50 protein-coding genes and 2 pseudogenes (1 of these 52 cut by a window edge) are annotated in these 57,671 nt (G+C 33.5%); 46 read left to right on the top strand and 6 right to left on the bottom strand.

Translation table 11 applies throughout. The features are described 5' to 3' along the window. The 18 genes and pseudogenes from infB to rny form a co-directional block, all read left to right on the top strand. A protein-coding gene (gene infB / locus HMPREF2864_RS02610) for a translation initiation factor IF-2 (RefSeq protein ID WP_002478274.1) crosses the window boundary here: on the top strand, positions 1-1,762 show its 3' portion. It extends 395 nt beyond the left edge of the window; only the last 1,762 of its 2,157 coding nucleotides appear in the window; the start codon falls outside the window, past its left edge; the stop codon is at positions 1,760-1,762. A gap of 211 nt (positions 1,763-1,973) precedes the next feature. Continuing rightward, entirely contained in the window at positions 1,974-2,321 is a 348-nt protein-coding gene (gene rbfA / locus HMPREF2864_RS02605) for a 30S ribosome-binding factor RbfA (protein ID WP_002459274.1), read from the top strand. A gap of 197 nt (positions 2,322-2,518) precedes the next feature. Further along, positions 2,519-3,436: a tRNA pseudouridine(55) synthase TruB gene (truB, locus tag HMPREF2864_RS02600; protein ID WP_002459273.1), complete on the top strand. Its 918-nt coding sequence runs from the start codon at positions 2,519-2,521 to the stop codon at positions 3,434-3,436. A 13-nt stretch (positions 3,437-3,449) separates the two neighbouring features. After that, complete coding sequence (gene ribF / locus HMPREF2864_RS02595) at positions 3,450-4,421, top strand: riboflavin biosynthesis protein RibF (RefSeq protein ID WP_002459272.1); 972 nt, start codon at positions 3,450-3,452, stop codon at positions 4,419-4,421. Between the two features lie 113 nt (positions 4,422-4,534). Beyond that, a complete protein-coding gene (gene rpsO, locus HMPREF2864_RS02590; RefSeq protein ID WP_002459271.1) occupies positions 4,535-4,804 on the top strand; it encodes a 30S ribosomal protein S15 in 270 nt (89 codons plus the stop codon). Positions 4,805-4,939: 135 nt separating this feature from the next. Further along, entirely contained in the window at positions 4,940-7,036 is a 2,097-nt protein-coding gene (pnp, locus tag HMPREF2864_RS02585) for a polyribonucleotide nucleotidyltransferase (protein ID WP_037544922.1), read from the top strand. A gap of 183 nt (positions 7,037-7,219) precedes the next feature. Beyond that, positions 7,220-8,893, top strand: a complete 1,674-nt coding sequence (gene rnjB / locus HMPREF2864_RS02580; RefSeq protein WP_002459269.1) for a ribonuclease J2 — start codon at positions 7,220-7,222, stop codon at positions 8,891-8,893. Between the two features lie 274 nt (positions 8,894-9,167). After that, a complete protein-coding gene (locus tag HMPREF2864_RS02575; protein ID WP_070544874.1) occupies positions 9,168-11,537 on the top strand; it encodes an FtsK/SpoIIIE family DNA translocase in 2,370 nt (789 codons plus the stop codon). Positions 11,538-11,540: 3 nt separating this feature from the next. After that, positions 11,541-12,275 (top strand): GntR family transcriptional regulator, encoded by a 735-nt coding sequence (locus HMPREF2864_RS02570; RefSeq protein WP_002459267.1) that lies wholly within the window; start codon positions 11,541-11,543, stop codon positions 12,273-12,275. A gap of 78 nt (positions 12,276-12,353) precedes the next feature. Then, positions 12,354-13,622 (top strand): EF-P 5-aminopentanol modification-associated protein YfmF, encoded by a 1,269-nt coding sequence (gene yfmF / locus HMPREF2864_RS02565; RefSeq protein ID WP_070544873.1) that lies wholly within the window; start codon positions 12,354-12,356, stop codon positions 13,620-13,622. Beyond that, the gene (gene yfmH, locus HMPREF2864_RS02560; RefSeq protein ID WP_062077575.1) at positions 13,615-14,907 is read left to right on the top strand and encodes an EF-P 5-aminopentanol modification-associated protein YfmH; all 1,293 of its coding nucleotides are present in this window, start codon (positions 13,615-13,617) and stop codon (positions 14,905-14,907) included. The genes yfmF and yfmH overlap by 8 nt, the downstream gene beginning before the upstream one ends. Then, positions 14,904-15,608 carry an elongation factor P 5-aminopentanone reductase gene (ymfI, locus tag HMPREF2864_RS02555; RefSeq protein WP_002459264.1) on the top strand — a complete coding sequence of 235 codons (705 nt, stop codon included), beginning with the start codon at positions 14,904-14,906 and terminating at the stop codon, positions 15,606-15,608. Before yfmH ends, ymfI begins: the two co-directional genes overlap by 4 nt. A 97-nt stretch (positions 15,609-15,705) precedes the next feature. Next, a complete protein-coding gene (locus HMPREF2864_RS02550) occupies positions 15,706-16,539 on the top strand; it encodes a YmfK family protein (RefSeq protein ID WP_002459263.1) in 834 nt (277 codons plus the stop codon). Positions 16,540-16,560: 21 nt separating this feature from the next. Continuing rightward, positions 16,561-16,953, top strand: a complete 393-nt coding sequence (locus HMPREF2864_RS02545) for a helix-turn-helix domain-containing protein (RefSeq protein WP_002459262.1) — start codon at positions 16,561-16,563, stop codon at positions 16,951-16,953. 21 nt (positions 16,954-16,974) lie between these two features. Beyond that, on the top strand, positions 16,975-17,550 hold the full coding sequence (gene pgsA, locus HMPREF2864_RS02540; RefSeq protein WP_002459261.1) for a CDP-diacylglycerol--glycerol-3-phosphate 3-phosphatidyltransferase: 576 nt from the start codon (positions 16,975-16,977) through the stop codon (positions 17,548-17,550). Positions 17,551-17,720: 170 nt separating this feature from the next. Then, positions 17,721-18,863: pseudogene (locus HMPREF2864_RS02535) on the top strand (CinA family nicotinamide mononucleotide deamidase-related protein). A 173-nt stretch (positions 18,864-19,036) separates the two neighbouring features. Continuing rightward, positions 19,037-20,082: pseudogene (gene recA / locus HMPREF2864_RS02530) on the top strand (recombinase RecA). Between the two features lie 268 nt (positions 20,083-20,350). After that, positions 20,351-21,910, top strand: a complete 1,560-nt coding sequence (gene rny, locus HMPREF2864_RS02525) for a ribonuclease Y (RefSeq protein ID WP_002478266.1) — start codon at positions 20,351-20,353, stop codon at positions 21,908-21,910. Positions 21,911-22,266: 356 nt separating this feature from the next. On the opposite strand, the gene HMPREF2864_RS02520 is transcribed toward rny, so the two are convergent. Further along, on the bottom strand, positions 22,267-22,485 hold the full coding sequence (locus HMPREF2864_RS02520) for a hypothetical protein (protein ID WP_002459257.1): 219 nt from the start codon (positions 22,483-22,485) through the stop codon (positions 22,267-22,269). A 155-nt stretch (positions 22,486-22,640) separates the two neighbouring features. Between HMPREF2864_RS02520 and HMPREF2864_RS02515 the strand changes: the two genes are divergently transcribed. The 17 genes from HMPREF2864_RS02515 to hfq all read left to right on the top strand — a co-directional run bounded on the left by HMPREF2864_RS02515 (position 22,641) and on the right by hfq (position 42,530). Then, positions 22,641-23,429 (top strand): TIGR00282 family metallophosphoesterase, encoded by a 789-nt coding sequence (locus tag HMPREF2864_RS02515; RefSeq protein ID WP_002459256.1) that lies wholly within the window; start codon positions 22,641-22,643, stop codon positions 23,427-23,429. Positions 23,430-23,562: 133 nt separating this feature from the next. Beyond that, a complete protein-coding gene (locus HMPREF2864_RS02510; protein WP_002459255.1) occupies positions 23,563-25,323 on the top strand; it encodes a 2-oxoacid:acceptor oxidoreductase subunit alpha in 1,761 nt (586 codons plus the stop codon). Continuing rightward, entirely contained in the window at positions 25,324-26,190 is an 867-nt protein-coding gene (locus HMPREF2864_RS02505) for a 2-oxoacid:ferredoxin oxidoreductase subunit beta (protein ID WP_002459254.1), read from the top strand. It begins immediately after the preceding gene. A gap of 547 nt (positions 26,191-26,737) precedes the next feature. Continuing rightward, positions 26,738-27,358, top strand: coding sequence for a poly-gamma-glutamate hydrolase family protein (locus tag HMPREF2864_RS02500; RefSeq protein WP_037542965.1), 621 nt, complete (start codon positions 26,738-26,740; stop codon positions 27,356-27,358). A 57-nt stretch (positions 27,359-27,415) separates the two neighbouring features. Then, positions 27,416-27,709, top strand: coding sequence for a thiamine-binding protein (locus HMPREF2864_RS02495; RefSeq protein ID WP_070544872.1), 294 nt, complete (start codon positions 27,416-27,418; stop codon positions 27,707-27,709). Between the two features lie 186 nt (positions 27,710-27,895). After that, positions 27,896-29,440 carry a tRNA (N6-isopentenyl adenosine(37)-C2)-methylthiotransferase MiaB gene (miaB, locus tag HMPREF2864_RS02490; RefSeq protein ID WP_002459250.1) on the top strand — a complete coding sequence of 515 codons (1,545 nt, stop codon included), beginning with the start codon at positions 27,896-27,898 and terminating at the stop codon, positions 29,438-29,440. Next, positions 29,441-29,809: a YlbF/YmcA family competence regulator gene (locus HMPREF2864_RS02485; RefSeq protein ID WP_002459249.1), complete on the top strand. Its 369-nt coding sequence runs from the start codon at positions 29,441-29,443 to the stop codon at positions 29,807-29,809. Between the two features lie 18 nt (positions 29,810-29,827). Beyond that, positions 29,828-30,316: an energy coupling factor transporter S component ThiW gene (thiW, locus tag HMPREF2864_RS02480; RefSeq protein WP_070544871.1), complete on the top strand. Its 489-nt coding sequence runs from the start codon at positions 29,828-29,830 to the stop codon at positions 30,314-30,316. A 187-nt stretch (positions 30,317-30,503) separates the two neighbouring features. After that, complete coding sequence (gene mutS / locus HMPREF2864_RS02475) at positions 30,504-33,113, top strand: DNA mismatch repair protein MutS (RefSeq protein WP_002459247.1); 2,610 nt, start codon at positions 30,504-30,506, stop codon at positions 33,111-33,113. Positions 33,114-33,129: 16 nt separating this feature from the next. Then, on the top strand, positions 33,130-35,043 hold the full coding sequence (gene mutL, locus HMPREF2864_RS02470; protein ID WP_037540362.1) for a DNA mismatch repair endonuclease MutL: 1,914 nt from the start codon (positions 33,130-33,132) through the stop codon (positions 35,041-35,043). Positions 35,044-35,057: 14 nt separating this feature from the next. Further along, complete coding sequence (locus tag HMPREF2864_RS02465) at positions 35,058-35,591, top strand: glycerol-3-phosphate responsive antiterminator (RefSeq protein ID WP_002459245.1); 534 nt, start codon at positions 35,058-35,060, stop codon at positions 35,589-35,591. A 329-nt stretch (positions 35,592-35,920) separates the two neighbouring features. Beyond that, positions 35,921-36,739 carry an MIP/aquaporin family protein gene (locus HMPREF2864_RS02460; protein WP_002459244.1) on the top strand — a complete coding sequence of 273 codons (819 nt, stop codon included), beginning with the start codon at positions 35,921-35,923 and terminating at the stop codon, positions 36,737-36,739. 92 nt (positions 36,740-36,831) lie between these two features. After that, a complete protein-coding gene (glpK, locus tag HMPREF2864_RS02455) occupies positions 36,832-38,331 on the top strand; it encodes a glycerol kinase GlpK (protein WP_002459243.1) in 1,500 nt (499 codons plus the stop codon). Between the two features lie 142 nt (positions 38,332-38,473). Further along, positions 38,474-40,147, top strand: coding sequence for a glycerol-3-phosphate dehydrogenase/oxidase (locus HMPREF2864_RS02450; RefSeq protein ID WP_070544870.1), 1,674 nt, complete (start codon positions 38,474-38,476; stop codon positions 40,145-40,147). Between the two features lie 251 nt (positions 40,148-40,398). Continuing rightward, positions 40,399-41,334: an alpha/beta fold hydrolase gene (locus HMPREF2864_RS02445; protein WP_002459240.1), complete on the top strand. Its 936-nt coding sequence runs from the start codon at positions 40,399-40,401 to the stop codon at positions 41,332-41,334. Positions 41,335-41,340: 6 nt separating this feature from the next. Next, positions 41,341-42,294: a tRNA (adenosine(37)-N6)-dimethylallyltransferase MiaA gene (miaA, locus tag HMPREF2864_RS02440; RefSeq protein ID WP_002459239.1), complete on the top strand. Its 954-nt coding sequence runs from the start codon at positions 41,341-41,343 to the stop codon at positions 42,292-42,294. Next, the gene (hfq, locus tag HMPREF2864_RS02435; protein ID WP_002459238.1) at positions 42,291-42,530 is read left to right on the top strand and encodes an RNA chaperone Hfq; all 240 of its coding nucleotides are present in this window, start codon (positions 42,291-42,293) and stop codon (positions 42,528-42,530) included. Before miaA ends, hfq begins: the two co-directional genes overlap by 4 nt. A 160-nt stretch (positions 42,531-42,690) precedes the next feature. Here hfq and HMPREF2864_RS02430 read toward each other — a convergent pair whose 3' ends face one another. Next, positions 42,691-43,167, bottom strand: a complete 477-nt coding sequence (locus tag HMPREF2864_RS02430) for a glutathione peroxidase (protein ID WP_002459237.1) — start codon at positions 43,165-43,167, stop codon at positions 42,691-42,693. A gap of 110 nt (positions 43,168-43,277) precedes the next feature. On the opposite strand from HMPREF2864_RS02430, the gene hflX reads away from it, so the two are divergent. The 4 genes from hflX (at position 43,278) to glnA (ending at position 47,900) form a co-directional block, all read left to right on the top strand. Continuing rightward, positions 43,278-44,516 (top strand): GTPase HflX, encoded by a 1,239-nt coding sequence (hflX, locus tag HMPREF2864_RS02425; RefSeq protein ID WP_002492660.1) that lies wholly within the window; start codon positions 43,278-43,280, stop codon positions 44,514-44,516. 18 nt (positions 44,517-44,534) lie between these two features. Next, a complete protein-coding gene (locus HMPREF2864_RS02420; RefSeq protein ID WP_070544869.1) occupies positions 44,535-45,773 on the top strand; it encodes a methionine gamma-lyase family protein in 1,239 nt (412 codons plus the stop codon). Positions 45,774-46,201: 428 nt separating this feature from the next. Next, entirely contained in the window at positions 46,202-46,540 is a 339-nt protein-coding gene (locus HMPREF2864_RS02415; protein ID WP_012990857.1) for a MerR family transcriptional regulator, read from the top strand. 19 nt (positions 46,541-46,559) lie between these two features. After that, positions 46,560-47,900 (top strand): type I glutamate--ammonia ligase, encoded by a 1,341-nt coding sequence (gene glnA / locus HMPREF2864_RS02410; RefSeq protein WP_037542956.1) that lies wholly within the window; start codon positions 46,560-46,562, stop codon positions 47,898-47,900. A gap of 393 nt (positions 47,901-48,293) precedes the next feature. Here glnA and HMPREF2864_RS02405 read toward each other — a convergent pair whose 3' ends face one another. Beyond that, positions 48,294-49,319 (bottom strand): threonine aldolase family protein, encoded by a 1,026-nt coding sequence (locus tag HMPREF2864_RS02405; protein WP_002459231.1) that lies wholly within the window; start codon positions 49,317-49,319, stop codon positions 48,294-48,296. A 230-nt stretch (positions 49,320-49,549) separates the two neighbouring features. On the opposite strand from HMPREF2864_RS02405, the gene cls reads away from it, so the two are divergent. From cls to HMPREF2864_RS02380, 5 genes are all read left to right on the top strand, one after another. Then, complete coding sequence (gene cls, locus HMPREF2864_RS02400; RefSeq protein WP_002478254.1) at positions 49,550-51,031, top strand: cardiolipin synthase; 1,482 nt, start codon at positions 49,550-49,552, stop codon at positions 51,029-51,031. Between the two features lie 155 nt (positions 51,032-51,186). Continuing rightward, the gene (locus HMPREF2864_RS02395; RefSeq protein ID WP_002459229.1) at positions 51,187-52,059 is read left to right on the top strand and encodes an ABC transporter ATP-binding protein; all 873 of its coding nucleotides are present in this window, start codon (positions 51,187-51,189) and stop codon (positions 52,057-52,059) included. Continuing rightward, positions 52,056-52,787, top strand: coding sequence for an ABC transporter permease (locus tag HMPREF2864_RS02390; RefSeq protein WP_002459228.1), 732 nt, complete (start codon positions 52,056-52,058; stop codon positions 52,785-52,787). Before HMPREF2864_RS02395 ends, HMPREF2864_RS02390 begins: the two co-directional genes overlap by 4 nt. Further along, entirely contained in the window at positions 52,788-53,894 is a 1,107-nt protein-coding gene (locus tag HMPREF2864_RS02385) for a sensor histidine kinase (RefSeq protein ID WP_070544868.1), read from the top strand. Further along, positions 53,891-54,493, top strand: a complete 603-nt coding sequence (locus tag HMPREF2864_RS02380) for a response regulator transcription factor (protein ID WP_002459226.1) — start codon at positions 53,891-53,893, stop codon at positions 54,491-54,493. The genes HMPREF2864_RS02385 and HMPREF2864_RS02380 overlap by 4 nt, the downstream gene beginning before the upstream one ends. Here HMPREF2864_RS02380 and HMPREF2864_RS02375 read toward each other — a convergent pair whose 3' ends face one another. Beyond that, on the bottom strand, positions 54,494-54,679 hold the full coding sequence (locus HMPREF2864_RS02375; protein WP_037542953.1) for a hypothetical protein: 186 nt from the start codon (positions 54,677-54,679) through the stop codon (positions 54,494-54,496). It abuts the gene before it with no gap. 233 nt (positions 54,680-54,912) lie between these two features. Further along, the gene (locus HMPREF2864_RS02370) at positions 54,913-55,104 is read right to left on the bottom strand and encodes a hypothetical protein (RefSeq protein ID WP_002459224.1); all 192 of its coding nucleotides are present in this window, start codon (positions 55,102-55,104) and stop codon (positions 54,913-54,915) included. Between the two features lie 138 nt (positions 55,105-55,242). Between HMPREF2864_RS02370 and HMPREF2864_RS02365 the strand changes: the two genes are divergently transcribed. Then, entirely contained in the window at positions 55,243-55,785 is a 543-nt protein-coding gene (locus HMPREF2864_RS02365) for a thermonuclease NucI (protein ID WP_002459223.1), read from the top strand. Positions 55,786-55,865: 80 nt separating this feature from the next. Here HMPREF2864_RS02365 and HMPREF2864_RS02360 read toward each other — a convergent pair whose 3' ends face one another. Then, entirely contained in the window at positions 55,866-56,723 is an 858-nt protein-coding gene (locus tag HMPREF2864_RS02360; protein WP_002459222.1) for an NERD domain-containing protein, read from the bottom strand. A 314-nt stretch (positions 56,724-57,037) separates the two neighbouring features. Here HMPREF2864_RS02360 and HMPREF2864_RS02355 point away from each other — a divergent pair, with 314 nt between their 5' ends. Further along, on the top strand, positions 57,038-57,616 hold the full coding sequence (locus HMPREF2864_RS02355) for a hypothetical protein (RefSeq protein WP_002459221.1): 579 nt from the start codon (positions 57,038-57,040) through the stop codon (positions 57,614-57,616). Positions 57,617-57,671: the final 55 nt, after the last annotated feature.

The following is a 57,671-nucleotide window of genomic DNA, read 5'->3' as shown; positions in this document are numbered from 1 at the left end:
TAAAGAAATTCCATCAAAAATTTCATATACTGAAGGTATTACAGTTGGAGAACTAGCTGATAAAATGAATGTAGAGTCAGCTGAGATTATAAAAAAATTATTCTTATTGGGTATTGTTGCCAATATTAATCAATCTTTAGACGAAGATACATTAGAACTGATTGCTAGTGATTATGATGTTGAACTTGAAAAAGAAATAGTTATTGATGAAGAAGATTTATCTATTTACTTTGATGATGAACAAGAAGATCCTGATGCAATTGAAAGACCTGCTGTTGTTACAATTATGGGACATGTTGACCATGGTAAAACGACACTTCTTGACTCAATTCGTCACACTAAAGTGACTGCAGGAGAAGCTGGAGGGATTACGCAGCATATCGGTGCTTATCAAATTAAAAATGCTGGGAAGAAAATAACATTTCTAGACACACCAGGACATGCAGCATTTACAACGATGCGTGCTCGTGGTGCCCAAGTTACTGACATCACTATTTTAGTTGTGGCAGCTGATGATGGCGTCATGCCTCAAACAATTGAAGCGATTAATCATGCTAAAGAAGCAGATGTACCTACGATTGTCGCTGTAAATAAGATTGATAAACCAACAGCTAATCCTGATCGAGTTATGCAAGAATTAACTGAATATGGACTCATTCCTGAAGATTGGGGTGGCGATACCATCTTTGTACCGCTATCAGCATTAAGTGGTGAGGGTATTGATGATTTATTAGAAATGATTGGTTTAGTGGCAGAAGTTCAAGAATTAAAAGCTAATCCAAGTAAGCGTGCAGTTGGTACAGTGATTGAAGCTGAGTTAGATAAATCACGAGGGCCATCAGCTTCACTGTTAGTACAAAACGGTACTCTAAATGTAGGTGATGCCATTGTTGTCGGTAACACATATGGACGTATTCGTGCAATGGTCAATGATTTGGGCCAACGTATTAAATCAGCAGGACCATCCACACCAGTAGAAATTACAGGTATTAACGATGTGCCACAAGCTGGAGATCGCTTCGTTATCTTTAGTGATGAAAAGCAAGCGCGTCGTATCGGTGAAGCACGTCACGAAGCCAGTATTATACAACAACGTCAAGAAAGTAAGAATGTAACCCTAGATAACTTATTTGAACAAATGAAACAAGGTGAAATGAAAGATTTAAATGTCATTATCAAAGGGGATGTGCAGGGTTCTGTTGAAGCACTAGCTGCATCATTAATGAAAATTGACGTTGAAGGCGTTAATGTACGTATTATTCACACTGCAGTTGGTGCAATCAATGAATCAGATGTTACACTAGCTAATGCATCTAATGGAATTATCATTGGTTTTAATGTGAGACCGGATTCAGGAGCTAAACGTGCAGCAGAAGCTGAAAATGTAGATATGCGCTTACATCGTGTTATCTATAATGTTATCGAAGAAATTGAATCAGCTATGAAAGGAATGCTAGACCCAGAATTTGAAGAACAAGTCATCGGTCAAGCTGAAGTACGTCAAACATTTAAAGTATCTAAAGTAGGAACAATTGCAGGCAGCTACGTTGTTGAAGGTAAAATCACTCGTAATGCAGGTGTTCGTGTGATTAGAGACGGTATTGTTCAATTTGAAGGTGAATTAGATACATTAAAACGTTTTAAAGATGATGCTAAAGAAGTAGCACAAGGTTACGAATGCGGTATTACAATTGATAAATATAACGATCTTAAAGAAGGCGACATTATTGAAGCATTTGAAATGGTAGAAGTAAAACGTTAAATTTATCGAAAATAAATGATAATACAATTAAAAACTGTCAGCATTGAGTTGAACTATGTTGACAGTTTTTGAATATCAAAAAATTTATAAATTTATGTGTTAAATAGTACAATATAACTTAAAATAAACAATGATATTCACATGCAAAGACGTATTATGATTTTATTGAATTTCGAATAAATACAAAAATGGACAAAGAGGTGAAAGATTTATGACTAATATGAGAGCTGAACGTGTGGGCGAACAAATGAAAAAAGAGATTATGGATATTGTCAATAATAAAGTCAAAGATCCAAGAGTAGGTTTTATTACTATCACAGATGTAGACTTAACGAACGACTTATCACAAGCTAAAGTATTTTTAACAGTACTTGGCAGTGATAAAGAAATTGATGATACATTTAAAGCATTAGATAAAGCAAAAGGTTTTATTAAATCAGAATTAGCAACTCGTATGAGATTGCGCATAATACCAGAATTATCATTTGAGTATGACAAATCCATAGATTATGGTAATAAAATTGAAAAAATGATTCGAGATTTGCATAAAAAAGATTAAAATTAACGTTAACATTTAAAAGCAACATTAAGGCAAGTAATTCGATTTGAAATACTCAACCTTCTATGATTTTTAGTAAAGACAGTGAGTATTTTAAAGCAGCTTGTCTTTTTTCTTGTAAAAATAATGTTCGAAGCGCTAATCATCAGTGTTATAATGTGAAAGAATAGCATTTATTATTTAAAAGGTGTGAAAATATGTATAACGGTATTTTGCCTGTACGCAAAGAAAGAGGACTTACAAGTCATGATGTCGTCTTTAAATTGAGAAAGATATTACAAACTAGGAAAATAGGCCACACGGGCACACTTGATCCTGAAGTTGATGGTGTATTGCCAGTTTGTATTGGCATCGCCACTCGAGTAAGTGATTATATCATGGATATGGGAAAAACCTATCATGCTACTGTGGCTATAGGGACAAGTACCACTACTGAAGATCAAACTGGAGATATATTAGAACAGAAAACAATAAATGTAGGAGAAATTACATCAGAAGCAATTGACTCGACCTTGGCTCAATTTCAAGGATGGATTACACAAATTCCACCTATGTATTCATCAGTTAAAGTTAAAGGAAAAAAGCTTTATGAATATGCTAGAAATGGTGAAACTGTAGAGCGTCCAGAAAGAAAAGTTGAGATAAAAAGCATACAACGTGTTTCAGAAATTCACTTTAAACAAGGCATGTGCTTATTTGATATAGATATTACTTGTGGTAAAGGGACATATATACGTACGCTTGCTACAGATATTGGCAAAGCATTAGGCTTTCCAGCACATATGTCACGCCTTACTCGAACATCATCTGGCGGATTTAATATAAGTGATAGTTTAACTATTGAGCAAATCAAAGTATTGCATGAGCAAGAACAGTTACAAGAAAAGTTGTTTCCTATAGAATATGGATTAAAAGGTCTACCTTCTATTGAAATATATAATGAGGACATCAAGCATCGTATACTTAATGGACAAAAGTTTCAGAAGGCTATGTTTTCTACAGTTATTCAACAACAAATTGTATTTATTGATGGTAGGACACAACAAGTTTTAGCTATCTATATTTCACATCCAGATAAGCCAAAGGAAATTAAACCCAAGAAAGTTTTTAATTAAAGGAGAAATATTAATGAAAGTGATAGAAGTAACGCATCCTATACAGCCGGAACAACTGATTAACGAAGATGTTGCGATGGCTTTTGGCTTTTTTGATGGTATGCATAAAGGTCATTTAAAGGTTTTTGAAACACTCAACGAACGTGCTGAAGCGCATAACTTGAAAAAAGCAGTTATGACATTTGATCCACATCCTTCTGTCGTTCTAAACCCAAAAAGAAAAAGAACTACATATTTAACACCTTTGACTGATAAATTAGAGATGATTGAACAACAAAATATCGATTATTGCATTGTCATTAATTTTTCTTCGCGTTTTGCTGATGTGACTGCAGAAGATTTTGTTCAAAATTATATTATAAATAACCATGTTAAAGAAGTGGTTGCTGGTTTTGATTTTACTTATGGTAAATTTGGCAAAGGAAATATGACAGTATTAAAAGAAATGGACGACTTTAATACGACCATTGTTGGAAAGCAAGAAATTGAAGCCGAAAAAATTTCTACTACTGCTATTCGTCAGGCTTTGCAAGAAGGTCATTTGCAAAAAGCTAACAATGAATTAGGTTATTTATACCGTTTAAAAGGTACCGTTGTACAAGGTGAAAAAAGAGGGCGTACGATTGGTTTTCCAACCGCGAATGTTCAACCTAGTGATGATTATGTGCTACCGAAAAAAGGTGTATATGCTGTTAGTATGGCTATTGGTGCAGAAAAGAGATTGTATCGTGGTGTAGCAAATGTTGGTGTAAAGCCAACATTCCATGATCCTTCTAAAGCGGAAATTGTAATAGAAGTTAATATTTTTGATTTTGATGAAAATATCTATGGTGAAAGGGTCATTGTTTATTGGCATCATTATTTACGACCTGAAGTTAAATTTGATGGCATTGATCCGCTAGTTGAACAGATGAATGAAGATAAAGCTAAAGCCCAATATTTACTGGCAGTTGATTTTGGCGATGAAGTATCATATAATATATAAAGTTGAGTTTTGTAAATAAAGACATCAACCAATATAATCCTTTATCTTGGCAGGTTGAGACTCCGACGCCTAGCTCAGATTGAGGTGTATACAAATTATAGGAGGAATTGATTATGGCAATCACTCAAGAACGTAAGAATGAAATTATTAAAGAATACCGTGTACACGAAACAGATACTGGTTCACCAGAAGTACAAATTGCTGTTTTAACTGCTGAAATTTCAGCATTAAACGAACATTTAAGTACTCATAAAAAAGACCATCATTCACGTCGTGGACTATTGAAAATGGTAGGTCGTCGTAGACATTTATTAAACTACTTACGTAGCAAAGATATTCAACGTTACCGTGAATTGATTAAATCATTAGGTATTCGTCGTTAATCTTAATACACTTTGAGGGAAGTTCTATTCACTTAGGGCTTTCCTTTTTTTATAGAAATAAGACAAATAACTATTATAAAAATTCAAAAATTAATGATATGATATACATATTAGAATGAAGAGAGGAGATTCATAATGTCTCAAGAAAAGAAAGTTTTCAAAACTGAATGGGCCGGCCGTTCATTAACAATAGAGACAGGACAATTAGCTAAGCAAGCTAACGGTGCTGTTTTGGTACGTTATGGCGATACAGTTGTCTTATCAACTGCTGTTGCGTCAAAAGAACCACGTGATGGTGACTTTTTCCCATTAACAGTAAATTATGAAGAAAAAATGTATGCTGCTGGTAAAATCCCTGGTGGCTTTAAAAAAAGAGAAGGTCGTCCTGGAGATGAAGCGACATTAACAGCACGACTTATCGATAGACCGATTAGACCTTTGTTTCCTAAAGGATATAAACATGATGTTCAAATTATGAATATCGTCTTAAGTGCAGATCCTGATTGCTCACCTGAAATGGCAGCGATGATTGGTTCATCAATGGCGCTTAGCGTATCTGATATTCCATTCCAAGGTCCAATTGCCGGTGTGAATGTTGGTTATGTAGATGGCAAATATGTTATTAATCCTACATTGGAACAAAAAGAGCAATCTCGTTTGGATTTAGAGGTTGCAGGGCATAAAGATGCTGTTAATATGGTTGAAGCCGGTGCAAGTGAAATCACAGAACAGGAAATGTTAGAGGCTATTTTCTTTGGGCATGATGAAATAAAACGTCTTGTTGAATTCCAACAACAAATTGTTGATCATCTCCAACCAGTTAAGTCAGAGTTTATTCCAGTTGAACGCGATGAAGCGTTAGTTAGTAGAGTACAAGCATTAACAGAAGAAAAAGGTCTTAAAGAAACGGTGTTAACATTCGATAAAAAACAACGTGATGATAACTTAGACGAGTTAAAAGCGGAAATTGCAGCAGAATTTATAGACGAAGCTGATCCTGAGAATGAATTGCTAATTAATGAAGTTCATGCAATTTTAAATGATCTAGTTAAAGAAGAAGTACGTCGTCTTATTGCAGACGAAAAAATCCGACCTGATGGGCGTAAACCAGATGAGATTCGTCCTTTAGAATCTGAAGTTGGTATTTTACCAAGAGCACATGGGTCAGGATTGTTTACACGTGGACAAACTCAAGCATTGTCTGTATTGACACTCGGAGCCTTAGGTGATTATCAAATTATTGATGGTTTAGGACCTGAACAAGAAAAACGATTTATGCATCATTATAATTTTCCTAATTTCTCAGTTGGTGAAACGGGTCCTGTAAGAGCACCAGGACGTCGAGAAATCGGACATGGTGCTTTAGGTGAACGCGCATTACGTCACATTATTCCGGATACATCTAAATTCCCTTATACAATAAGAATCGTGAGTGAAGTACTTGAATCTAATGGTTCATCTTCACAAGCATCCATTTGTGGTTCTACTTTGGCCTTAATGGATGCAGGTGTACCAATTAAAGCACCGGTTGCAGGTATTGCGATGGGTCTTGTTACACGTGAAGACAGCTATACAATCTTAACAGACATACAAGGTATGGAAGATGCCTTAGGAGACATGGACTTCAAAGTTGCTGGTACAAAAGATGGTATTACGGCAATCCAAATGGATATTAAGATTGATGGGTTAACACGTGAAGTTATTGAAGAGGCTTTAGAACAGGCACGTAAAGGTCGCTTAGCGATTATGGACCACATGTTACAAACGATTGATCATCCACGTGCTGAGCTTAGTGCATACGCACCAAAAGTAGAAATTATGCACATTAATCCAGATAAAATTAGAGATGTCATTGGACCTGGAGGCAAAAAAATCAATGAAATTATTGATGAAACAGGTGTGAAATTAGATATTGAACAAGATGGAACAATTTATATTGGTGCTGTAGATCAAGCAATGATTAATCGTTCAAAAGAAATCATTGAAGCGATTACACGTGAAGCTGAAGTTGGTCAAATTTATGATGCAAAAGTAAAACGTATTGAAAAATATGGTGCGTTTGTAGAAATATTCTCAGGCAAAGATGCATTATTACACATTTCTCAAATTTCAAAAGACCGCATTAATAAAGTTGAAGATGTCTTGAAAATTGGAGATACGATTAAAGTTAAAATCACTGAAATCGATAAACAAGGTCGCGTCAATGCCTCTCATAAAGTACTTGTTGAATAAGGTTCTGTTTTTTAAAACGAATTAAATCAATTAATGAAGTTTTAGGTAGTGTGCTAGACGCGCTACCTTTTCTATTTTTTAACCGGAGTTGAAATGGTTTTAATAGTGTACACAGCGTACAATTTAACTTATAATAATGAATGAGTATATATTTGGACGGGAATTTTTATAGGAGGTAACATTTTGAGTTTAATTAAGAAAAAAAATAAAGATATTCGCATCATACCCTTAGGTGGCGTGGGTGAAATCGCAAAGAATATGTATATCGTCGAAGTTGACGATGAAATGTTTATATTAGACGCCGGCTTGATGTTTCCAGAAGATGAAATGCTAGGTGTTGACATTGTTATACCGGATATTACGTATGTCCTTGAAAATAAAGCGCGTTTAAAAGGGATTTTCTTGACTCATGGACATGAACATGCCATTGGTGCAGTAAGTTATATTTTAGAGCAGTTAGATGTTCCAGTCTATGGATCAAAGCTTACATTGGCACTTGTTAAAGAGAATATGAAAGCGCGTAATATAAAGAAAAAGGTACGCTATTATACAGTTAATCATGATTCAGTGATGAAATTCAAAAATGTAAATATTACGTTTTTCAATACAACACATAGTATTCCAGATAGTTTAGGTATTTGTATTCATACATCATATGGTGCCATTGTCTATACAGGCGAATTTAAGTTTGACCAAAGCTTACAAGGAAACTATGCGCCAGATTTAAAACGAATGTCAGAAATAGGAGAGAATGGTGTTTTTGCGTTAATAAGTGATTCTACAGAAGCGGAAAAACCTGGTTACAACACACCAGAAAATGTCATTGAAACGCATATTTATGATGCATTTGCTAAAGCAAAAGGACGAATTATTGTATCATGTTATGCATCAAACTTTATTCGTATTCAGCAGGTGTTAAATACTGCTAGTAAGTTAAATCGTAAAGTTTCATTCTTAGGCAGATCACTAGAAAGCTCATTTAATATTGCACGTAAGATGGGATATTTTGATATACCTAAAGATCTCCTTATTCCAATTGATGAAGTTGAAAATTATCCGAAAAATGAAGTTGTTATTATCGCTTCTGGAATGGAAGGCGAACCTATTGAAGCATTAAGTCAAATGGCACGTAATAAACATAAAATTATGAACATTCAAAAAGGTGATTCAGTGTATCTAGCCATTACAGCTTCTGCTAATATGGAAGTTATTATTGGTAATACTTTAAATGAGTTGGTTCGTGCAGGTGCACATATCGTTCCTAATAATAAAAAAATACATGCTTCTAGTCACGGTTGCATGGAAGAATTAAAAATGATGCTTAATATTATGAAACCAGAGTACTTTATTCCAGTACAAGGTGAATTTAAAATGCAAATTGCGCATGCTAAATTAGCTAATGAAACTGGCGTTGCTCCAGAAAAAATCTTTTTAGTTGAAAAAGGTGACGTCATGCATTACGACGGTAAAGACATGACTTTGAGTGAGAAAGTTACATCAGGCAATGTTTTAATTGATGGTATCGGTGTTGGTGATGTAGGTAATATCGTGTTAAGAGATCGTCATTTACTAGCAGAAGATGGCATTTTTATTGCTGTCGTAACGTTAGACCCTAAACATCGTCGTATCGCTGCTGGACCTGAAATTCAATCAAGAGGATTTGTCTATGTTCGGGAAAGTGAAGAACTTTTAAAAGAAGCAGAAGAAAAAGTGCGTGAAATCGTAGAAGCCGGTCTACAAGAAAAACGTATTGAATGGTCTGAAATTAAGCAAAATATGAGGGACCAAATTAGCAAGCTATTATTTGAGAGTACGAAACGTCGTCCAATGATTATACCAGTTATCTCAGAAATTTAATAAATTAGCTTCTAGTGAGTTGTTCACATTTATATAAAGAGGTTGGGTCGTATCACTTGAATTTGTACAATGATGCTATCAGAGTGTCGCAGTACATGTAGAATGATAGATGATAGTGTTATCATAATGTAGCCAGTCGGTTGCTTGATAAAGTTATCTATTAGTGAATATGTCACCCTACCTCTTTAATCATTTATGTTATGACACAGAACAACAATACATAAGCAACACAGATGTTGTATCATGTTAAAGATTAAAAAGAAGGTGTATGAGTTTGCCACAAACAAAGAAGAAAACTACTTCTAGAAAGAAAAAAACAACCACGCGTAGATCGTCAAGAAATAGAAAAAATAGCAGTGATAATTCAGTACGTTTCATATTCGCAATCATTGTTATCGCAATATCGATATTTGGTTTATTTCAATTAGGAATTATAGGTCGTGCAGTGGATAGTTTTTTTAATTATCTATTTGGATGGAGTCGCTATATGACTTATATTCTTATTAGTTTAATATCACTTTATATTGCTTTTGCTGGTAAAATACCGAAATCAAGACGGACATCAGGTATATTTTTATTACAATTTGTCTTGTTATTGATAGCACAACTCAACTTTCATTTTACTAAAGGTGTATTAGCGGAGAGAGAACCGGTGTTATCATACGTTTATAGCGCTTATGATTCTTCCCGTTTTCCTGATTTTGGTGGCGGCTTGATAGGTTTTTATCTATTAACAATATTTGAACCATTAGTTTCAATTATAGGTGTCATATTAATTACCATTGTGTTAAGTGCATCTAGTATCATTTTAATTATGAAATTGAGACATCGTGATGTATTAAAATCATTATTCACAAAAATTAAAGATTTCAGCCAAGCAGCATCTGCTAAAATAAAGCAACAGCGTATTAAAGCACAAGAGAAAAAGCAACAACGTTCAGAAGAAAAACAGCAGCAATTACTAGAAAATGGTCAGCAAGACTCTGAAGTCAAAGATGTATCTGACTTACCTGAAATAACAAGTAATAATGATATTCCTATTTATAATCATAATGAAAAAGGGCAGGCTAATCATTCTTCACGAAAAAAACGTCGCTTTGAAACAACTGATATGAATTCAGATACTGATGAAAACAAAGCGACATCATTAGAAGCTGAAACCAATGAGGAAACAATGATTGATGACCAAGTAGGTAGCTCGATTTCTGAAGCGGGTGAAGTGGCCAATGAAGCATATCATATTCCGCCTTTATCATTATTGAATCAACCGACTAAGCAACAAACGACATCTAAAGCAGAAGTGCAACGTAAAGGTCGTGTACTAGAAACAACGTTAAAGAACTTTGGTGTGAATGCAAAAGTTACACAAATTAAAATTGGACCTGCAGTAACACAATATGAAATTCAACCAGCTCAAGGCGTTAAAGTAAGTAAGATAGTTAACTTACATAATGATATTGCGTTAGCCTTAGCAGCAAAGGATGTAAGAATAGAAGCACCAATTCCAGGGCGGTCTGCAGTAGGAATTGAAGTGCCTAATGATAAAATTTCATTGGTAACGCTTAAAGAAGTATTAGATTCAAAATTCCCAGCTCAAAATAAATTAGAAGTTGGCTTAGGTCGTGACATTTCTGGGGATCCTATGACAATACAACTTAATGAAATGCCGCATTTATTAGTAGCAGGATCGACAGGTAGTGGTAAATCTGTCTGTATTAATGGCATTATCACGAGTATATTACTTAATGCAAAACCACACGAAGTAAAACTTATGTTAATTGACCCTAAAATGGTAGAATTAAATGTATACAATGGAATTCCACATTTATTAATACCTGTTGTTACTAATCCACATAAAGCTGCACAAGCACTTGAAAAAATTGTTGCTGAAATGGAACGACGCTATGATTTGTTCCAACATTCATCAACACGCAATATAGAAGGTTATAATCAATATATTCGTCAACAAAATGCTGAGTTAGACGAAAAGCAAGCGGAATTACCATATATTGTTGTTATTGTAGATGAGTTAGCTGATTTAATGATGGTAGCAGGAAAAGATGTTGAAAACGCCATACAACGTATTACACAAATGGCAAGAGCGGCAGGTATTCATTTAATTGTTGCAACACAACGACCTTCTGTAGATGTTATTACTGGTATTATTAAAAATAACATACCGTCACGTATTGCGTTTGCAGTGAGTTCACAAACTGATTCAAGAACAATTATTGGCTCAGGTGGTGCTGAGAAACTTCTTGGTAAGGGTGATATGCTTTATGTTGGAAATGGCGAATCATCGCAAACGCGTGTGCAAGGTGCATTTTTAAGTGATTATGAAGTCCAAGAAGTAGTGAATTATGTTGTGGAACAACAACAAGCAAACTATGTAAAAGAAATGGAACCAGACGCACCAGTAGATAAATCAGAGATGAAAAGTGAAGATGAATTATATGATGAAGCTTACTTGTTTGTTTTAGAAAAGCAGAAAGCGAGTACGTCATTATTGCAAAGACAATTTAGAATTGGATACAATAGAGCATCAAGATTAATGGATGATTTAGAAAGAAACCAAGTGATTGGTCCACAAAAAGGAAGTAAACCACGACAAGTATTAATTGATTTAGATAATGATGAGGTGTAAATCATGGCAGAATTGACCGCTATTTTTAAAGTGAAAGAATATATTTTAAATCAAATACATTCAAATAAATATCTACCTGGTGACAAACTTCCTAGCAATTTAGCAATTGCACGTGAACTTCATGTGAAAACAGATGATGTTTATGATGCTATTGGTGAACTTATCACAGAGCAGGTATTAACGGATAACTTTGAAGAAGGGCCAAGTGTGAAAGCACTTCACCCTTTTTACTATCCGCTAAATAAATTATTTAGCATCAGTGAAATGATAACATGTGCTGGATATCAATCAGGGACAGAATATTTAAGTTTAGAACAGCAGCCAGCGAGTATTTTAGATGCAGAAAAGTTAGGTATACAAGATCAAGAATTGATTACTGTAATAGAACGTATACGCACAGCAAATCAAGTGCCTGTCGTTTATTGTTTAGACAAAATAGCAAACCATCATTTGACCTGTACAGAGTATCAATCGCGCAGTGGTTCAATGTTGAAGGCAATAGAAGATAACACGGGTTTAAGTATTGAATATGCCGAAACAGAGGTTGAGGCTATTAGCTATGAGCCACATATTTCAGAAGTATTAAATGCTTCTCCCCACGAAAGCTTAATGATGTTAAAGGTTACGCATTATGACGAAAATCAGCAGCCCATTCTTTATTCTTTAAATTATTTAAAAAGCAGCTTAGTTAAATTTAAAATAACTAGATGCAAAGGCGAGAATAGCGATACATTTTAAGGTTGTTTTTATTAGTTGTAATTAATAAGCTTTATAAATGGTAGTAGAAAGACAACTTTGAAAGAGAGGCGAAAGAATATGACAGAGAAAGAAAAACAGAATAATATTCATATATTTTCCACAGAAAAGTTCAAAACAACGACTATAACTTTTAAGTTTATGACCCCATTAAATTATGAGACGATTACACAAAGATCAGTGCTCAGCAAAGTTTTAACCAGGGCTACACAACACTTCCCTACAGACAAGGCTTTCAATCAACATTTAGCAGGTTTATATGGTGCTTACATCAATAGTTCTGTATCCAAATATAAGAATCAACATGTAGTAAGTATTTCATTGGAGATTGTTAATGAACGTTATTTAAAGGATACGACACCACTCCTTGAAAAAGGGTTAGACTTACTTTACGAAGTGATTTGGAATCCACTTATTCATGATAAAGCTTTTCATAATACATATGTAACACAAGAAAAAACATTACTTACTAAGAAATTAGAATCCATGGTTGACAATAAATCACAGTTTGCATTTTTAAATTTGATGAAACATATGTTTAAAAATGAAGCCTATCGTTTTTTAGCAACAGGCCAGTTAGAACAAATAGATCAGGTTACGCCAACGAGTCTATACAATACATATCAAGCTATGATTACTAATGATACATCTTCCGTTTATATTGTAGGAAATGTAGATGAAGCACATGTTACAAAAATGATTGAACAAAAGTTCCCTATGCCTTCCATTACACTTGAAAAAGTTGACGAAAATCTAGACTTAGCAAATGAAATCCAAGTTCAAGATATCAAAGACTATGATGTGGTTGATCAAGCTAAATTGAATTTAGGTTATCGTTTCCCTGCTATTTATGGAAACGCAAATTATTACACATTTGTTGTTTTTAATATGATGTTTGGTGGAGATCCATCTTCGGTTTTATTTAGTGAAGTGCGTGAAAAACAAAGTTTAGCATATTCTATTCATTCACAAATCGATGGTAAAAATGGTTATTTATTTGTGTTAAGTGGTGTTTCAGTCGATAAATACCAAGTTGCTAAGCAAACTATTTTAGATGAATTTGATAAGTTTAAAAATGGAAACTTTAGCGAAGAAAAATTAGCTTTAGCCAAAAAGGTTATTGCATCCCAGCGCTATGAATCGATGGATAGACCAAAAAGTATTATCGAAATAATGCATAATCAATTACTACTTGATTATCCTCAAAGTAACGAACAATATATTGATGCTATAAATAAAGTAACCAAAGAAGACATAATCGAATTAGTAAACCAAGCTCAATTAGATACAATTTATGTCTTAACAAAAGGAGATGACATAAATGAATGAACATTATTATGAACTTATTGATGAGCGTGTTTATGAAAAAGAACTAGACAATGGATTGCGTTTATTTATCATTCCTAAAAAAGGATTTCAAAAAACATTTGTTACATATACGACGCAATTTGGTTCCCTTGATAGTAAATTCAAACCATTTGGTCAAGATGATTTTGTAACTGTACCAGATGGCGTAGCCCATTTTTTAGAACATAAATTATTTGAAAAAGAGCAAGGCGAAGACTTATTTACATCATTTGCTCAAGACAGTGCTCAAGCAAATGCATTTACTAGTTTTGATCGTACAAGTTATTTGTTTAGTGCAACTGATCAAATTGAAGCCAATATTATTCGTTTATTGTCCATGGTTGAACAGCCTTATTTTTCGGAAGAAACTGTTGAAAAAGAAAAAGGAATCATAGCAGAAGAAATCAAAATGTATCAAGAACAACCAGGTTATAAATTAATGTTTAATACACTAAGAGCTATGTACCATCACCATCCAATCAGGGTGGATATTGCTGGAAGTGTCGAAAGTATCTACCATATTACAAAAGATGATTTATATCGCTGTTATGAAACGTTTTATCATCCTTCCAATATGGTGTTGTTTGTTGTTGGAGACGTTAATCCGGAAGAAATATGCCAAATTGTTGAAAAGCATGAAGCGAAACGAGACAAAGTCTATCAACCTACGATAGAACGATCTTTAGTGGATGAACCGTCATATGTTAAAGATGCTAATGTGCGTGAATGTATGAAATTGCAGTCTCCACGAATTATGCTTGGTTTTAAAAATACGCCAGGTGATTTGTCACCACAACAATTTGTTCAAAAAGATCTAGAAATGACATTATTTTTTGAATTAGTTTTCGGTGAGGAAACAGATTTTTATCAAATGCTACTTAATGAATCATTGATAGATGAAACATTTGGTTATCAGTTTGTGCTAGAGCCAAGCTATAGTTTCTCAGTTATTACGAGTGCAACACAACAACCTGACAAATTAAAAGAATTATTACTCAATGAGTTAGCTCAAAATCGTGGACAGCTTACAGATGATGCAACGTTCCAATTACTAAAAAAACAATTTATAGGCGAATACATTTCTAGTTTAAACTCTCCTGAATATATAGCTAATCAGTATACTAAATTATATTTTGAGGGAGTTAGTGTCTTTGAGTTACTAGATATTGTTGAACGTATTACACTTGAAAGTATTAATGAAACGACAATGGCTTATTTAAATCTTGAACAACAAGTAGATAGTCGTTTGGAGATTGAGACACAATGAAGGCATTAGTGTTAGGCGGATCAGGAAGTATTGGAACGGCAATTGTTGAGCGCTTATTATCTGACGGTTATGATGTTATTTTGCATTATTATCGCAGCGATATCGAAGATTTGCGAGAAAAATATCATGGTAAAAGTGTATCTTTTATTCAAGCAGATTTAAGTCAAAATATCGATTTAGAGCAAACATTTGGACACATTGATAAACTGGATTGCCTTATCTATTGTAGCGGCGTAGCCCTATACGGTATGCTCCAAGATATGACGGATGATGATATGGATAAGAGTTATTATATTCATGTTAAACAAATGATGCGTTGTTGCCGTTTTTTTATTGATAAATTACGACAAAGTCAACATGGAAGAGTGATTGTTATCTCTTCTATTTGGGGTGAGACTGGCGCAAGTATGGAAACAATTTATTCGGCGATGAAAGGTGCACAAATAAGTTTTGTTAAAGCATTGAGTCAAGAATTGGCTTTGACGACGGTGACCGTTAATGCTATTGCGCCCGGTATAGTTTCAGGGCGAATGAGCGATATCTGGTCTGAGGATGATTTAGCAGAAATTTTACAGAACATTCCACAACAGCGACTTGTGACACCGGCTGAAATTGCACATACCTGTTCATATTTATGCCATCCTTTAGCACGTAGTATCACTGGAACAGTGCAAAAAATTAACGGCGGTTGGTATATTTAATAAGATATTTTGTTGTTTATTTTCTTATATTCATGTAATCATTTGAAGTGTTATAATAGCTTTAATAAATTGATGTTATCTACAAGGGGGATGACTGATGGCCATAATTGAAAAGAAAGAATGGTATCTTGAGTATAGGATTACGTTAAATCGTCCAGGTTTGCTAGGAGATGTATCAAGCCTTCTCGGTATGCTCGGCATCAGCATTGTTACGATTAATGGTGTGGATCAAGGCAAGAGAGGCTTGTTAATCAAAACCGATAGCCTCGAAAAAGTAAAACGTTTTGAAAACATTATTTCAGAGGTTAATGATATTGAAATAACCAAACTAAGACTTCCTGAATTGCGAGATAGGTTAGCTGTAAGACACGGTAGATACATTGAGCAAGATGCAGATGATAAGAAAACCTTTCGTTTTGAACGAGAAGATTTAGGACTGTTGGTGGATTTTTTGGCTGAATTGTTTAAAGAAGAGGGGCATAAGCTTATTGGTATAAGAGGAATGCCTCGTGTTGGCAAGACCGAGTCAATTGTTGCAGGTAGTGTTTGTGCTCATAAACGATGGTTATTTATTAGTTCAACACTTATTAAGCAAACAGTTAGAAGTTCACTTATTAAAGGGGAATATGAGTCAAATCATGTTTATATCATCGATGGTGCAGTAACAGGTAGAGAAACCAATCAAAAGCATCAAGAGCTTGTGCGTGAAGTGATGACATTACCATCTATTAAGGTTGTAGAACATCCCGATTTATTTGTAGAAACATCAGAATATACTATGGATGATTTTGACTATATTATAGAATTGCGGGAAAATAAACTTCAAAAAATTGAATATGAGCATATGAAAGCTCAGACTCAAAAGGTACAAAGCAAGAACAACTTGGATTTTGGTGATCCATTTGGTGGTGGATTTGGTTTCTTTGAATAATAAAGTTGGAGGCTATATCAAGTGAAAACAGTTGGTGAAATATTAAAACATAGAAGAGAACGTTTAGGAATGACATTAGCTGAACTAGAGTCACGAACGCAAATTAAACGTCAAACATTACAGCATATTGAGAATAATAATTATGAATTATTGGCTAAAAAAGATTATGCAGAAGGTTTTATTCGTAAGTATGCTAAAACTGTAAATATTGATGATAACCAATTAGTATCTGCACATAGAGAAGAAATTCCCAATAGTCAAAGCCAACTAGATGATTTAATCACACAGTTTCAAAGTATTGAACCACCAACCCAACACGTTTCTTATAAAGAACCTATTCAATTGAGTATAATCATCGTCTCACTAAGTATCATATCTGTTATACTATGGATTATTGCAGTATTAATTTTTTAAATATAGAAATGAGGCTTTTTAATGAACATACCTAACCAGATTACAGTTTTTAGAGTTATCCTCATCCCCGTATTTATCCTTTTTGCTCTTGTAGATTTTGGATTCGGTACGGTATCCGTTTTAGGAGGCTACGATATACGCATTGAGCAGTTGATTAGTGCGATAGTATTTATAGTTGCTTCACTGAGCGACTTTGTTGATGGATATTTGGCGCGTAAATGGGAATTGGTTACGAATATGGGGAAATTTTTAGATCCTTTAGCTGATAAATTACTCGTATCAAGCGCCTTGATTGTAATGGTAGAATTAGGAATAACTAATTCTGTTGTAGCGATTATTATTATAGCACGTGAATTTGCTGTGACAGGACTACGATTATTACAAATCGAACAAGGATTTGTAAGTGCAGCAGGTCAATTAGGTAAAATTAAAACTGCTGTAACGATGGTTGCAATTATTTGGCTACTATTTGGCGATCTGTTCGTTAACGTGATTGGATTCTCAATAGGACAAACATTGCTATACATCGGTGTCTTATTTACAATATTATCTGGCCTTGAATATTTTTATAAAGGTAGAGCTGTTTTTAAACAATAGCTATTTCTGACCAAGATGTTCTGAAGTTTATACACGCATAATAAATGACGTGATTCATAAGTATAAACTTTTTATTAGGACACTTGGTCGTTTTTATTGTAAGTTAATAATTGGCACAAGTTTTTGACACATAAAGTGATAATTTTTTATTGAATAGGAGCTTTTAATTTATGAATATATCAATTATAGCGGTTGGTTCAGAACTGCTATTAGGTCAAATAGCAAATACCAATGGTCAATATTTGTCAAAATTATTTAATAGTATTGGAAAAAGTGTAGTAGAACATACAGTTGTTGGTGATAATCCAGAACGATTGGCGCATGCTATATCACAAGGATTAACACGATTTGATACTATCGTATTAACTGGCGGGTTAGGACCAACAAAAGACGATTTAACCAAACAGGTTGTTGCAGATATTTTAGGACGGCAACTGGTTATAGATGATGTGGCACTTAACTTTATTCAAGACTATTTTAATGCTCAAGGGCAAACAATGACCCCCAATAATAAGCAACAAGCTTTAGTGATAGAAGGTTAAACTGTATTAGCAAATGATTATGGTATGGCACCTGGCATGTTAATAACAGAAGGTAATAAAAAAATAGTCCTACTTCCAGGACCACCGCGTGAAATGCGTCCAATGGCTAAAAATAAGTTATTACCGTATTTATTAGATGGCGAACATATCATTTTTTCAGAACAACTCCGTTTTGCTGGTATAGGGGAATCAAAAGTTGAAACGTTGTTAATGGATTTAATTGATGTACAAGAAAATCCGACTATTGCACCATTAGCGGGTACTGATGAGGTATATATACGCTTAACAGCTAATGCGGATACTAAAGAAGATTGTCACGATTTAATAGCACCTGTGAAAGATGAGATATTAGCTAGAATTGGTGAATATTATTACGGTTCTGATGATATTCTTATAGAAGAAGCCGTGAGTCAAAAGTTAACTGATTCATACGCAATTTATGATGGTGTGACCAATGGTGCATTATATCATCGCTTAAAAGATGTAGATGAAAAACAAAAGTTAGTAGGAATGTTGCCAGATTCAGAAATATTTTTGAGCAACACATCAAATATTCATGACAAGCTGCAACAGGCAGCATTATATATAAAAGAGACATACCATAGTAAAATGGGAATTGCATTATTGAATGAAGATGAGAAAGTCTATATAGGTTTATTAACAGATCAAGCATTTAAAGCTAAAATGTTTAAAATGCCACAAACACGAAATATTCTAAGACGCAGAAGTCAAAATTATGCTTTGATAACATTACTTAATTGGTTAAGATAGTATCATTTTTTGAACTTATGTTCGTATATTTTTAGTTTTAACATGAAATTAATATAAGTTTACCGTAAATATAGCGAACAAATATTCGTAAATCTCTTGTATTTTATATGAAATGATTGTATAGTAATGATAAGACAATAAACAGGAAAATAATCCTATTAGGAGGTCTCGTTTTGGATAATGATCGTCAAAAAGCGCTAGATACTGTAATTAAAAATATGGAAAAATCATTCGGTAAAGGTGCCGTAATGAAATTAGGGGATAATAAAGGCCGTCGCGTATCTAGTGTATCTACTGGATCAGTGACATTAGATAATGCTTTAGGAGTTGGTGGATATCCTAAAGGAAGAATTATAGAAATATATGGTCCTGAAAGTTCAGGTAAAACGACCGTTGCATTACATGCAATTGCCGAAGTTCAAAAAATGGTGGTATTGCAGCTTTTATTGATGCTGAGCATGCGCTAGATCCTGAATATGCAGCTGCTTTAGGTGTAGATATTGATAACTTATATCTTTCTCAACCAGATCATGGTGAACAAGGTTTAGAAATCGCTGAAGCCTTTGTACGTAGTGGAGCTGTTGATATTGTAGTTGTGGACTCAGTTGCAGCTTTAACACCTAAAGCTGAAATTGAAGGAGAAATGGGAGATACGCATGTAGGTTTACAAGCCCGCTTGATGTCTCAAGCATTACGTAAGCTTTCAGGTGCAATTTCTAAATCAAATACGACAGCCATTTTCATCAATCAAATTCGTGAAAAGGTTGGCGTAATGTTTGGTAATCCTGAAACAACACCTGGTGGCCGTGCACTTAAATTTTATAGTTCAGTACGTTTAGAAGTTCGTCGTGCAGAACAATTAAAGCAAGGTCAAGACATCGTTGGTAATAGAACGAAAATCAAAGTTGTTAAAAATAAAGTTGCGCCGCCATTTAAAGTTGCAGAAGTAGATATTATGTATGGTCAAGGAATCTCTAAAGAGGGAGAACTCATTGATTTAGGTGTTGAACATGATATTGTTGATAAATCAGGTGCTTGGTACTCATACAATGGAGATAGAATGGGCCAAGGTAAAGAAAATGTCAAAACTTATCTAAAAGAAAATCCAGAAGTAAGAGATGATATTGATCGTAAACTAAGAGAAAAATTAGGTATTTTTGATGGTGATGTTGAAGAAAAAGAAGCTAAAGCACCAGAATCTCTATTTGATGAAGAATGATATCAAGTTTGAGTGATATGATTTAACGCATAGTTAATTAACTACAAAATAATTAAATATATAACTTTTAAAATACCTTGTTGGTTTTATGGCCATCAAGGTATTTTTATACACTATTTTTAATAGAATTACAATGATTAATAGGCTTCTTACCTTGACACTCACACAACTAAAAAAGTACAATTAGTTTGTATGATTATTATAAATTTCATAAAATCATATCGATTTTGATATACAGAACATAGCCCTAGAAAAAGGAGGTGTTTGTGTGAATTTATTAGCCCTCCTACTCATTTTGCTTGGGATTATTCTAGGAGTTGTTGTAGGGTATTTCGTAGCCCGAAATTTGTTGCATCAAAAACAATTACAAGCAAGACAAACCGCTGATGATATTATTAGGCAAGGAAACAAAGAAGCTGAAAATATCAAAAAAGAAAAGTTACTTGAAGCAAAAGAAGAAAACCAAATCTTAAGAGAACAAACTGAATCAGAATTACGTGAAAGACGTGGTGAGCTTCAAAAACAAGAAGCCCGACTTCTTCAAAAAGAGGAAAATTTAGATCGAAAATCTGATCTATTAGACAAAAAAGATGAGATTTTAGAACAAAAAGAATCTAAACTTGAAGAAAGACAACAACAAGTAGATGCAAAAGAGAGTAGTGTTCAATCATTAATAATGAAGCATGAACAAGAATTAGAACGCATCTCCGGTCTTACTCAAGAAGAAGCTGTTAGAGAACAACTTCAGAGAGTTGAAGAAGAACTGTCACAAGATATTGCAGTACTTGTTAAAGAAAAAGAAGCAGAAGCTAAAGAAAAAGTCGATAAAACTGCCAAAGAATTATTAGCTACAACTGTCCAAAGATTAGCAGCAGATCATACAACAGAATCAACAGTATCAGTTGTTAATTTACCAAACGACGAAATGAAAGGTCGTATTATTGGTAGAGAAGGTAGAAATATTCGAACATTAGAAACATTAACAGGTATCGATTTGATAATTGATGATACACCAGAAGCAGTTATTTTATCTGGTTTTGATCCAATTAGACGTGAAATTGCAAGAACAGCATTAGTCAATTTAGTATCAGACGGTAGAATCCATCCTGGTAGAATTGAAGATATGGTTGACAAAGCAAGAAAAGAAGTTGACGAAATCATTCGAGATGCGGGAGAACAAGCTACCTTTGAAATGAATATTCATAATATGCATCCTGAATTAGTGAAAATTTTAGGTCGCTTAAATTATCGAACAAGCTACGGTCAAAATGTGTTGAAACATTCGATTGAAGTTGCGCATTTATCAGGTATGCTTGCTGCTGAATTAGGTGAGGATGTAAGTTTAGCCAAAAGAGCTGGCTTGCTCCATGATGTTGGTAAAGCAATAGACCATGAAGTTGAAGGTAGTCACGTTGAAATTGGTGTAGAACTTGCTAAAAAATACGGCGAAAATGATACGGTAATAAATGCTATTCATTCTCATCATGGTGACGTGGAACCCACTTCTATCATATCAATTTTAGTCGCGGCAGCAGATGCTTTATCCGCTGCACGACCAGGTGCACGTAAAGAGACTTTAGAGAATTATATCCGAAGATTAGAGCGCTTAGAAACATTATCTGAAGGTTACGATGGCGTTGAAAAAGCATTTGCTATTCAAGCCGGACGAGAAATAAGAGTAATCGTTTCTCCGGATGAAATTGATGATTTAAAATCATATCGCCTTGCACGAGATATTAAAAACCAAATCGAAGAAGAACTTCAATATCCTGGTCATATTAAAGTGACAGTTGTTCGTGAGACCAGAGCAGTTGAATATGCTAAATAAAACAGGCCTTTCGTGCCTGTTTCTTAAATGTCGACAAACCTAATGTTGTAAAATATTAGGTTTGTTTTTTTAGGTGTTATTTTTAATTATAAGGCACAACTTACTTCATTATTGTTTCAAATAAAAATGATTAGTTCAACATTAAATAATAAGTTAGGTTAATGTTTATGCATAATTGATCATCTTATTAAGAACTTAAAGTAAGGCATCATAAAAATATATTTATTTGAAATATAAAGTGCCACCAAAAGTTAGAATTTTCATTCAACTTTTGGTGGCAACCTGTATTAATAATTTAAATGTTTATATGTTTATTCATTAATATGCAAATTGTTGTCGTTAATAGGTGTGGTATGTTAATGCTTCAATTGTAAATCCGCTTTGTTCATCTCTGAAATGACTTCAGCAGTGTCATAGCAGTTTGTTGCAACGTTAGAATATCTTTCTGCTAAGCGATAAGCATTAATATATAACTCTAAACATTCTTTTGCGATATCTTCAGCATCTTCAGATTTTGCTGGGTTTGCTGTTAAAACCAATTCTGCAAATCTTTCTGGATCAATGTTAATTGACATGTAATATATACAACTCCTATTATTTTATAAATTCATCTTAACATAGGTTTCTTTACTGAAAAAGAAATGCACTTTAAAACAAAATAAAAATAGTTAATCTGCTTTAATTCTTTTTGATTTTGACTTAAAATTATTTATGAAAGGATGAACAATTCATGAGAATACTTTTTATAGGAGATATCGTAGGGAAAATTGGTAGAAAAGCAATAGCAGAATACCTACCTAAAATAAAGCAATCACATAGGCCAACAATAACGATTGTCAATGCGGAAAATGCTGCACACGGTAAAGGTCTAACCGAAAAAATATATAAGCAATTGCTAAGAGACGGCGTTGATTTTATTACAATGGGAAATCATACCTATGGTCAACGGGAAATATATGATTTTATCGATGAAGCGAAAAGAATGGTGCGACCAGCAAACTTTCCTAGTGAAGCACCTGGCGTGGGTATGAGATTTATCCAAATTAATGATATTAAATTAGCTATAATTAATCTACAAGGACGTTCTTTTATGCCAGTTATTGATGATCCTTTTAAAAAAGCAGATGAACTTATAAATGAGGCTAAACAACAAACACCATATATATTCGTTGATTTTCATGCGGAAACAACATCTGAAAAAAATGCAATGGGCTGGTATTTAGATGGACGGGTGAGTGCTGTTGTTGGTACACATACACATATACAAACAGCAGATGAACGTATTTTACCCCAAGGCACGGGATATATTACAGACGTTGGTATGACTGGTTTTTATGATGGTATTCTAGGTATCAACAAGACAGAAGTTATTGAGCGATTTATTACAAGTTTACCGCAACGTCATGTTGTCCCTGATGATGGACGCAGTGTGTTGTCAGGTGTGCTGATTGATCTTGATAGAGAAGGAAAAACATCACATATTGAAAGGATACTAATTAATCAAGATCATCCATTTTAACAAGTTCCTAAGAACGATATGAAGACTATCGTCCATAAGTATGAGTTTATGAAATTACCACTGTTGACATAGTAATACGGTGGTTCTTTTTGTTATTATTTAAGATGAATTAATTCCACAGGAGGCTTATGATATGAAACCACAATTATCGTGGAAAGTGGGCGGACAACAAGGTGAAGGTATAGAATCTACAGGTGAAATCTTTGCAACTGCAATGAACAGAAAAGGATACTATTTATATGGGTATAGACACTTTTCGAGTCGAATAAAAGGCGGTCATACAAATAATAAAATAAGAGTATCATTAACACCTGTTCATGCTATTAGTGATGATTTAGATATCCTTGTTGCATTTGACCAAGAAACTATCGAATTAAATCATCACGAAATGAGATCAGATAGTATTATTATTGCTGATACTAAAGCAAAACCAGAAAAGCCTGAAAACTGTAAAGCACAACTCATTGATTTACCATTAACTGCAACTGCAAAAGAGTTAGGTACTGCATTAATGAAAAATATGGTAGCTGTCGGAGCAACATGTGCTTTAATGAACTTAAATACACAAACTTTCGAAGATTTAATTCGAAATATGTTTATGAAAAAAGGCGACAAAGTTGTCGATATGAATATAACTGCATTGTATCAAGGATACCAATTGATGCAAGAGCAATTAGATCAAATTCAAGGAGATTTTGAATTAGTAGCAACGGATAGTGCGCCGCATTTATATATGATTGGGAATGATGCTATAGGGCTGGGTGCAATTTCAGCAGGCTCAAGATTTATGGCAGCATATCCGATTACACCTGCATCTGAAATTATGGAATATATGATTGCTAATTTGCCAAAAGCAGGAGGGGCTGTTGTACAGACTGAAGATGAAATCGCAGCTGCCACAATGGCTATTGGTGCAAATTATGCTGGTGTAAGAGCATTTACTGCAAGTTCTGGGCCCGGATTATCTTTAATGATGGAAGCAATCGGTCTTTCTGGTATGACAGAAACACCATTAGTTATTGTAAATACGCAGCGTGGGGGACCTTCAACAGGCTTGCCAACTAAACAAGAACAATCTGATCTTATGCAAATGATATACGGAACTCATGGTGATATACCAAAGATTGTTCTTGCGCCAACTGATGCAGAAGATGCATTTTATTTAACTATTGAAGCTTTTAATTTAGCCGAAATTTATCAATGTCCAGTTATTGTCTTAAGTGATTTGCAGTTGTCTCTAGGTAAACAGACAGTGAAAGCATTAGACTATAATAAAATTGAAATCAATCGTGGTGAGATTATCCAAACTGATATTGAGAGAGAAGAGGGAGATAAGGAATACTTTAAACGCTATGCGATAACAGATAGTGGTATATCCCCAAGACCAATACCTGGTGTAAAAGGTGGTATTCATCATGTAACTGGCGTAGAGCATAATCAACAGGGTAAACCAAGTGAAGCTGCGATGAATCGATGCGAACAAATGGATAAAAGAATGAGAAAAACAGAACAGCTACGAATTGAAAATCCTGTAGAGTCAAACGAAACGTATGATGAAGCAGATATATTATACATTGGTTTTATCTCAAGTAAAGGTGCCATTCAAGAAGGTACATCACGATTAAAAGATGCAGGAATAAAAGTTAATACAATGCAGATTCGCCAATTACATCCATTTCCTAAAGAAATCATCCAAGACGCCATCAATAAAGCTAAAAAGGTAATTGTTGCAGAACATAATTATCAAGGACAACTCGCAAGTATTATTAAAATGAATACGCAGATTCAAGATAAATTAGTACAGCAGACAAAATATGATGGTACGCCATTTTTACCACATGAAATTGAGGAACAAGGACTTAAAATTGTAAAAGAATTAAAGGAGTTGGTCTAATTGGCTACATTTAAAGATTTTAGAAATAGCGTCAAACCAAATTGGTGCCCAGGTTGTGGTGATTTCTCAGTACAAGCAGCCATTCAAAAAGCTGCTGCCAATGTAGGATTAGAGCCAGAAGAAGTAGCCATAATTACAGGTATAGGCTGTTCCGGACGTTTATCGGGTTATGTAAATTCTTATGGTGTTCATGCTATTCATGGTAGAGCATTACCTTTAGCTCAAGGTGTAAAAATGGCAAATAAAGATTTAACTGTTATTGCATCAGGTGGGGATGGAGATGGCTATGCGATAGGTATGGGGCATACGATTCACGCATTAAGAAGAAATATGAATTTGACTTATATCGTTATGGACAATCAAATTTATGGCTTAACAAAAGGACAAACTTCACCTTCTTCAGCTGTTGGTTTTGTTACGAAATCAACACCTAAAGGCAATATAGAAAAAAATGTTGCGCCATTAGAGTTAGCGCTATCTTCAGGTGCAACCTTCGTCGCTCAAGGATTTTCCAGCGATATTAAAGCTTTAACAAAAATGATTGAAGATGCAATTAATCATGATGGATTTTCATTTGTAAATGTTTTCTCACCTTGCGTAACATATAATAAAGTGAACACATATGATTGGTTTAAAGAACATTTGACAAATATAGAAGATATCACTGATTATGATACATCGGATAAGCAATTAGCTATGAAAACAGTCATTGAACATGAATCTTTAGTAAAAGGAATAGTGTATCAAGATACTTCAACTCCGTCTTATGAGTCGCAAATCGTAGAGTTAGAAGATACGCCATTGGCTAAAAGAGATTTGCAGTTACCGGAAGAAGTATTTAACACTTTAACAGAGCAATTTGTATAGTAGTTTATAAAAGGCAAGGCCATTAAGTTTCTAGGGTATAAGTAATCCTGAACAATAAGGTAATATTATTTTCCCAATTTTTGTTAACGCATATTGATTGCAACATATGTTAATTGTAGAAATGGTTGTTGTATTTCCCTTTGTTGGGATCCAAGCACAGCGTAACTGGCTAGAACAGTTTTTCTAACAAAGCAAGCCAGTGTGACTGATATAGAATCCTAAAGACGCGAAGCCATACAACATAGAGTATTAAATATAAAATAAGGAAGCGGGACAGCATTCATTTTGAGTTCTTATTTCCACCCAGTCAAGGTTGACTAGGATAGAAAAAGCTGGGTATCAGTGCATTTTCAATTTAGTCTACTACTGTCAATATATAGTTAAGAGCCTCGAACATAATAATCATGTTTGAGGTTCTATTATTTTGGATTATGTCTCTGCTGTTTATTTTTAATAAATTGAAATTTTATTTATTTTCTGTAAATCACTTTTATAACTTCTAAAATAGGTAATATGAAATATAAGTTGTATAAAGGAGTGATGTATGATGGATAAATTTAAAACGATGGAGACATTGGAACAACAAACAGCTGAACATCAAGATTGGAAGATTGAAACGGAAGATAATCACAGTCAAGTGGTTATTATTGCCCCACATGGTGGCGGAATTGAGCCAGCAACTACAGAGTTAACAAAACTGATAGCCAAAGAAGGTAACTATAATTACTTTGTTTTTAATGGAATGAGAAGCAAGGGGAATCAAGAACTGCATGTGACTTCAATTCATTATGATAATAAAATAGCGATAGATCTTGTAAAACGGAGTGAAAGAACAATTGCTATACATGGATGTAAAGGTGAAAGTCCAATAGTCTATATTGGAGGTAAAGATGAACTGCTGAGTAAAAAAATAAGCAATAGTCTGAAACAAATAGGTATAAAAGTGGCGCATGCCCCAAGCAACATGTCAGGCAAACAATCAAATAATATTGTTAATTGTAATCAACTTGGTGCGGGTGTACAACTAGAATTAACATCGGCACTCAGAAAACAATTATTTAAAAATGGAAAATACGGCTATCACAATCGAACTAATAAAGATAATTGGAGTAACTTAATGTATCAGATAGCACAAGCAATTGTAGAATCAACATCTCAAGTTAACTAAATATAAGATAAAAATGATATGATGAACATAAAGAACAATTTTTTCGAGGTGATAATGATGCAAGATACATTAATGAGTATTCAAATTATACCAAAGACACCACAAAATGATGATGTAATCCTATATGTTGACGAAGCTATTAAATTGATAGAACAATCTGGACTGCATTATCGAGTAGGTCCGCTTGAAACAACAGTACAAGGTGAAATGAGTGCTTGTTTAATTCTCATTCAAAAATTGAACGAGAGAATGGTTGAATTAGAATGTTCAAGTATTATTAGCCAAGTTAAGTTTTATCATGTACCCGAAGGTATTTCGATTGAAACTTTAACAGGAAAATATGATGGATAAGCTACGATTTAAATAATAAATAGTGATGGGGTAAGCTTAAAGGACAATGTATTGACCTTTTTCTTGCCCTAATTTTTTTATAATAAAGATGTCTTTAAAATTCAGAATGAAGGCATTTTGCACTTTATAGCTAAATTTAATATAATGGAATAATGATAAAAAGGGCATATGGAAAGGATTTTTTAAGTGAATGAAGAGCAAAGAAAAGCTGGTACGATAGATATTTTAAGTGAACGTAATAAAAAAGAAGAAAAAGATTATAGCAAGTACTTTGAGACGGTTTATCAGCCGCCTAGTTTAAAAGAAGCTAAAAAACGTGGGAAACAACAAGTACAATATAATCGAGATTTTCAGATAGAGGATAAATATCGCAATATCGGTCAAGGACGTACATTTTTAATTAAAACATATGGTTGTCAGATGAATGCGCACGATACAGAAGTAATGGCCGGTATTTTAGAAGCACTAGGTTATCAATCCACCTCTGATATTCAAGAAGCAGATGTCATACTTATAAACACTTGTGCTATCCGTGAAAATGCCGAGAATAAGGTGTTTAGTGAGATTGGAAATTTAAAACACCTAAAGAAAAATAGACCTGATTGCCTAATTGGTGTTTGTGGTTGTATGTCGCAAGAAGAATCAGTAGTCAATAAAATTTTAAAGTCATATCAAAATGTCGATATGATTTTTGGCACACATAATATCCATAAATTGCCAGAAATTCTTGAAGAGGCATATATGTCTAAAGCAATGGTTGTTGATGTGTGGTCCAAAGAGGGGGACATCATTGAAAACTTGCCGAAAGTGAGAGAAGGCAATATTAAAGCATGGGTGAATATCATGTATGGTTGTGATAAGTTTTGTACGTATTGTATTGTTCCTTTCACAAGAGGAAAGGAACGTAGTCGTAGACCAGAAGATATTATTGCGGAAGTCAAAGAACTTGCACGTGAAGGTTATCAAGAAATCACGTTATTAGGTCAAAATGTTAACTCTTATGGGAAAGATATTGAAGATATAGATTATGAGCTTGGCGACTTACTTGAAGCTATTTCTAAAATTGATATTCCTAGAGTTAGATTTACAACAAGTCATCCATGGGATTTTACTGACAGAATGATACAAGTGATTGCGCAAGGTGGTAATATTGTGCCACATATTCATCTTCCGGTTCAATCAGGAAATAATGCAGTGTTAAAAATTATGGGGCGTAAATATACGCGTGAAAGTTATTTAGAATTAGTATCAAAGATTAAAGCGGCTATTCCGAATATTGCTTTAACAACTGATATTATTGTTGGCTACCCTAACGAAACAGAAGATCAATTTGAAGAAACGTTAACACTATACGATGAAGTGGCTTTCGAACATGCTTATACGTATTTATACTCGCAGCGCGATGGCACACCAGCTGCTAAAATGAAAGATAATGTACCGCTAGAAGTGAAAAAACAACGATTACAACGTTTAAATCAAAAGGTTGGACAGTATTCACAACAAGCTATGAGCCATTATGAAAACACAACTGTGACTGTATTATGTGAAGGCACAAGTAAAAAAGATGACACAGTACTAGCTGGATATACTGGTAAAAATAAATTAGTGAATTTTAAAGGTCCTAAAGAAGCGATTGGTCAATTAGTAGAAGTGAAAATTGATGAAGCTAAACAATATTCATTAAATGGTACCTTTGTTAGATTCACTCAACAAACGTTGGTGACGCCTTAAATGTATTCAAAAAAAGATATTTTAACGTATGCCGATGGGATAACAAAGAATATTGAAAAATTGGATATTATCCAAACCTATCAGCGTGTCGAACAACAAATTCATCAAAATAAGACGATTGCAACAAAGATGAATCAGCTTAAAAAGCAACAAAAGCAATCGGTCAACTTTCAGAATTATGGTAAACAACATGCGTTTGAACAATCAGAAGATGAAATTAATCATCTTGAAGCAGAAATTAATCATTTGCCTATTGTAGATGAATTTAAAAGCGCGCAATTTGAAGCTAATGAATTTCTACAATTGATGATTAGCACAATGGAAAATAGATTAAATGAACATCATACTGATGAACATAGTAATCAATAGTGAAAGGATTGTAATCTTATGAACACAAAGAAGTTAACTGTGACTGCCATACTTATTGCCATTAACGTTGTCTTAAGCAGTATCATTGTTATACCGGTAGGACCAATCAAAGCAGCACCAGTACAGCATTTTATCAATGTTTTATGTGCAGTATTTGTTGGACCATGGTATGGCTTAGGACAAGCACTTATCTCATCAATTATCAGAATCACATTTAATACAGGTAGCTTCTTTGCATTTCCAGGTAGCATGATTGGTGTGTTTTTAGCAAGTTTATTTTATATGTATAAAAAACATATCTTTATAGCTGCTATTGGAGAAGTTATTGGTACGGGTATTATTGGTAGTTTGATGTGTATACCAATGGCTTGGATATTAGGATTTCACAATTTTGTTGTTAAACCATTAATGTTAGCTTTTATTGTTTCTAGTGTGATTGGTGCAGTAATAAGCTATATATTATTGATTATTTTAAAAAAACGAGGTTTACTTGATCGCTTTAAGTAGAGCCTAAAACATTGACTTATGCGTTTATAGCTGCAAAAGTCAATGTTTTTTTATGTTAAACTTTAAAAGATAATATCAATAGGCGACTTGTTTATAGTTATGTTAAAATATATAAGTTAACGAAGGCAAATAATTTTAATAATAATATAAATCAAAAAGTAAAAAGAAATAAGGTTGTGAATAATAAATGGCAAATGTAACACCTATGATGCAACAATATTTAAACATAAAAGCACAATATAATGATTGTTTATTATTCTTTCGATTAGGCGATTTTTATGAAATGTTCTTTGATGATGCTAAAGAAGCATCACGAGTTCTTGAAATTACTTTAACGAAAAGAGATGCCAAAAAAGAAAAACCTATTCCAATGTGTGGCGTACCGTATCATTCGGCAAATAGCTATATTGAAACTTTGATAAATAATGGATATAAAGTTGCTATTTGTGAACAGATGGAAGATCCAAAGCAAACCAAAGGAATGGTGAAAAGAGAAGTAGTACGTATTGTCACACCTGGTACTGTAATGGAGCAAGGCGGGGTGGATGACAAACAAAATAATTATATATTGAGTTTTATTCAAAGACAAAATCAAATAGCACTTAGCTATTGTGATGTTTCTACAGGTGAATTGAAGACAACACAATTTGAAGGTACATCGACACTGTTAAATGAAATAACTACGATTAATCCGAATGAAATTGTTGTTAATCAAGCGTTGTCTGATGCGCTTACGCGACAAATAAATTTGACCACTGAAACGATTACAGTCAATGAATCACTTTCTCAAAACGTATATGAGGTAAATCCCAAAAAAGAAACCTTGATGTTCGAAGCAACACAATTATTGTTAGATTATATTCATCATACTCAAAAAAGAGATTTGTCTCATATTGAAGATGTGAAAGAATATGCTGCAATTGATTTTATGAAAATGGATTACTATGCAAAACGAAATCTAGAATTGACAGAAAGTATTCGATTAAAATCAAAAAAAGGCACTTTATTGTGGTTGATGGATGAAACAAAAACGCCGATGGGTGCTAGACGATTAAAGCAATGGATTGATCGTCCCTTAATTCAACAACAAGAAATAGAACATCGCTTAAATGCTGTTGATCAGCTAATAAACGCTTTTATTGAAAGAGATACATTAAGAGGTTATTTGAATCAAGTTTATGATGTAGAGCGACTTGTTGGTCGAGTAAGTTACGGTAATGTTAATGCTCGAGATTTAATTCAATTGAAACATTCCATATCAGAAATCCCACATATTAAACAATTATTGTTAGAAATGGATCAAACATTTAGTCAGCAATTTGATAAATTGGAACCTTTAGATGACCTATTAGATATATTGGAAAATAGTATTGTGGAAGAACCGCCTATATCTGTTAAAGATGGTGGACTATTTAAACGTGGTTTTAATCAGCAGTTAGATGAATATTTGGATGCGTCTCAAAATGGAAAAAGCTGGTTAGCGCAATTACAAGCTAGAGAAAGAGAAAAAACAGGTATTAAATCTTTAAAAATTAGTTTTAATAAAGTCTTTGGTTATTTCATTGAAATTACAAGAGCAAATTTACAAGGATTTAATCCGACTGATTATGGTTATCATCGTAAACAAACACTTTCTAATGCAGAAAGATTTATTACTGATGAATTAAAAGAAAAAGAAGACATTATACTTGGGGCTGAAGATAAAGCAGTTGAACTAGAGTATCAATTATTTGTAAAATTACGCGAGCATATTAAAACGTATACTGAGAAACTTCAGCAACAAGCAAAAATCATTTCGGAATTAGATTGTTTGCAAAGCTTTGCCGAAATCGCACAACGCTATAATTACACAAGACCTCAGTTTAGCGAGAATAAGACATTGAATTTAGAAAATTCTCGTCATCCTGTTGTTGAACGAGTGATGGATCACAATGATTATGTCCCTAACGATTGCTTGTTAAATAAAGAGAACTTTATTTATTTGATAACTGGGCCAAATATGTCTGGTAAGTCAACATATATGCGACAAGTGGCTATTATAAGTATTATGGCGCAAATGGGTTCATTTGTTCCTTGTGATAAAGCGACATTACCAATATTTGATCAAATATTTACGCGTATTGGTGCTGCCGATGACTTAGTTTCAGGTAAGAGTACATTTATGGTTGAAATGTTAGAAGCACAAAAAGCATTAACTTATGCTACGGCGGACAGTTTAATAATCTTTGATGAAATTGGGCGTGGCACATCAACATACGATGGCTTAGCTTTAGCTCAATCAATGATAGAGTATGTCGCAAAAACATCACACGCTAAAACACTATTTTCAACGCATTACCATGAATTAACAGATCTAGATCAAGAATTAAGCTGTTTGAAAAATGTGCATGTTGCAGCTGACGAGTACCAAGGAGAACTTATTTTCTTACATAAGGTTAAAGATGGTGCGGTAGATGATAGCTATGGTATTCAAGTTGCCAAATTAGCAGATTTACCTAACGAAGTGATTGAAAGAGCACAAGTTATTCTTGACCAATTCGAACAAAAATCGACGCAATCGTCACAGATACGGTCGCAAGACAATAAAGATGCATATATTGCAGAATCACAATCAGCATATCTGAAAGACTCTGAAAATCAAGCTGTAAAACCAGCATATGAACAAACAACCTTTAGCTTATTCGACGATGTAACCACAGAAAGTGAAATTGAAGCTGAAATTAGAACATTAAATATTTCCAATATGACACCACTTGATGCATTAATTAAACTAAATGAATTACAAAAAAAGTTATAAAATGAGGTGAAATGAAATGGGAAAAATAAAAGAGTTACAAACCTCTTTAGCTAATAAAATTGCAGCTGGCGAAGTAGTTGAGAGACCTAGTTCAGTAGTAAAAGAATTATTAGAAAATGCAATCGATGCTGATGCAACTGAAATTAATGTAGAAGTTGAAGAATCTGGTATCTCGTCGATTCGTGTAGTTGATAATGGCTCAGGTATAGAGGCCGACGATTTAGATTTAGTGTTTCATAGACATGCTACAAGTAAGCTGCATGATGATGACGATTTGTTTCATATACGAACATTAGGATTTAGAGGCGAAGCATTAGCAAGTATCTCTTCTGTTGCAAAGGTTACTTTAACGACGTGTACTGATAACGAACAAGGTCATGAGATTTATGCTGAAAATGGTCAAATCGTGCATAAAAAGCCTGCGAAAGCTAGAAAAGGTACAGATGTTAAAGTCGAGTCATTATTTTATAACACGCCGGCACGTTTAAAATATATTAAAAGTTTATATACCGAATTGGGTAAAATAACTGATATTGTGAATCGTATGGCAATGAGTCATCCAGATATTCGTTTTTCTTTAGTATCAGATGGTAAAATAATGTTGCAAACAAATGGTTCTGGAAAAACAAATGAGGTTATGGCTGATATTTATGGTATGAAAGTAGCTAAAGATTTAGTTCATATTACTGGTGATACAAGTGATTACCATATAGAAGGTTACGTGGCTAAACCTGAACATTCTAGAAGTAATAAACATTATATTTCTATCTTTATTAATGGTCGTTATATTAAAAATTTCATTCTTAATAAAGCGATTGTTGAAGGTTATCACACGTTGATGATGATTGGTCGTTATCCAATTTGTTATATTAATATTAAAATGGATCCTATACTAGTAGATGTTAATGTACATCCCACAAAATTAGAAGTGCGATTGTCAAAAGAGGAGCAGTTGTATCAACTTATCGTTGAAAAGATAAGAGAGGCATTCCATGATCGGATTTTAATACCACAAAATAAATGGGATGAGAAGCCGAAAAAGAATAAAGTTCTGCATACATTTGAACAACAACAAATGGATTTTGAGAAACAACGACAAAATACTAACTCAAATGACACATCTAGTGAACGAGCTTCAAATGAATTAGAACAGACAACGACATCTGATGATTTCAATGAGGAAACAGTGCAACCAGTTGACTCTACTTATAATAAACGAAATTCAAATGATGATTACTTTGAACGACAAAAAGAATTTTTGTCTGAGCTAGAAAATAGTACATCTAGCAATAGTTCATTATTGGAACAAGAAGATATTAAAGGTACGGTTAGTAAGACACCATCGCGTCGTGTCCCTTATATGGAAATTGTTGGTCAAGTACATGGAACTTATATTATTGCACAAAATGAAAATGGCATGTTTATGATAGATCAGCACGCTGCTCAAGAACGGATAAAATATGAATATTTTAGAGATAAAATAGGAGAGGTTACTAATGAGGTACAAGATTTACTTATACCTATGACCTTTCATTTTTCAAAAGATGAACAAATCATTATAAACCAATATCAATCGGAGTTAGATAAAGTAGGCGTGCATTTAGAGCATTTTGGAGGTAGTGACTATATTGTAAATAGCTATCCAGTATGGTTGCCGAAAGCAGATGTTGAAGACATTATTAAAGATATGATTGAGTTAGTATTAGAACATAAAAAAATTGATATAAAAAAATTGCGCGAAGATGCTGCAATTATGATGAGCTGTAAGAAGTCAATTAAAGCAAATCACTATCTTAAAATAAATGAAATGGCAGATTTAATTGATCAGTTAAGAAAAGCCGAAGATCCATTTACATGTCCACACGGAAGACCTATTATTATTAACTTTTCAAATTATGAATTAGAAAAACTATTTAAAAGAGTTGTTTAGAAAGGACAGTGCGCATGAATGATAATGTTTTACCGGCAATTAGAAATATGAAAGATTTAGAAAAGCTGACAGAAACCGACTATAAATCTTGTGTCCTTCTAGATATGCATATAGGACATTTGAAAAGTGTTATGGAACTATTAGCACAGCATGATATCTCAGCATACATTCATGTTGATTTGATTAAAGGTATGAGTCATGATGAATTTGCTTGTGAATATATTATTCAAACCTATCAACCCAAAGGTATTGTTTCTACCAAAACAAAAGTGATTCAAAAAGCCAAATCATTAAATAAAACAACGATATTTAGAGTATTTATTATTGATAGCCAAGCATTAAATCGAAGTATTAGATTAATACAAAAGGTTCAGCCTGATTATGTAGAAGTATTACCAGGTGTTGCCAGTAAAATTGTAAAAATAATTAAACAAAGTACAAAGACAGAAGTTATCGCTGGTGGTTTGATTAGCGAAAAAAGAGAAATTGAGGAAGCTGTGTCAAATGGGGCGAGCTATGTAACTACTAGTGATCGCAGTCTTTGGTAGTTTATCAATATAACCTATGATATTAAGAATGATATTAAATGATTAACCAATAAAAATGATAAGTTTAATGATGTGTAGGTAATGAGATTAATTATATGTGGCGGGCAATAAAGTAAACCTTGACTTTGAGCCCGCTGCTTGCTTAAATAAAAAATTGTTGTAATTTTCAAATATTAGAGTAAATATAAGACTCGATTTAAAACAAAATATTGACAACGCTTACATGCCGATAGTATGATAGTTCCAAGTTAATAATAGAATAAGAGACGAGGAGATTTCTACAATGAGGTATGCATTGTGGAGATTTTTTTGTTTAGGAGGTTATTTTAATGAATGTATACGTAGCAGAATTTTTAGGTACTGCTATATTAATTTTGTTTGGTGGTGGCGTGTGCGCAAATGTTAATTTAAAGCGGACATTGGGACACAAGTCAGACTGGATAGTTATTTCGTTTGGATGGGGATTGGCCGTGACGATGGGGGTCTATGCAGTTGGTAATATTTCAGGCGCACATTTAAACCCAGCAGTTACTGTTGCTTTAGCCATGGATGGTAGTTTTAGTTGGACACAATTACCTGGTTATATTTTGGCACAAATGTTAGGTGGCATTGTCGGAGGTGTTCTAGTGTGGCTTATGTACTTGCCTCATTGGAAAGCAACTGATGATCAAGGCGCTAAATTAGGCGTCTTTTCAACTGGTCCAGCTATCAAAAATTATATGGCCAATTTTATTAGTGAGATTATTGGAACTACCATTTTGACAATGGGAATTTTATTTATAGGTATCAATAAGATTGCTGATGGGTTAAATCCTATCATTATTGGAAGTTTAATTATAGCTATTGGTCTAAGCCTAGGTGGTACAACTGGTTATGCTATTAATCCAGCACGTGATTTAGGACCACGTATTGCTCACGCATTGTTACCTATTGCAGGTAAAGGCGCATCTAATTGGGCGTATGCAATTGTTCCGGTTCTTGGACCTATCGCTGGTGGAATGCTAGGTGCCGCATTATATCAGTTGTTCTATAAAGGACATTTAACTACAATATCGATTATTGGCATTATTGTAGTTATATTAACTGTAATACTAGGTTTTGTTTTAAATAAAATTGTGCAAAGTGATGATATTGAAACGATTTATTAATTAATAATAAAATTGTGTTAGTATTGGCATAATTTAGTAGTTATTTCATTTGTACAGTTTCTAAGCTAAAAGACTAAAGGAGTGGCCATTAAATGGAAAAGTATATTTTATCAATTGATCAAGGAACTACAAGTTCTCGTGCCATTTTATTTAACAAAGATGGAGAAATCAAAGGTGTTTCACAACGAGAATTCAAACAATATTTCCCACAATCTGGTTGGGTAGAACACGATGCGAATGAAATTTGGACGTCGGTGTTATCAGTTATGGCTGAAGTATTAAATGAGAATAATGTCAATGCCAATCAGATTGAGGGGATTGGTATTACAAATCAACGTGAAACGGCAGTTGTTTGGGATAAAAATACAGGACGTCCTATTTATCATGCTATCGTATGGCAATCACGTCAAACACAAGGAATTTGTCAAGAATTAAAAGAACAAGGACACGAGGAAAAATTCCGTGATCGTACTGGATTATTATTAGATCCTTATTTCGCTGGTACGAAAGTAAAATGGATTTTAGACCATGTTGAAGGGGCACGCGAAAAAGCAGCTAATGGTGAATTGTTATTTGGAACTATAGATTCGTGGCTTGTGTGGAAACTATCTGGTAAAGAAGCACATGTTACTGATTATACCAATGCTAGCCGTACCTTAATGTTCAATATTTATGATTTAAAATGGGACGACGAATTACTTGAAATTTTGGATGTTCCACGCAATATGTTACCGGAAGTCAAAGCTTCAAGTGAAATTTATGCGAAAACAATTAGTTACCATTTCTTTGGTCAAGAAGTGCCGATTAGTGGTATTGCCGGAGATCAACAAGCTGCTTTATTTGGTCAAGCATGTTTTGATCGTGGAGATGTGAAAAATACATATGGCACTGGTGGCTTTATGTTAATGAATACAGGTGAAAAGGCTGTTAAATCTGAAAGTGGTTTATTGACGACGATTGCATATGGTCTTGATGGCAAAGTGAACTATGCGTTAGAAGGTTCTATCTTTGTATCAGGTTCGGCTATTCAATGGTTACGAGATGGTTTAAGAATGATTAATTCTGCACCGCAAAGTGAAAATTATGCGACACGTGTAGAATCAACTGAAGGGGTTTATGTCGTACCTGCATTTGTAGGATTAGGAACACCATACTGGGATGCTGAGGCACGAGGTGCAATATTCGGATTAACACGTGGCACAGAAAAAGAACACTTTATACGAGCTACTTTAGAATCATTATGCTATCAAACACGAGATGTTATGGAAGCGATGTCTAAAGATTCTAATATAGAAGTTAACAACTTACGTGTCGATGGCGGCGCAGTAAAAAATAATTTCTTAATGCAATTCCAAGCGGATATTGTGGATACGCCAGTTGAAAGACCGGAAATTCAAGAAACAACGGCGTTAGGTGCAGCATATTTAGCTGGATTAGCTGTTGGTTTTTGGGATAGTAAAGATGAAATTGCACATCGTTGGAAACTAGAAAAAGAATTCGAACCACAAATGGAAGATCAAGAACGAACTAAGCTTTATAAAGGATGGAAAAAAGCAGTCGAGGCAACACAAATTTTCAAACTTGAACAATAAACTATGAAATAGACGTAGTGTTTTAATTTGTGTTATACTTTTAATAAGTTAATATTTATCTTGAGAAGAAGAGATCTGTTTGACAGTACTTTGTATTGGGACAGGTCTCTCTTTTTTTATCTAATATAGGAGGGGTATGACGATGACATTATCAACGTTAAAAAGAGAAGCAATCAAACAAAATTTAAAGCATAAAGATTATGATGTGGTAATTATTGGTGGAGGTATTACGGGCGCAGGTATTGCTTTAGATGCAAGCCAGCGTGGAATGAAGGTCGCATTAGTAGAAATGCAAGACTTTGCACAAGGAACGAGCTCACGCTCAACGAAGCTTGTTCACGGAGGTTTACGTTATTTAAAACAACTACAAGTAGGTGTCGTAGCTGAAACGGGTAAAGAGCGCGCCATTGTTTATGAAAATGGTCCACACGTTACAACTCCGGAATGGATGCTGTTACCTATGCATAAGGGTGGAACCTTTGGCAAATTTAGCACATCAATTGGTTTAGCAATGTATGACCGATTAGCAGGTGTTAAAAAAGCAGAGCGTAAAAAAATGTTATCTAAAAAAGAAACCTTGGCCAAAGAACCTCTAGTAAAAAAAGCAGGGTTAAAAGGCGGAGGCTATTATGTAGAATATCGCACGGATGATGCTAGATTAACAATTGAAGTTATAAAAAAAGCTGCCGAACAAGGTGCGGATATCATAAATTATACGAAATCAGAACACTTTATTTACGATACAAAGCGCAAAGTGAATGGCGTAGAAGTTAAAGATCAACTTTCAAATGAAACTTATCAAATTAAAGCAAAAAAAGTAATCAATGCTGCTGGACCATGGGTTGATGAAGTAAGAAGCGGTGATTATGCTAGAAATAATAAACAATTACGTCTTACTAAAGGTATTCATGTAGTTATTGATCAATCTAAATTCCCATTACAACAAGCGGTATATTTCGATACAGAGAATGACGGACGCATGATTTTTGCCATACCACGTGAAGGTAAAGCATATGTAGGTACTACAGATACATTCTATGATAATGACAAAGCATCACCTTTAGTGACACAAGAAGATCGAGATTATATTATAGACGCTATTAATTATATGTTCCCCGATGTTCAAGTGACGGATAGTGATATTGAATCTACATGGGCTGGTGTGCGTCCATTAATTTTAGAAGAAGGCAAAGATCCTTCAGAAATATCACGTAAAGATGAAGTATGGGAAGGAGATTCAGGTCTTCTAACAATTGCAGGCGGTAAACTCACAGGATATCGTCATATGGCATTGGATATAGTTAACTTATTAGCTAAGCGATTGAAGCAGCAATATGGTTTAACATTCGATGCGTGTGCAACGAAACATTTACCAATTTCTGGTGGTGACGTTGGTGGAAGTAAGAACTTTAATCAATTTGTTGAACAAAAAGTCCAAGAAGCAAAAGCATTCCATATCGATGAAAATGTTGCACGATGTCTTGCTTCAAAATACGGATCTAATGTAGATCAATTGTTTAATATTGCACAAACTGCACAATTGCACGATATTGATTTACCACTTGAAATTTATGTTGAACTTATTTATAGTGTTCAAAATGAAATGGTATATAAACCAACCGACTTCTTGGTACGCCGAACAGGTAAATTGTATTTTAATATTCAAGATGTTTTAGCCTATAAAGCAGGTGTTATCGAAGTGTTAAGTAATTTATTGAACTATACGCCTGCGCAGAAGATACAATTCACTGCTGAACTAGATCAAGCTATTGATGAGGCTCAAACTGGCAATGATCAACCTGCTGTAAAAGCATAAGTATTATGTGTAAAAATATTGTTATATAAACGAGTAACACCTTGAAAAGTAGGCGGAGGTCTAATTTTCAGGGTGTTATTTCTTGTTTAATAATATAGGCGTTTTTACTAATTATTTTGAAGATAATGAGCTTTGGCTAAGCTTTTCAACAAAAGCAAACCATTTGATAACAGTGATAAGTAAAGGTATATTAAAATATAACACTGAATTTTATACATAGTACATGATATTTCATTTTAGGGGGCATATATGTGAGCCAAGGCACGTTTTATATCACCGTTGAAGATGGCACAATGTTGGAAGTTAAACTTAATAAAGCGCATAAGACCACAATTGGCGTAGTACATATTTTTCATGGTATGGCAGAGCATATGGATAGATATGATAATTTAGTCCATGCATTTAATCTACATGGTTACGACGTGATTCGTCATAATCATCGAGGACATGGAAAGGAAATAACGATTCATGAACGCGGACACTATGATGATTTGCGTATTGTAGCTCAAGATGCAGAAGAAATCGCACGGACAATATATGGTGACTTTGGCAAATTGCCATATATTGTTTTGGGTCACTCAATGGGGTCAATTATTGCGCGTCGTTTTGTTGAACAATACCCTGATGTTGCTGATGGCTTAATTTTGACGGGGACAGGTCAATTTCCATTATGGAAAGCCATTCCAGCAGTAGTTAGTCTTAAACTTATAGCTTTATGCCTAGGTAGAAGAAAGCGTCTAAAATGGGTAAATCAACTCGTTTATAAATCATTTAATAAACGTATCGACAATCCTCAAACGCCAAGCGATTGGCTATCTTCTCAACGTGCAGAAGTAGATAAATATGTTGAAGATGAATACTGTGGCTTTTTAGTGTCTAATCAACTTATCTATCAAACGGTTAAATATATGATGGTGACATCATGGAAAAAAGAACTCAAGAAGATAAATAGTAAGCTACCGATTTTGTTGATATCAGGTAAGGAAGATCCATTTGGTGATTACGGCAAAGGTGTGCGTAAGCTAGGACGAAAATTTAAACGAGCAGGTATAAAACATATCACGGTACAACTATATAAATTCAAAAGACATGAAATATTATTTGAAGATAATTATGATTTAACATGGAATCACATGTTTGAATGGATTGAAAAACATATTTTGAAGCGAACAAACGAGAGAGGATAGTAAAATATGATGAGCAAAAAGCCGTTTATCGTTGTTGTCGTTGGTCCAACGGCATCAGGGAAAACTGAATTGAGTGTCGCCCTAGCTAAGAAAATAAATGGTGAAGTGATTAGTGGCGATTCAATGCAAGTGTACAGACAAATGGATATAGGTACAGCAAAAGTAACACAAGAAGAAATGGAAGGTGTACCGCATCATCTTATCAATATTTTAAATCCAGATGAAGCCTTTTCGGCATACGAATTTAAAAAACGTGCAGAACAATGCATCGCAGATATCACTGCGAGAGGGAAAATTCCTATTATTGCAGGCGGTACAGGTTTGTATATTCAATCACTGATTTATAATTATCCATTTGAAAAGGAAGAAATTACAGCTGAAAAGAAACGTGAAGTCGCAAAAAAAATGAATGAATTAGAAGAATTAGATAATGATCATTTACATCAATATTTAAATACATTTGATTCAAAATCTGCTTTAGAAATACACCCTAATAATCGAAAAAGAGTGCTTAGGGCAATAGAATATTATTTAAAAACAGAAAAACTTTTAAGTTCACGCAAGAAAGTTCAACAATTTACAGAAAATTATGATACATTATTAGTAGGGATTGAAATGTCGCGTGAAACATTATATTTTAAAATAAATAAACGAGTTGATATTATGTTGACCAACGGATTATTTAGGGAAGTGGAAGCACTGCTTGAATCAGGATATGAGCATGAACAGAGCATGCAAGCAATTGGCTATAAAGAGCTAATTCCTGTGGTCAAAGGTGAAGAAACATTGTCTTATGCAGTTGATAAATTGAAACAGCATTCGAGACAATACGCCAAAAGACAACTGACTTGGTTCAAGAATAAGATGAAAGTGCGATGGTTAGATAAAGAGAACATGTCGCTTCAAATGATGTTAGATGAGATTACAACCCAAATAAATAAAAGGAGTTCTGTAAAATGATTGCAAATCACAACATCCAAGACCAAACACTAGAAAATTTTAAAGTGAATCAAACAGAAGTCACTGTCTTCTTCTTAAATGGTTTCCAAATGAAAGGTGTTATTGAAGACTTTGACAAATATGTTGTCAACATCGTATCTCAAGGTAAACAACATTTGATTTACAAACATGCGATCAGTACTTTTGCTGTAGATACAGAAGGCTCAGACACTGTTGAAACAAACAGCGAAGAATAGGTTATAAGCTTACAAGCTTTTAATCATCATATCTAAGTAAGCGAAGTATTCGGTTACTACACATGTTTACAAACATAGGCGATAACGCATTAAAATAATATCGTTAGTTGTTTGTAAAAAGCATCCAGCTCGCTAAAAACGAACTGGATGCCTTTTTGTGTTATAAAAGAGCTTCAATTGCTTCATGTAATTGTGCAGGTTTCTTTTGAGGAGAAAAACGTTTAACCACATGACCTTGACGATCAACTAAAAACTTCGTAAAATTCCATTTAATTTTCTCATTAAACATACCATGTTGCGCGTCAGTTAAAAATCTAAATAATGGATGTTGATGCTCTCCCTTTACATCAATTTTTTCGTGAATAGGGAATGTGACACCATAATTAATTTTACAATTTTGATTAGCTTCAGCACCAGAACCAGGTTCTTGACCACCGAATTGATTACATGGAAAACCTAATACGACAAGACCTTGTTCTTTGTATTTATCATAAATCTCTTGAAGTCCTTCAAATTGAGGTGTAAAACCACACTCACTTGCAGTATTCACGATGAGCATGACGTCCCCTTTATATTTTTCTAATTTATAGTCTTTACCATCTGAAGTTTGAACGACAATATCATAAATATTTTCCATTCTATTCACCCTTTCAATTTATCTTTAATTTAACATAATTTATGCAGATAGTCTTAAATAAAGCACTGTGTTAGAATGATTTGAGTAGCAAGATTAAGGAGATGCATACTATGGTGCAACAAGCAGCATATAGCACACAACAGAAACGAGAAACTGCAGTTCTAGTCGGTGTAAATGCCCAAGTAGATAATCAATTTGATTATGATTCAACTATGCAAGAATTACAGGCCTTATCACAGACATGCCAGCTTGAAGTGGTTAGTCAAATAACACAAAATCGACAACAAGTTGATCATAAATATTATGTTGGTAAAGGTAAAATCGATGAAATTAAAGCATTTATTGATTTACATGATATAGATGTCGTTGTAGCAAATGATGAATTAACGACAGCACAGTCCAAAAGTTTAAATGATGCGTTAGATGTTAAGATTATTGACCGCACACAACTTATACTAGAAATTTTTGCATTACGTGCTAAAAGCAAAGAAGGGAAGTTACAAGTTGAATTAGCACAGTTAGATTATTTACTACCTAGACTACAAGGCCATGGAAAGAGTTTGTCACGTTTAGGTGGAGGAATAGGTACGAGAGGTCCTGGTGAAACCAAGTTAGAAATGGATCGACGACATATTCGAACACGAATAAATGAAATTAAACATCAATTACAGACAATAGTTGAACATCGAGAAAGATATCGAAATAAACGCGAGCAAAATCAAGTATTTCAAATAGCATTAGTTGGCTATACTAATGCAGGTAAATCGTCATGGTTTAATGTATTGTCTGGTGAAAGCACTTATGAGCAAAATCTATTGTTTGCTACGCTAGACCCTAAAACTAGACAAATCCAGCTAAATGAAGGATTTAATGTGATAATTACGGACACAGTAGGATTTATTCAAAAACTACCAACAACTTTAGTAGCTGCATTTAAATCCACTTTAGAAGAAGCCAAAAATGCTGATATATTATTACATATAGTTGATGCGAGCCACCCTGAATTTCGCTCACAATACGAAACAGTCAATCAGCTAATTCAAGAATTAGAAATGGACCAAATTCCACAAGTTGTATTGTTTAACAAAAGAGATTTATGCCCTTCTACAATGGCTTTACCAATGTCATCATCATTATCTGAATTTGTATCGACACAGCATCATTCAGATATTACAAAGGTCAAAGCGTTGTTAATTAAACAGATAAAAGAAAGTTTAACTTATTATTCAGAAACTGTGGCAAGTTCCAATGCACAACGCATATACTTTTTGAAACAGCATACACTAATAGAAGAAATGAACTTTAATCCTCAAAACAATTGTTATGAGGTTACGGGATATAGAAAATAACAAAAAGGAAGATTATACATGTCAGATTTAACACACACAATTGCAGAAGTAGAAGATATCTTAGCACCATTTTTTCAACAGATTGAAGACATTGCACTTTTGAATCAGGAAAAAGTACTAGCATCATTTCATCATGTAAAAGCAACAGAAAGTGATTTACTAGGAACTACTGGTTATGGATATGATGATATTGGAAGGCAGCATTTAGAAGAGATTTATGCACATACATTTCGAGCACAAGCAGCTTTGGTGCGTCCGCAAATTATTTCAGGTACACATGCGATTACAATAGCGCTTCAAAGTATGTTAAAGCATGGAGATGAACTACTTTATATTACTGGAAGTCCATATGATACTTTATTAGAAGTTATAGGCGTCAATGGTAATGGTATCGAAAGCTTAAAAGAGCATGGCGTTAAATATCGTGATATTCCATTAAAAGATGGTGATATAGACACTTCACAAGTTTTGAGCACGATTACTGATAAAACAAAAGTAGTTGCTATACAACGCTCTAAAGGATATGATCAACGACCATCTCTTAATATTGATAAAATTGAATGCGCTATTCAAAAAATTAAAGCACAATATCCGCATGTTATTATTTTTGTAGATAATTGCTATGGCGAATTTGTTGAAACACGAGAACCAATTGAATGTGGTGCAGATTTAATGGCAGGATCACTGATTAAAAATCCTGGTGGTGGTTTAGCTAAAATTGGTGGTTACATCGCAGGTCGTGAAGATTTAATTGAACGTTGTGGCTATCGACTAACGGCACCTGGAATTGGGCGTGAAGCAGGGGCTTCGGTCTATGCACTTCATGAAATGTATCAAGGCTTCTTCTTAGCACCACACGTAGTGAGCCAAAGTTTGAAAGGCGCTTTATTTACAAGTCTTTTATTAGAGAAAATGCATATGCATACAACGCCCAAATATGATGTACTACGCACTGATTTAATCCAAACAGTACAATTTGAAACAAAAGAACAAATGATTTCTTTCTGTCAAAGTATTCAACATGCGTCACCTATAAATGCACATTTTAGTCCAGAGCCAAGTTACATGCCTGGTTATGAAGATGATGTCATTATGGCTGCAGGCACTTTTATCCAAGGTGCATCTATCGAATTATCTGCAGATGGTCCAATTCGTCCACCATATGAAGTTTATGTCCAAGGTGGTTTAACTTATGAGCACGTTAAACTAGCGATTATTTATGCAGTAAAACAATTACAAGAGCAACAATTAGTATAGTCAGATACATTTTAGAATATAAATGTAGTGGATTCAAATTGGAACACCAAAACTTTTTCTTTGGATATGGTTCTTACAATATCGGGTAGCGTAGATTAATTTATATCAAGATTTTATATAAAAGGCACCTCGTTCATTTAGTTTAGTAAAGTTTATTAAATGATACGAAAGTGTCTTGTTTTTTTAAGCATTTCAATATAAGACGACATGTTAATACGTATTATTTATGGCAAGACTCCTGAAAGAGCAGTGTCAGTCTATTTTATAAACCACATGACTTCGTATGATTAAGATTAATGAAGTATTAACCATTCTATGTTAGAAAACCTGACATATTTTTGTATTATAAAAAAAAGTATGCTAAATTGTTAACAAGTTCAAAAGTAGAGGTGAGGTTATTAGTGTCTAATGATAAATTAAGGCGTAATATGGCCGTATTCTCTATGAGTGTTGTAAGTAAATTAACGGAATTATCAGCAAGACAAATCCGTTATTACGAAACACATGAACTGATAACGCCCGAACGAACAGCAGGAAATAAACGATTATTTTCAATGAATGATTTGGAACGACTTTTAGAGATTAAAGCGCTTTTAGAAAAGGGTTTTAACATCAAAGCAATTAAACAAATTATTTTAGATGATCAAGGGCATTTAACAACTGATGAACAAGAGACTAGAAAAAGAATGATTGTAGATGCAACGCAAAAACCCATAGGTGAAGCATTGCCAATAAATCGTGGAGATTTATCCAGATTTATTAAATAAAGTAGTGGAGGATTCAAATATGCCAAAACGTACATTCACAAAAGATGACATTCGTAAATTTGCAAAAGAAGAAAATGTAAGATACTTACGCTTACAATTCACAGATATTTTAGGAACAATAAAAAATGTAGAAGTTCCAGTAAGCCAATTAGAAAAAGTGTTAGATAATGAAATGATGTTTGATGGTTCTTCAATTGAAGGATTTGTTCGTATTGAAGAATCAGATATGTATTTACATCCAGATTTAGATACATGGGTTATTTTCCCATGGACAGCAGGACAAGGTAAAGTAGCACGATTAATTTGTGACGTATATAAAACGGATGGTCAACCTTTTGAAGGGGATCCACGTGCGAACTTAAGACGTGTCTTGAAAGAAATGGAAGACATGGGTTATACAGACTTTAACCTTGGACCTGAACCAGAATTCTTCTTATTCAAATTAGATGAAAAAGGTGAACCAACACTTGAGTTGAATGACGATGGTGGATACTTCGATTTAGCACCAACTGACTTAGGTGAAAACTGCCGCCGTGATATCGTTTTAGAACTTGAAGACATGGGCTTTGATATTGAAGCAAGTCACCATGAAGTAGCACCTGGTCAACATGAAATTGATTTTAAATATGCAGATGCAATTTCAGCATGTGATAATATTCAAACATTCAAGTTAGTTGTAAAAACGATTGCACGTAAACATAATTTACACGCAACATTTATGCCAAAACCATTGTTCGGTGTAAACGGTAGCGGTATGCACTTCAATGTGTCATTATTCAAAGGTAAAGAAAATGCCTTCTATGATCCAAATGGTGAAATGCAATTAACAGATGACGCATATCATTTCACAGCTGGTATTTTAAATAATGCACGTGGCTTCACAGCTGTATGTAATCCGATTGTAAACTCATACAAACGCTTAGTACCAGGTTATGAAGCACCATGTTATATCGCATGGAGTGGTAAAAACCGTTCTCCATTGGTTCGTGTACCTTCATCAAGAGGGTTATCAACACGTATTGAAGTGCGTTCAGTAGATCCAGCGGCAAATCCTTATATGGCGCTTGCAGCTATTTTGCAAGCAGGGTTAGACGGTATTAAAAATAAAACAGAAGTACCAAAACCAGTGAACCAAAATATTTACGAAATGAATCGTGAAGAACGTGAAGCTGTTGGCATTCATGACCTTCCATCAACACTTTATACAGCATTAAAAGCAATGCGTGAAAATCCAACGATTAAAAAAGCATTGGGTAATCATATTTACAATCAATTTATTAATTCTAAATCAATTGAATGGGATTATTACAGAACCCAAGTTTCTGAATGGGAGCGCGACCAATACATGAAACAATATTAATCGCTAAGCAAACAGGGGACCGACTTAGGGATAACAAGGAGTTAGGGCATTTTGCCTTAGCTTCTTTTTTATATAAAAGTGGACAACTAACTTATAAAAGAAAGCTATTTTTTCATTGGATGGTCAACTATTGGGCAACTCATTTTAAAATATATTCTTGATATATTTCTCAAAGTTTTCATTAGTATCATCATTCATCTTAAATTATTACAGAATGTTTAGACTTGATTAGAAAAGGTGTATATACTCTTTCAAATCACCAAGGTAATACGTTTTAAACTATAAAAAAAGAGTAGATAACAAATATTGTCAAAAACATTGTTATCATACTCAAAAATTTTTAGACGGCTAATTTGTTATATCTTCTTTAGTTAAAAATATCAGTATTTTCTATTATATTAATTCTAATAATTGATTGACATTTTCTTCAGTTGTTGCCCAACTTGTAGCAAATCTTACGACGCGATGATTTTCATCGTATTTTTCCCAAACTGCGAACTTTACTTTTTGTTGTAATTGTTGAATTTTCTCTTCGCTTAATATGAAAAATTGTTGATTCGTAGGTGAGTCGAAATAGACTCTGTAACCTTTGTCAATAAACCCTTTTTTCATTTTATTGGCCATGTGAATCGCATGACGACTGATGTCAAAATATAAATTGTTTGTAAATAATTCTAAAAATTGAATACCAACTAATCGTCCTTTAGCTAATAATGCACCGTGTTGTTTAATGCGTGTAGTGAAGTGTTTTGGTTCATTATATTGCGTAAAGACAATTGCTTCACCGCACAATGCACCAACTTTTGTGCCACCGATATAAAAAATATCACAATACTTTGCAATATCTGTGATATCTACGTCAGTTGCGTCGCTCATTACGCCATAACCCAATCTAGCACCATCCATAAATAATGGTATTTGATGCTTACGACATACTTCTGACAAAGCTTGTAACTCACTTTTTGAATAGAGCGTACCATATTCTGTAGGATGTGATATATAAACCATTCCCGGAAAGGCCATATGTTCTTTTTTGAAATCACTATTAAATGTTTCCAAATATTGTTTCACTGATTCTGCTGTAATTTTTCCTTCGTTTGATTCTAACTCTATTACTTTGTGACCGCTGAATTCAATGGCTCCTCCTTCATGAACGGCAACATGTCCTGTATTGGCTGAAATCACAGCTTCATACGGTTCTAATACTGTACTTATAACGACTTGATTGGTTTGTGTGCCACCAACTAAAAATCTTACAGTCGCATGTGGACAGTCAATAATTTCTCTAATTTTATCAGCTGCTTGTTGAGAAAATTGGTCGGCACCATAACCGGCTTCTTGCACCATATTTGTTTCTATAAGTCGTTGTAACACTTTTTCATGTGCACCCTCTAAATAATCGTTTTCAAATGAAATCATGAAATTCCCCCTTAAATTAACAGAACTTTCTGAAAAAATAATATGACAATTATAGCGCATTTTTCGTTGGAAATAAATTAAATTTCGCAATTAAATAATTGTAAGCGTTTTAAAGTTGATGTTAAAAGATACAGTAGTTTGATATTTAAAACTAAAAAAGCTATTATTTAAATTAGTAAATAAATATGAATAATGAATATAAATGACGCTGAAAGAGGGAAAGATGAATTATGTTCTTAGGGGTAACGGGAAATTTAGGTATTATATTTACATTTTTGTTAATCATTGGCTTTATATTGAACTTGATTTTAGCATTTATTATTATCTTTTTAGAACGTAATAGACGAAGTGCTACGTCAACATGGGCATGGCTTTTTGTGCTGTTAGTATTGCCACTCATTGGCTTTGTTTTATATTTATTTTTTGGTCGAACTGTGTCAAAGCGTAAAATGGAAAAACATAATGGTAAGGAGCTTAATGCATTTAAGCAATTGATAGATGATCAGATAAAAAGTTTTGACAAACATAATTATGGTACTAGCAATGAACTAGTAACAACACATCATGATTTAGTTCGCATGTTGCTTATGAACCAAGATGGCTTTTTAACTGAAAATAATCAAGTGGATGTATTTACGGATGGGCATGAGTTGTTTGATCAAGTTATAGAAGATATATACAATGCTAAACACTACATTCATTTAGAATATTATACGTTTGAGTTAGATGGTTTAGGTAAACGTATTCTTGATGCTTTAGAAACGAAGTTAAAAGAAGGTTTAGAAGTAAAACTCCTTTATGATGATGTTGGTTCTAAAAAAGTTGGCTTATCTAAATTTAAGCAATTTAAAGCACTTGGAGGCGAAGTTGAAGCATTCTTTGCATCGAAGTTTCCATTAATTAATTTTAGAATGAATAATCGTAATCATCGTAAAATTATAGTCATAGATGGTCAAAAAGGCTATATTGGTGGTTTTAATATAGGAGATGATTATTTAGGATTGGGAAAATTAGGTTATTGGAGAGATACACATTTTAGAATTCAAGGTGATGCAGTTGATGCCTTGCAAGTAAGATTTATTTTAGATTGGAACTCTCAAGCACATCGTACTCAATTTGAATATGATAGTAAGTATTTTCCTAAAAAAGATTATGGAGATGGTCATACCCCACTTCAAATTGTGGCAAGTAGTCCGGCAGAAGATTGGCATCAAATTGAATTTGGTTATACTAAAATGATTATGAGTGCTAAAAAATCGATTTACTTACAGACGCCTTATTTTATACCGGATAATGCTTATATTAATGCATTAAAAATGGCAGCGAGTACAGGGGTAGAAGTGCATCTTATGATACCATGCAAACCGGATCATCCTTTTGTTTATTGGGCGACTTTTTCTAATGCGGCCGCTCTATTAGATAGTGGGGTGCATATTCATACCTATCAAAATGGCTTTATTCATTCAAAATTATGTATGATTGATGATGAAGTAGTGTCTGTAGGTACAGCTAATATGGATTACAGAAGTTTTGAACTTAATTTTGAAGTCAATGCCTTTGTATATGATAAAACGATTGCACAGCAATTAAAAAAAGCTTATCAAGAAGATATCAAAAAATCTAAATTGTTAACTAAAGAAAAATATAACCAACGTTCATTAAAAATAAAAATAAAAGAAGACATTGCAAAGCTCGTATCACCAATTTTATAATAAGTAGTTAAAGTATTGGAGTATTACCACCTATTGAAATATTTTCAGTAGGTGTTTTTTTATGACAAATGTCATTCTAACATGATGACATTTGCATCTAATATCAAACGTCATTCCTTGTTATTGTTGTAATAGTCAAACAAGAGGTGATATAGATGATTGAAGTAAAAGGTATAAAAAAACAATTTGGGAAAAAATTAGTGTTAAACGACATTAATTTGAAAATTCAAAATGGTAAATGTACGGCTTTTATCGGTAAAAATGGAGCGGGTAAATCAACATTGATTGATATTATTATTGGTAATTTAACTCCTAATGAAGGTCAAATTATAGATAAGTCAGAATTATTAGACCCATCAAAAATGGCTATTTTATTTCAAAAGACGCAATTTCCCAAAATGATAAAAGTGAAAGAGTTATTTTACTTACATCACGCATTATATCCACAAGCAATGTCACTTAAGGCATTTAAAGCATTAACATTATTTGACGATGCTCAGTTAAATCAAATGGCCAATAAACTATCGGGTGGACAGCAACGGTTGCTAGATTTTGCCCTTGCATTGGTAGGGCATCCGCAATTACTCATTCTTGATGAACCAACAGCAGCAATGGATATAGAGACTAGAGAATATTTTTGGCAGGTGATTCAACATCTCAAAGATCAAGGAACAACTATTTTATATACGTCACACTACATTGAAGAAGTAGAGCGGATGGCTGATCATATTGTCTTATTAAAAAATGGTGTTATTCAAATGAACGACACGTTATCACAAATTCGCCAACAAGATGCGATGACATTTATTTATATACCTAAAAAATATCAAAAACAGCTTCATATTAATGAAAAGATACAAGAAACAAAGCAACAGCACATCATTAAAATATGTACCAAAGATGTTTCGCGAACGCTACAAGATTTGCAACAACAGCAAGTAAATTTAAATGAGATTGAGATACATAAAGCATCATTACTTGAAATCATGTTTAAAGATAATCATTCAAAAGAGGTGGAAACATTATGACGATGACTTTATTAACAACGGAATTAAAAGTTCTTTTTAGAAAAAAAGTGTATCTAATTTTTTCGATTTTATTACCTTTATTCTTTTATCTTATTTTTACGTCAATTTTAGATTTACCTAAAGCTCAACAACAAGTGTTTAATAAAGAATATATGTATAGTATGGTAGTGTTTAGTTTATTGAACTTTTGTATGATGTCGTTTCCTTTAGATATGATAGAAGAACGTGCCAATGGATGGTATAAACGGTTAATGGTTACACCTATGTCAATATCACGTTATTACGGTGTAAAAGTCGTGCGAACGATGATACAATTTTTATTATCGATTGTTATCATTTTTGTCGTTGCACATTTCTCTAAAGACGTTACGATGAGTATTGCTGAGTGGATGTTATCAGGTATATTACTTTGGATTGGCGCAAGTTTATTTTTAACCTTTGGTCTTGTTATTGCCCAATTTGATGATACGCAAAAAGCAAGTAGTATAGCTAATATGATATGTATATTGCTTGCAATAGCAGGAGGACTTTGGTTCCCAACAACAACTTTCCCCGATTGGATGCAGCAAGTATCAAAGTGGATGCCAACCTACCATTTAAAAGCGATTGCATATGACTTAAGTAAAGGTAGCGGAATCAATGTACAATCATTTAGTATTATATTTATATATAGTATATTTGCCTTAATCATTGCATTGTGGATAAATCATAGAAAAGATGTGTCTTAAATGAAAGAACGTTCAGTAACTATATTTTTAGCAGAAAAAATAACGCCACTCATTTATTTGATATTTCCAATATTGGCTACGTTTTCAGATGATATAACACGATCTAAAGTTGAATATGTAAGCATTGTTATTGTATTTACTATCACATATATGATGATTATTTTTGGTTACACTAAGTGGCGAAATAATTGGCTTTTTATATTGTTTATTATACATTATGCGATTTTAATATATTTCGTATTTTGTAATACACCTATGAACACGTTATTTTTCTTTTTTAGTGCGTTTGCTTTGCCATTTATGTTAAAAGTAGGCATAAAATCTAAATTTTTTGTCTTATTTTGCATGGCGCTAGCAGCAGCTCTAATGATGCAATACTATATAGATCAAAGTCATATGTTTGTTTTATTAGTGTATTATTTAGTCATTTTAATGATGTGTCTAGGCAATATCCGAGCTGTTCATGAAAGACATTTAAAAGAGCAATTAAATGCTAAAAATGAATATATTAATATGTTGATTACTGAACAAGAAAGAAATCGTATAGGTCAAGATTTGCATGATACACTAGGTCATGTGTTTGCAGGGATGACATTGAAAGCAGAACTAGCTACAAAATTAATTGACCAGCAACCAGAACAGGCAAAAGAAGAAATTGAAGCACTGGCAGATTTATCACGTCAAACATTGACTAAAGTTAGAGAAATTATCGAAGATTTAAAAACACAAACGTTTGATGAAGAGGTTCATGCTGTCGAACATGTATTAAAAGATGCGAATATTTCTTTTGATTTTTATAATGCTAATATTGCCAAGACGATGAGCCCTGTACGTCAATCTACATTAGCAATGATATTAAGAGAAGCAATAAATAATATTATTAAGCATGCGCATGCGACCAAAGTAGAAGGAAACTTAATAAACAAACAAGAGAAAATTATATTATGTGTATCGGATAATGGTCAAGGTATGCGACAACCAGAAACTGTTCGTTTAAATAGTATAGAACAACGTGTTGCATATTTAAAAGGAACATTAGTTATTCATTCTAGTAAACAACAAGGAACGACCATTGAAGTTCATATTCCAAGAGGTGAGCAACTATGATTTCAGTTATTGTAGCGGAAGACCAAACAATGTTAAGGCAAGCGATGGTTCAATTACTTAATATGAGCGATGATATTAAAGTGGTAGAACAATTTGGCGATGGCGCTTCTGCATTAAGATATATCCAAAAGCACAGTCCTCAAGTAGCTATATTGGATATTGAGATGCCTGAGATGACAGGGCTGGAAGTCCTTGCCAAAGTGAGAGAAGGAAACGATTCAACTAAGATTATTATCGTAACGACATTTAAAAGACCAGGTTATTTTGAAAAAGCGGTTGCGAATGATGTAGATGCATATGTGCTTAAAGAACGTTCTGTTGATGATTTGATTGGCACGATAAAAAAAGTAATAACAGGGGAAAAGGAATACAGTGCTTCACTCATGACATCAATGATTTCTAATATGAATCCACTCACACACAAAGAACAAATTGTCTTAAGAGAAATTGGGCTGGGCCTCAGCAGTAAAGAAATCGCAAATAAATTGTATTTGTCGGACGGAACAGTGAGAAATTATACATCAGCTATTATTGATAAGATGGAGGCGGACAATCGCTTTGAAGCTTGGAAAAAAGCGTTTGAAAAAGGTTGGGTTTAATTATTTTGTAACTACTTTTTGTTTGCTAGACATTTTATCAACATGTTCAGCCAAAAGTCTCAAAACGTGTGCTACTTTGTCAGGTGGTGTATCACTAGCTAACGTATGTTTAAATGTGTAGCCTTCTTGTGTTTTTACGCAGTATACAAGAGCATCAGTTTCAATAATAATATCCATAATTTCCATTTTAAACACCTCATATCCCATTTGAATTTAATCACAGTCTAAAAACTTAACTTTTAAAATTTTTTTCGTAAGAAAGTTCGTCTTTTAGTATCTTTACTTATATATACCACATTTTGAATAAAAATAACATTATTAAACTTTAATCTACAATTTTAAATCAAAAAAATGCCTTCAAAAGCTTGAAATTAGCTTTTGAAGACATTATAGAAGAAAAACTATTTGTTGCGTGATGATTATTTATTATTACGCTTATTTATGATGTTTTGGATAAGATAAACTAGAAAACCTACGAATACCCCTAGTAGTATAGCGACTACAATTGATACGATGATAGGTAATTTAAAAATGATTTGGAGAATAACTCCTACAATTATAGCAATGACAGCTCCAATGATGGTAACGAGGCTCTCATTTTGTTCGCTCATATTATTCACTCCCAACTTTCAATAATATTATATCATGCTTTAAATAGAAGTGAATGGAATAACAGTGTAATTTCATATTGACCTTGATGAAGATAATTAGATATGATAATTGAGTAAATTTAAAATGAGGAGCAACTAATGAAATCCAAAAAGTCAAAATCAATTGTTATTTTTGTGGTCATAGTACTTATTGTCTTAGGTTTTCAATATATTAATCATACAGGACCTTTTCAATCTCTGTTATCACAATCTAAACAGCAATCATCTACTGATTTAAAAGGAAAGGAAAAAGTTCATATTATACGTGTAGTTGATGGTGATACCTTTGTAGCTCGTAATAGCAAAGGCCAGCAGCTTAAAATTCGTTTAATCGGCGTTGATACGCCTGAAACAGTGAAACCTAATACACCTGTACAGCCATACGGTAAAGAAGCATCGCATTTTAGTAAAAAGAACTTAACCAATAAAGATGTTTATCTGGAATATGATAAAGAAAAAAATGATCGCTATGGACGTGTTTTAGCATATGTTTGGCTGGATAAAGATACATTATTTAATGAGCTATTAGTAAAAGAAGGGTTAGCTAAAGAAAAATACTTTGCACCTAATGGAAAATATAGAGACGTCTTTATCAAAGCACAAAACGAGGCGCAAAAGAAAAAAATCAATCTTTGGAGTTAGAAAAAGCCAGGAATGCCCATCTGCTTATGTGATTGTGGTTACATCACTTTATGAGAGGTGCATTTCCGGCTTTTTAATTATTAATCAAAACTTTTTGCAATGGTTTCGACTTGTTCTTTAGTCAGTGGATGTTTTGACAACTCTATAGCATGTCCAATGACGGATTTTAATGAAGATTTTGTAGAAACAGTATCTACATATTTTCCTCTTTCATCTGATCCTTCAATTATATTGACACTACCATCATTAAAGTACACAACACCAATACTTTGAATTTTGTGATTGAAGTGGTTTTCAATGCCGTCTTTTAATGTTTTAGAGTTCAGTGCTGCCTGTTGATAAGGATCTACGTCATAAAAATCAAAAATAACACGATTACTTTGTATTTTTTCAATAAACGTATATATTTCTTGACGTGATGAATTAAATTGGCTGTGATACTGCTTGGCAATGTAATGTCCAATGACTTGATCAATTGAACTAAAGCTAGATAAATTTAATTCATCCTTTACAGATGCGTCAAAATGGTAAAATGTTTTTTGCTTCCAATTTTTGACATCGATATTGATTAGACCTACATCTGAGACAACGATAAAGTCAAATGTTCTTAAATACTCGAAGAATGGATGTTTTGTAGCTAATTTACTTGTCTGAATAATTTCGTAGTATTTTAGCTGGCCATTCTTTTTGAAACTTTCAAGTATTTCTTTGACTTCACGTTTTGCATTTTTCTTAGCATGTGTGCTGACATCGTTATTAGAACTTAACATTTGATTTTTGAGTTCAGTATTTTCATTACTGAGAATCGCGTTCTTAGAAGTGAGTTGATTTTTAGCGTATACTTCTGTATCAATTCTACTTTGCATGTAGCGATGATGTAGTATAGAAGCTAAAATGAGTATCACTAATAAAATAATAAGCACTATTGACAAGGTCATTATTTATCACCTTACTCTGTTTATTTTGTATTGTTATATCATTAAAATACTCCTGATTATTAAAGATATTTTAATCATACAAATACACTGTAAATTATATACAGTTTAATTTATTAATTCAATCAATGCGTAGACAAAATGTGTAGCTTATTAAATATCTAAAGTTCAAATTAAAGCCAAAGTAACTATATATATAATTATAGGTAAATATGAAGTAACATGCAGTTTACCAAAAGTTCACAATTCAAAAATTGAAAATGTAGTACGAGCAAGTTATAATTGAGTAATGAAAGCGTTTCCTAAGGAGGGGTCGAATGGCTAAATTACAGGATTACAAAGCTAAGGACTTAGTAAATATTTTACTTGATAACTGTCCACAAGCTTTTAAATTTCATGGAGAAGTAGCCATGCAATTATTTTTGAATAATCAATTTGATCTTCCTTCTATAGTTGATTTATGTGTAGAGCGTAAGCATTTAACAGAAGTGATTACAGCTTTGCCTAATGATATTAAATTAACATACTATAATAAAAACAATCATGTTTTAGATACGAGTCAACTTGTTATTACAGAGGTCGTTCATATTACTGTAATGAACAACACTAGTTTATTATTAAATATATTTATATATGATGTAGCGAATGGTGAATGGATTTTTAGATTAGATAATCATGTGAGGTTGCCTCAAAATAATATTTATTTCCATTCTTTGACATGGAATGTGGATTATATTAAACCAGAAATTGTACTAATGTATGATTTTTTAGATAATCAAAATTATCACCAATCTTCTAGTTATAAAAAAGTATTAGATGCATTAAGCTATTATCAATTTGTTATTTTACAGACTGTAGTAGGCGAAGATAAAATTAAAAAATGTCTTAATGAGTAATCAAACAAAATAACATATCGGGAAATATCATTTGTAGGAATAAGTATTGAAGTTT

The sequence above is a fragment of the Staphylococcus sp. HMSC059F04 genome (genome assembly GCF_001812565.1).
Taxonomy (GTDB): domain Bacteria; phylum Bacillota; class Bacilli; order Staphylococcales; family Staphylococcaceae; genus Staphylococcus; species Staphylococcus lugdunensis.
This window is presented reverse-complemented; position numbering and strand designations above follow the sequence as displayed.

Bases quoted from the DNA above. Each gene is read 5' to 3' on its own strand.
- HMPREF2864_RS02485 (WP_002459249.1), top strand. From the start codon at position 29,441: ATGTATTCAAAAAAAGATATTTTAACGTATGCCGATGGGATAACAAAG.
- HMPREF2864_RS02375 (WP_037542953.1), bottom strand. From the start codon at position 54,679: ATGGAAATTATGGATATTATTATTGAAACTGATGCTCTTGTATACTGC.
- HMPREF2864_RS02520 (WP_002459257.1), bottom strand. From the start codon at position 22,485: ATGTCAATTAACATTGATCCAGAAAGATTTGCAGAATTGGTTTTAACA.
- HMPREF2864_RS02395 (WP_002459229.1), top strand. From the start codon at position 51,187: ATGATTGAAGTAAAAGGTATAAAAAAACAATTTGGGAAAAAATTAGTG.
- HMPREF2864_RS02390 (WP_002459228.1), top strand. From the start codon at position 52,056: ATGACGATGACTTTATTAACAACGGAATTAAAAGTTCTTTTTAGAAAA.
- HMPREF2864_RS02420 (WP_070544869.1), top strand. From the start codon at position 44,535: ATGTCAGATTTAACACACACAATTGCAGAAGTAGAAGATATCTTAGCA.
- HMPREF2864_RS02500 (WP_037542965.1), top strand. From the start codon at position 26,738: ATGGATAAATTTAAAACGATGGAGACATTGGAACAACAAACAGCTGAA.
- cls (WP_002478254.1), top strand. From the start codon at position 49,550: ATGTTCTTAGGGGTAACGGGAAATTTAGGTATTATATTTACATTTTTG.
- HMPREF2864_RS02510 (WP_002459255.1), top strand. From the start codon at position 23,563: ATGAAACCACAATTATCGTGGAAAGTGGGCGGACAACAAGGTGAAGGT.
- rbfA (WP_002459274.1), top strand. From the start codon at position 1,974: ATGACTAATATGAGAGCTGAACGTGTGGGCGAACAAATGAAAAAAGAG.
- rpsO (WP_002459271.1), top strand. From the start codon at position 4,535: ATGGCAATCACTCAAGAACGTAAGAATGAAATTATTAAAGAATACCGT.
- hfq (WP_002459238.1), top strand. From the start codon at position 42,291: ATGATTGCAAATCACAACATCCAAGACCAAACACTAGAAAATTTTAAA.
- HMPREF2864_RS02370 (WP_002459224.1), bottom strand. From the start codon at position 55,104: ATGAGCGAACAAAATGAGAGCCTCGTTACCATCATTGGAGCTGTCATT.
- HMPREF2864_RS02415 (WP_012990857.1), top strand. From the start codon at position 46,202: ATGGCCGTATTCTCTATGAGTGTTGTAAGTAAATTAACGGAATTATCA.
- HMPREF2864_RS02380 (WP_002459226.1), top strand. From the start codon at position 53,891: ATGATTTCAGTTATTGTAGCGGAAGACCAAACAATGTTAAGGCAAGCG.
- HMPREF2864_RS02450 (WP_070544870.1), top strand. From the start codon at position 38,474: ATGACATTATCAACGTTAAAAAGAGAAGCAATCAAACAAAATTTAAAG.
- HMPREF2864_RS02465 (WP_002459245.1), top strand. From the start codon at position 35,058: ATGAATGATAATGTTTTACCGGCAATTAGAAATATGAAAGATTTAGAA.
- hflX (WP_002492660.1), top strand. From the start codon at position 43,278: ATGGTGCAACAAGCAGCATATAGCACACAACAGAAACGAGAAACTGCA.
- thiW (WP_070544871.1), top strand. From the start codon at position 29,828: ATGAACACAAAGAAGTTAACTGTGACTGCCATACTTATTGCCATTAAC.
- HMPREF2864_RS02550 (WP_002459263.1), top strand. From the start codon at position 15,706: ATGGCCATAATTGAAAAGAAAGAATGGTATCTTGAGTATAGGATTACG.
- HMPREF2864_RS02515 (WP_002459256.1), top strand. From the start codon at position 22,641: ATGAGAATACTTTTTATAGGAGATATCGTAGGGAAAATTGGTAGAAAA.
- mutS (WP_002459247.1), top strand. From the start codon at position 30,504: ATGGCAAATGTAACACCTATGATGCAACAATATTTAAACATAAAAGCA.
- pnp (WP_037544922.1), top strand. From the start codon at position 4,940: ATGTCTCAAGAAAAGAAAGTTTTCAAAACTGAATGGGCCGGCCGTTCA.
- HMPREF2864_RS02495 (WP_070544872.1), top strand. From the start codon at position 27,416: ATGCAAGATACATTAATGAGTATTCAAATTATACCAAAGACACCACAA.
- HMPREF2864_RS02405 (WP_002459231.1), bottom strand. From the start codon at position 49,319: ATGATTTCATTTGAAAACGATTATTTAGAGGGTGCACATGAAAAAGTG.
- HMPREF2864_RS02360 (WP_002459222.1), bottom strand. From the start codon at position 56,723: ATGACCTTGTCAATAGTGCTTATTATTTTATTAGTGATACTCATTTTA.
- HMPREF2864_RS02570 (WP_002459267.1), top strand. From the start codon at position 11,541: ATGGCAGAATTGACCGCTATTTTTAAAGTGAAAGAATATATTTTAAAT.
- miaA (WP_002459239.1), top strand. From the start codon at position 41,341: ATGATGAGCAAAAAGCCGTTTATCGTTGTTGTCGTTGGTCCAACGGCA.
- yfmH (WP_062077575.1), top strand. From the start codon at position 13,615: ATGAATGAACATTATTATGAACTTATTGATGAGCGTGTTTATGAAAAA.
- HMPREF2864_RS02385 (WP_070544868.1), top strand. From the start codon at position 52,788: ATGAAAGAACGTTCAGTAACTATATTTTTAGCAGAAAAAATAACGCCA.
- truB (WP_002459273.1), top strand. From the start codon at position 2,519: ATGTATAACGGTATTTTGCCTGTACGCAAAGAAAGAGGACTTACAAGT.
- HMPREF2864_RS02460 (WP_002459244.1), top strand. From the start codon at position 35,921: ATGAATGTATACGTAGCAGAATTTTTAGGTACTGCTATATTAATTTTG.
- HMPREF2864_RS02355 (WP_002459221.1), top strand. From the start codon at position 57,038: ATGGCTAAATTACAGGATTACAAAGCTAAGGACTTAGTAAATATTTTA.
- HMPREF2864_RS02365 (WP_002459223.1), top strand. From the start codon at position 55,243: ATGAAATCCAAAAAGTCAAAATCAATTGTTATTTTTGTGGTCATAGTA.
- ymfI (WP_002459264.1), top strand. From the start codon at position 14,904: ATGAAGGCATTAGTGTTAGGCGGATCAGGAAGTATTGGAACGGCAATT.
- yfmF (WP_070544873.1), top strand. From the start codon at position 12,354: ATGACAGAGAAAGAAAAACAGAATAATATTCATATATTTTCCACAGAA.
- glnA (WP_037542956.1), top strand. From the start codon at position 46,560: ATGCCAAAACGTACATTCACAAAAGATGACATTCGTAAATTTGCAAAA.
- glpK (WP_002459243.1), top strand. From the start codon at position 36,832: ATGGAAAAGTATATTTTATCAATTGATCAAGGAACTACAAGTTCTCGT.
- mutL (WP_037540362.1), top strand. From the start codon at position 33,130: ATGGGAAAAATAAAAGAGTTACAAACCTCTTTAGCTAATAAAATTGCA.
- pgsA (WP_002459261.1), top strand. From the start codon at position 16,975: ATGAACATACCTAACCAGATTACAGTTTTTAGAGTTATCCTCATCCCC.
- ribF (WP_002459272.1), top strand. From the start codon at position 3,450: ATGAAAGTGATAGAAGTAACGCATCCTATACAGCCGGAACAACTGATT.
- HMPREF2864_RS02430 (WP_002459237.1), bottom strand. From the start codon at position 43,167: ATGGAAAATATTTATGATATTGTCGTTCAAACTTCAGATGGTAAAGAC.